The organism is uncultured Azonexus sp. (genome assembly GCF_937982035.1).
Taxonomy (GTDB): Bacteria; Pseudomonadota; Gammaproteobacteria; order Burkholderiales; family Rhodocyclaceae; genus Azonexus.
The window spans coordinates 1-56,831 of sequence record NZ_CALJNI010000023.1; the positions used below are offsets into that span (position 1 = coordinate 1).

At 61.8% G+C, this 56,831-nt stretch carries 53 protein-coding genes and 1 pseudogene (1 of these 54 running past the window's edge); 40 read left to right on the forward strand and 14 right to left on the reverse strand.

The window, feature by feature from the left end:
- Positions 1–89: 89 nt before the first annotated feature.
- The 14 genes and pseudogenes from Q0799_RS14815 (at position 90) to Q0799_RS14880 (ending at position 13,034) form a co-directional block, all read left to right on the forward strand.
- Positions 90–686, forward strand: a complete 597-nt coding sequence (locus tag Q0799_RS14815) for a hypothetical protein (protein WP_298399726.1) — start codon at positions 90–92, stop codon at positions 684–686.
- 21 nt (positions 687–707) lie between these two features.
- Positions 708–1,538: a glycosyltransferase gene (locus tag Q0799_RS14820; RefSeq protein ID WP_298399728.1), complete on the forward strand. Its 831-nt coding sequence runs from the start codon at positions 708–710 to the stop codon at positions 1,536–1,538.
- 55 nt (positions 1,539–1,593) lie between these two features.
- Positions 1,594–2,793: a hypothetical protein gene (locus Q0799_RS14825; protein ID WP_298399731.1), complete on the forward strand. Its 1,200-nt coding sequence runs from the start codon at positions 1,594–1,596 to the stop codon at positions 2,791–2,793.
- Positions 2,794–2,832: 39 nt separating this feature from the next.
- Positions 2,833–3,276, forward strand: a complete 444-nt coding sequence (locus Q0799_RS14830) for a hypothetical protein (protein ID WP_298399733.1) — start codon at positions 2,833–2,835, stop codon at positions 3,274–3,276.
- Complete coding sequence (locus tag Q0799_RS14835; RefSeq protein ID WP_298399735.1) at positions 3,273–3,752, forward strand: glycosyltransferase; 480 nt, start codon at positions 3,273–3,275, stop codon at positions 3,750–3,752. Before Q0799_RS14830 ends, Q0799_RS14835 begins: the two co-directional genes overlap by 4 nt.
- A 68-nt stretch (positions 3,753–3,820) precedes the next feature.
- A pseudogene (locus Q0799_RS14840) lies at positions 3,821–4,169 on the forward strand (cupin domain-containing protein); the annotation flags it as partial.
- A 127-nt stretch (positions 4,170–4,296) separates the two neighbouring features.
- Entirely contained in the window at positions 4,297–5,262 is a 966-nt protein-coding gene (locus Q0799_RS14845) for a VanZ family protein (protein WP_298399737.1), read from the forward strand.
- A 95-nt stretch (positions 5,263–5,357) separates the two neighbouring features.
- The gene (locus Q0799_RS14850; protein WP_298399739.1) at positions 5,358–6,773 is read left to right on the forward strand and encodes an undecaprenyl-phosphate glucose phosphotransferase; all 1,416 of its coding nucleotides are present in this window, start codon (positions 5,358–5,360) and stop codon (positions 6,771–6,773) included.
- Positions 6,774–6,839: 66 nt separating this feature from the next.
- Positions 6,840–7,931 carry an NDP-sugar synthase gene (locus tag Q0799_RS14855; RefSeq protein WP_298399741.1) on the forward strand — a complete coding sequence of 364 codons (1,092 nt, stop codon included), beginning with the start codon at positions 6,840–6,842 and terminating at the stop codon, positions 7,929–7,931.
- A 66-nt stretch (positions 7,932–7,997) separates the two neighbouring features.
- A complete protein-coding gene (locus Q0799_RS14860; protein ID WP_298399743.1) occupies positions 7,998–9,413 on the forward strand; it encodes an MBL fold metallo-hydrolase in 1,416 nt (471 codons plus the stop codon).
- Positions 9,414–9,434: 21 nt separating this feature from the next.
- Entirely contained in the window at positions 9,435–9,713 is a 279-nt protein-coding gene (locus Q0799_RS14865; protein ID WP_298399744.1) for a type II toxin-antitoxin system RelE/ParE family toxin, read from the forward strand.
- Between the two features lie 19 nt (positions 9,714–9,732).
- Complete coding sequence (locus Q0799_RS14870) at positions 9,733–10,008, forward strand: HigA family addiction module antitoxin (protein ID WP_281982505.1); 276 nt, start codon at positions 9,733–9,735, stop codon at positions 10,006–10,008.
- A gap of 61 nt (positions 10,009–10,069) precedes the next feature.
- Entirely contained in the window at positions 10,070–11,530 is a 1,461-nt protein-coding gene (locus Q0799_RS14875) for an O-antigen ligase family protein (protein WP_298399746.1), read from the forward strand.
- Between the two features lie 49 nt (positions 11,531–11,579).
- A complete protein-coding gene (locus tag Q0799_RS14880; protein WP_298399748.1) occupies positions 11,580–13,034 on the forward strand; it encodes an aminoacyl-histidine dipeptidase in 1,455 nt (484 codons plus the stop codon).
- Here the strand turns inward: Q0799_RS14880 and Q0799_RS14885 are convergent.
- Positions 13,021–13,830: a LuxR C-terminal-related transcriptional regulator gene (locus tag Q0799_RS14885; RefSeq protein WP_298399750.1), complete on the reverse strand. Its 810-nt coding sequence runs from the start codon at positions 13,828–13,830 to the stop codon at positions 13,021–13,023. The genes Q0799_RS14880 and Q0799_RS14885 overlap by 14 nt on opposite strands.
- 137 nt (positions 13,831–13,967) lie before the next feature.
- Here Q0799_RS14885 and Q0799_RS14890 point away from each other — a divergent pair, with 137 nt between their 5' ends.
- Positions 13,968–15,176 carry an HD domain-containing phosphohydrolase gene (locus Q0799_RS14890; RefSeq protein WP_298399752.1) on the forward strand — a complete coding sequence of 403 codons (1,209 nt, stop codon included), beginning with the start codon at positions 13,968–13,970 and terminating at the stop codon, positions 15,174–15,176.
- Positions 15,177–15,179: 3 nt separating this feature from the next.
- On the opposite strand, the gene Q0799_RS14895 is transcribed toward Q0799_RS14890, so the two are convergent.
- The 9 genes from Q0799_RS14895 to Q0799_RS14935 all read right to left on the reverse strand — a co-directional run bounded on the left by Q0799_RS14895 (position 15,180) and on the right by Q0799_RS14935 (position 22,646).
- Positions 15,180–16,052 carry a spermidine synthase-like protein gene (locus tag Q0799_RS14895; RefSeq protein ID WP_298399754.1) on the reverse strand — a complete coding sequence of 291 codons (873 nt, stop codon included), beginning with the start codon at positions 16,050–16,052 and terminating at the stop codon, positions 15,180–15,182.
- 3 nt (positions 16,053–16,055) lie between these two features.
- Positions 16,056–16,253 (reverse strand): hypothetical protein, encoded by a 198-nt coding sequence (locus Q0799_RS14900; protein ID WP_298399756.1) that lies wholly within the window; start codon positions 16,251–16,253, stop codon positions 16,056–16,058.
- Complete coding sequence (locus Q0799_RS14905) at positions 16,250–16,822, reverse strand: zeta toxin family protein (protein WP_298399758.1); 573 nt, start codon at positions 16,820–16,822, stop codon at positions 16,250–16,252. The genes Q0799_RS14900 and Q0799_RS14905 overlap by 4 nt, the downstream gene beginning before the upstream one ends.
- A 23-nt stretch (positions 16,823–16,845) precedes the next feature.
- The gene (gene prmB, locus Q0799_RS14910; protein ID WP_298399760.1) at positions 16,846–17,742 is read right to left on the reverse strand and encodes a 50S ribosomal protein L3 N(5)-glutamine methyltransferase; all 897 of its coding nucleotides are present in this window, start codon (positions 17,740–17,742) and stop codon (positions 16,846–16,848) included.
- Complete coding sequence (dapE, locus tag Q0799_RS14915) at positions 17,739–18,872, reverse strand: succinyl-diaminopimelate desuccinylase (RefSeq protein WP_298399762.1); 1,134 nt, start codon at positions 18,870–18,872, stop codon at positions 17,739–17,741. The genes prmB and dapE overlap by 4 nt, the downstream gene beginning before the upstream one ends.
- Positions 18,872–20,056 carry a PilT/PilU family type 4a pilus ATPase gene (locus Q0799_RS14920; protein ID WP_298399764.1) on the reverse strand — a complete coding sequence of 395 codons (1,185 nt, stop codon included), beginning with the start codon at positions 20,054–20,056 and terminating at the stop codon, positions 18,872–18,874. The genes dapE and Q0799_RS14920 overlap by 1 nt, the downstream gene beginning before the upstream one ends.
- A gap of 24 nt (positions 20,057–20,080) precedes the next feature.
- A complete protein-coding gene (gene dapD / locus Q0799_RS14925) occupies positions 20,081–20,896 on the reverse strand; it encodes a 2,3,4,5-tetrahydropyridine-2,6-dicarboxylate N-succinyltransferase (RefSeq protein ID WP_298399766.1) in 816 nt (271 codons plus the stop codon).
- A gap of 13 nt (positions 20,897–20,909) precedes the next feature.
- Positions 20,910–22,103, reverse strand: coding sequence for a succinyldiaminopimelate transaminase (gene dapC, locus Q0799_RS14930; protein ID WP_298399768.1), 1,194 nt, complete (start codon positions 22,101–22,103; stop codon positions 20,910–20,912).
- A gap of 69 nt (positions 22,104–22,172) precedes the next feature.
- Complete coding sequence (locus Q0799_RS14935) at positions 22,173–22,646, reverse strand: nucleoside deaminase (protein ID WP_298399770.1); 474 nt, start codon at positions 22,644–22,646, stop codon at positions 22,173–22,175.
- A 98-nt stretch (positions 22,647–22,744) separates the two neighbouring features.
- Here Q0799_RS14935 and Q0799_RS14940 point away from each other — a divergent pair, with 98 nt between their 5' ends.
- The 8 genes from Q0799_RS14940 to Q0799_RS14975 all read left to right on the forward strand — a co-directional run bounded on the left by Q0799_RS14940 (position 22,745) and on the right by Q0799_RS14975 (position 33,814).
- Positions 22,745–23,656: a hypothetical protein gene (locus tag Q0799_RS14940; protein WP_298399772.1), complete on the forward strand. Its 912-nt coding sequence runs from the start codon at positions 22,745–22,747 to the stop codon at positions 23,654–23,656.
- A gap of 94 nt (positions 23,657–23,750) precedes the next feature.
- Complete coding sequence (gene smc / locus Q0799_RS14945) at positions 23,751–27,245, forward strand: chromosome segregation protein SMC (RefSeq protein ID WP_298399774.1); 3,495 nt, start codon at positions 23,751–23,753, stop codon at positions 27,243–27,245.
- Positions 27,242–28,564, forward strand: a complete 1,323-nt coding sequence (locus Q0799_RS14950; RefSeq protein WP_298399776.1) for a cell division protein ZipA C-terminal FtsZ-binding domain-containing protein — start codon at positions 27,242–27,244, stop codon at positions 28,562–28,564. The genes smc and Q0799_RS14950 overlap by 4 nt, the downstream gene beginning before the upstream one ends.
- A complete protein-coding gene (gene ligA / locus Q0799_RS14955; protein ID WP_298399778.1) occupies positions 28,564–30,939 on the forward strand; it encodes an NAD-dependent DNA ligase LigA in 2,376 nt (791 codons plus the stop codon). The genes Q0799_RS14950 and ligA overlap by 1 nt, the downstream gene beginning before the upstream one ends.
- Complete coding sequence (gene galU / locus Q0799_RS14960; RefSeq protein ID WP_298399780.1) at positions 30,936–31,808, forward strand: UTP--glucose-1-phosphate uridylyltransferase GalU; 873 nt, start codon at positions 30,936–30,938, stop codon at positions 31,806–31,808. The genes ligA and galU overlap by 4 nt, the downstream gene beginning before the upstream one ends.
- Positions 31,808–32,356 (forward strand): hypoxanthine-guanine phosphoribosyltransferase, encoded by a 549-nt coding sequence (locus Q0799_RS14965; RefSeq protein ID WP_298399835.1) that lies wholly within the window; start codon positions 31,808–31,810, stop codon positions 32,354–32,356. Before galU ends, Q0799_RS14965 begins: the two co-directional genes overlap by 1 nt.
- On the forward strand, positions 32,353–33,042 hold the full coding sequence (locus Q0799_RS14970; protein WP_298399782.1) for a bifunctional 2-polyprenyl-6-hydroxyphenol methylase/3-demethylubiquinol 3-O-methyltransferase UbiG: 690 nt from the start codon (positions 32,353–32,355) through the stop codon (positions 33,040–33,042). The genes Q0799_RS14965 and Q0799_RS14970 overlap by 4 nt, the downstream gene beginning before the upstream one ends.
- A 1-nt stretch (position 33,043) precedes the next feature.
- Positions 33,044–33,814, forward strand: coding sequence for an S-methyl-5'-thioinosine phosphorylase (locus tag Q0799_RS14975; RefSeq protein ID WP_298399784.1), 771 nt, complete (start codon positions 33,044–33,046; stop codon positions 33,812–33,814).
- Positions 33,815–33,823: 9 nt separating this feature from the next.
- On the opposite strand, the gene Q0799_RS14980 is transcribed toward Q0799_RS14975, so the two are convergent.
- Together Q0799_RS14980 and map are read right to left on the reverse strand one after the other, a co-directional pair.
- On the reverse strand, positions 33,824–36,382 hold the full coding sequence (locus Q0799_RS14980) for a [protein-PII] uridylyltransferase (protein WP_298399786.1): 2,559 nt from the start codon (positions 36,380–36,382) through the stop codon (positions 33,824–33,826).
- Entirely contained in the window at positions 36,382–37,182 is an 801-nt protein-coding gene (gene map, locus Q0799_RS14985) for a type I methionyl aminopeptidase (RefSeq protein ID WP_298399788.1), read from the reverse strand. Before map ends, Q0799_RS14980 begins: the two co-directional genes overlap by 1 nt.
- Before the next feature lie 111 nt (positions 37,183–37,293).
- On the opposite strand from map, the gene rfbD reads away from it, so the two are divergent.
- The 17 genes from rfbD (at position 37,294) to Q0799_RS15070 (ending at position 53,117) form a co-directional block, all read left to right on the forward strand.
- A complete protein-coding gene (gene rfbD / locus Q0799_RS14990) occupies positions 37,294–38,199 on the forward strand; it encodes a dTDP-4-dehydrorhamnose reductase (RefSeq protein WP_298399790.1) in 906 nt (301 codons plus the stop codon).
- A gap of 208 nt (positions 38,200–38,407) precedes the next feature.
- Entirely contained in the window at positions 38,408–39,151 is a 744-nt protein-coding gene (gene rpsB / locus Q0799_RS14995) for a 30S ribosomal protein S2 (RefSeq protein WP_298399792.1), read from the forward strand.
- 61 nt (positions 39,152–39,212) lie between these two features.
- Entirely contained in the window at positions 39,213–40,112 is a 900-nt protein-coding gene (gene tsf / locus Q0799_RS15000; protein ID WP_298399794.1) for a translation elongation factor Ts, read from the forward strand.
- 21 nt (positions 40,113–40,133) lie between these two features.
- Positions 40,134–40,850 carry a UMP kinase gene (gene pyrH, locus Q0799_RS15005; RefSeq protein WP_298399796.1) on the forward strand — a complete coding sequence of 239 codons (717 nt, stop codon included), beginning with the start codon at positions 40,134–40,136 and terminating at the stop codon, positions 40,848–40,850.
- A gap of 11 nt (positions 40,851–40,861) precedes the next feature.
- Complete coding sequence (frr, locus tag Q0799_RS15010; RefSeq protein ID WP_028995461.1) at positions 40,862–41,419, forward strand: ribosome recycling factor; 558 nt, start codon at positions 40,862–40,864, stop codon at positions 41,417–41,419.
- A 12-nt stretch (positions 41,420–41,431) separates the two neighbouring features.
- Complete coding sequence (uppS, locus tag Q0799_RS15015) at positions 41,432–42,193, forward strand: polyprenyl diphosphate synthase (RefSeq protein WP_298399798.1); 762 nt, start codon at positions 41,432–41,434, stop codon at positions 42,191–42,193.
- Positions 42,186–43,013 carry a phosphatidate cytidylyltransferase gene (locus Q0799_RS15020; protein ID WP_298399801.1) on the forward strand — a complete coding sequence of 276 codons (828 nt, stop codon included), beginning with the start codon at positions 42,186–42,188 and terminating at the stop codon, positions 43,011–43,013. The genes uppS and Q0799_RS15020 overlap by 8 nt, the downstream gene beginning before the upstream one ends.
- On the forward strand, positions 43,010–44,200 hold the full coding sequence (ispC, locus tag Q0799_RS15025; protein ID WP_298399803.1) for a 1-deoxy-D-xylulose-5-phosphate reductoisomerase: 1,191 nt from the start codon (positions 43,010–43,012) through the stop codon (positions 44,198–44,200). Before Q0799_RS15020 ends, ispC begins: the two co-directional genes overlap by 4 nt.
- Positions 44,197–45,564 carry an RIP metalloprotease RseP gene (gene rseP / locus Q0799_RS15030; RefSeq protein ID WP_298399805.1) on the forward strand — a complete coding sequence of 456 codons (1,368 nt, stop codon included), beginning with the start codon at positions 44,197–44,199 and terminating at the stop codon, positions 45,562–45,564. Before ispC ends, rseP begins: the two co-directional genes overlap by 4 nt.
- Positions 45,565–45,566: 2 nt before the next feature.
- The gene (bamA, locus tag Q0799_RS15035) at positions 45,567–47,843 is read left to right on the forward strand and encodes an outer membrane protein assembly factor BamA (RefSeq protein ID WP_298399807.1); all 2,277 of its coding nucleotides are present in this window, start codon (positions 45,567–45,569) and stop codon (positions 47,841–47,843) included.
- A gap of 48 nt (positions 47,844–47,891) precedes the next feature.
- A complete protein-coding gene (locus tag Q0799_RS15040; protein ID WP_298399809.1) occupies positions 47,892–48,362 on the forward strand; it encodes an OmpH family outer membrane protein in 471 nt (156 codons plus the stop codon).
- The gene (gene lpxD, locus Q0799_RS15045; protein WP_298399811.1) at positions 48,362–49,411 is read left to right on the forward strand and encodes a UDP-3-O-(3-hydroxymyristoyl)glucosamine N-acyltransferase; all 1,050 of its coding nucleotides are present in this window, start codon (positions 48,362–48,364) and stop codon (positions 49,409–49,411) included. Before Q0799_RS15040 ends, lpxD begins: the two co-directional genes overlap by 1 nt.
- 4 nt (positions 49,412–49,415) lie before the next feature.
- Entirely contained in the window at positions 49,416–49,850 is a 435-nt protein-coding gene (gene fabZ / locus Q0799_RS15050) for a 3-hydroxyacyl-ACP dehydratase FabZ (RefSeq protein ID WP_298399813.1), read from the forward strand.
- A 1-nt stretch (position 49,851) separates the two neighbouring features.
- A complete protein-coding gene (gene lpxA / locus Q0799_RS15055) occupies positions 49,852–50,622 on the forward strand; it encodes an acyl-ACP--UDP-N-acetylglucosamine O-acyltransferase (protein WP_298399815.1) in 771 nt (256 codons plus the stop codon).
- Position 50,623: 1 nt separating this feature from the next.
- Positions 50,624–51,772 (forward strand): lipid-A-disaccharide synthase, encoded by a 1,149-nt coding sequence (gene lpxB, locus Q0799_RS15060; protein ID WP_298399817.1) that lies wholly within the window; start codon positions 50,624–50,626, stop codon positions 51,770–51,772.
- Complete coding sequence (gene rnhB / locus Q0799_RS15065; protein WP_298399819.1) at positions 51,760–52,350, forward strand: ribonuclease HII; 591 nt, start codon at positions 51,760–51,762, stop codon at positions 52,348–52,350. Before lpxB ends, rnhB begins: the two co-directional genes overlap by 13 nt.
- A complete protein-coding gene (locus tag Q0799_RS15070; RefSeq protein WP_298399822.1) occupies positions 52,347–53,117 on the forward strand; it encodes an RNA methyltransferase in 771 nt (256 codons plus the stop codon). The genes rnhB and Q0799_RS15070 overlap by 4 nt, the downstream gene beginning before the upstream one ends.
- Positions 53,118–53,239: 122 nt before the next feature.
- On the opposite strand, the gene Q0799_RS15075 is transcribed toward Q0799_RS15070, so the two are convergent.
- Positions 53,240–54,895 carry a ShlB/FhaC/HecB family hemolysin secretion/activation protein gene (locus Q0799_RS15075; RefSeq protein ID WP_298399824.1) on the reverse strand — a complete coding sequence of 552 codons (1,656 nt, stop codon included), beginning with the start codon at positions 54,893–54,895 and terminating at the stop codon, positions 53,240–53,242.
- Positions 54,895–56,831: the final stretch of a YDG domain-containing protein gene (locus Q0799_RS15080; protein WP_298399826.1), read on the reverse strand. 8,344 nt of this gene lie beyond the right edge of the window; only the last 1,937 of its 10,281 coding nucleotides appear in the window; its start codon lies off the right edge, out of view — the gene reads right to left on this strand; it ends in the stop codon at positions 54,895–54,897. The genes Q0799_RS15075 and Q0799_RS15080 overlap by 1 nt, the downstream gene beginning before the upstream one ends.

Sequence of the window (56,831 nt, forward strand, 5' to 3'; positions counted from 1 at the left end):
AGCGGCTGGAGCAGCTCAATCTGTATTGAGGCATAGCCGCCTGTGGCGGCACAAGAATTGGGGCCGCGTCAGCGACCCCGCTAGCCGCTTTGAGCGGCTCACATAATGAAGGCCCCCGGCTTTGCCGGGGGATTGTTACTGTCAGTTTCACAACGCACTATGCGGGTTTTTATTTGCCGGTGCAGTATCTGGCAAAGGACCAGAGCATAAACGAGAATGCTCCGCTGCCTGAGTGGCTGAAAATTGAAAGGGTACAGGGGAAAATGCTTTCGGAGTTCCGAGAGTATGAGAACTCCAGGCCAGACGACGTAAAAAACAGCCCGGGTAACGTGACTTCGGCTTTTTATCATCTTGATCTCAGCAGCGGAAATCGTTTTGGTTCGTATCGCCCGTTTCCAGTGTACCTGAAAGATTTTTATGTCGAACCTTTTCCGGGACGAGCATTGCTGGATCATGTGCGTCCGCTGAATGGCAAGCCGATTTATCAGTACGTCAGCAATGATCGCGAGACATTGCATGATGTCGACGGTGTTGCTGATGCCTATGGCAATGTCAGTTTCCCGGAGATTACACAAATTCGAGGCAGAATTTCTGCTGGTTCCCCAAAGAGGGATTTTTCTTCAACGTCCCGGGAATATGGCCCAGGACCCTGGTACTGGCCAAGGTTCGAGGGGATGATTTATTAGTTGTTGTCGGTCTGGATATACATGAAAACCAAACATTTGATCATTACGCGTTTCAATGTGGCATCGCCAGGTCGCGAGGCTACGATACGCCTGAAGCGCGGATGGCTGGATGAGCGCTTCAAGTTGTTTGAGGATATCTGTTTGCCCAGTGTGGCGGCACAGTCCGAAAAAGATTTTGAGTGGGTGGTGTTTTTTGATGTCGAGACGCCTGCTGATTACAAGGAAAAAATCAACAGCTTGGTGGCTCTTTTTCCTTTTCGCCCTGTTTATACCGATAGCTTCGACATGCGCAAGCTTGGTCCTGATATCGTCCAGCATTATGCTCAGGCAGATTACCTGCTGACCTCTCGATTGGACAGCGACGATATTCTTGCGGTGGACTACGTTGAAAAATTGCAAAAAATAGCAGCAGGGCTGGACGGGCGGTTCGTCATAAATTTTGATAGCGGTGCTATTTTGCAATTGAACAATGGGCGACCAGCGCTTTATGAATATCGTGATGACAGCAATCCATTTGCCTCCCTGATCGAAAAATTCGGTCCGGATTCAAAAACGATCTGGGGTGTGCAACATACCGAGATTCATGAGTTGGGCGAGGTTGTCCATGTGGAGGGCAAGCCGATGTGGTTACAGGTGGTTCACGGCGGGAACGTTTCCAATCGTGTTCGGGGGCGGCGTGTTCCTGTCGGAAAATACAATGATGATTTCCCGTACATGACGAAAATATCCAGCAAGATTGATGAAAGTGCAGCGGAACTGTTTTTTGATGAATATGTGCGTGGAGTATTCAGAAGTATCAAGGAAGCGTTGCGTTCAGTTGCAAAGCGTATTTATAAATCGGTTTTCAAGTAAATTGGCTTAATAACATGACTCCCGATTGTTCCACGGTTTTTCTGAGCAGGTTTGCATGAGGCTGGTTTCGCTGCTCGATCAGATTGTTTTTTCTGCTGCCAATTTCTTGATTGGGGTGGTATTGATCAGGGTTTACACGCCGGTTGAGTATGCCGGTTATGCGAACGGATTGATTTTTGCGTTGGCAATCGCAGGTTCGTACCGGATGAGTTTTTCGGTACCTGTTTCCTTGCTCGATGATCGTCGTTTCAGATTGAGAATGCAGGCAATCCCGGCGCAGCATGCAATGGTTCTGTTTCCATTGCTGATGGTGGCTCTGCTTTTTGGTTTGTTCGAGTTTTTCTTTGGAACCCGCGGCCTGGTTTATACGACAGCATTCGGTATCGTTGGTTGCCTTGCACTTTTTTTGTCCATCGATATTGATCGTGTTGTTTCATATCGATTTTTTCACGGGCATGTTCGTCTGATATTTTCACTGGCATTTTCCATCGCCGTCATGTTGTGCGCTGCCGCTGTGTATTTCTTCAGACCACGCTTTGAGCTTGCCATGTTTTGTCTGATGGCATTGGCGCTATTCAAAACACTGATGGTCGGCTTGAGGGTTGGTGGATTTCGCTGGCGTTATGCCCGTCTTGTATGGCTGCGGCTGATCAGAACGACTGTTGGCTGGAATACTTTCGGGACCGTTTCGGCAATTGGTTACGCTTCGGCGCCTCAGTGGCTGCTTGGCTTTTTCAGCGGAGCTCATGCGGTAGCCGGTTTTGCTGCAGTGCGGTTGCCGCTACAGCCGCTGATGGTTGTCATCAGGAGCCTAGATGTTGTCGACAAAATCCTGTTCGCACGAACCGCTTCTGCGTCTGCTGCCTCCGGGCGTCTGAAACTTATCAGAACGTATTTTACCTACCTCGGGTTCAGTGTGTTTTTTGGTTTTTGCATATTCAATTGGTCCGCCGAGATAATACGATTTGTTGTTGGTGAGAGGTATGTTGAATTCGCACCGGTTTTTAAGCTTACCATCGTCGCTTATATCTTGATTTCTACCATGGCGCCATTAGAAACCGTAGTCTACAAGCTGGAAAGATTTAGGTCGTATGCTTATTCACAGCTGATTGGTGGAGTTGTCGGCTTGGTGGCCTGCGTGCCGTTGATTTTGTACAAGTCGGCGGAGGGTGCTGTTATTGGCAGTATTGTTGGCTATTTGGTTCCATATGTTTATTTGCTGGCTTTGTTCTACCGAGAAGTCATGCGCAAGTAAATCGTTCGATCGACTATTCTTGGATTGTTTGGGGGTTATTTGAAACGCATTCTTGCAGTGGCATCCAGCGGTGGGCATTGGATTCAGCTTTGCCGTCTTCACCCCGTGTTCAACGGGTATCAGGTCAGCTATCTTTCGACAAATATCGAGCATGCCAAAGAGGTCGATGGAAAGTTGTATACGGTGATTGATGCGAATCAATGGAGCAAGTTTCGCATGGCTCTCATGTTTCTGCAGGTGGCATGGGTCCTGATCAAGTCACGGCCGGATGTGATTATTTCGACAGGGGCTGCTGTCGGCCTGGCAGCGATCCTGTGGGGGAAAGTGATCGGTGCAAAGACGATATGGGTTGATAGCATCGCCAATGCCGAGGAACTGTCAGGTTCCGGTGCCAAAGTTGGCCGCTTTGCCGATGTCTGGCTGACGCAATGGGAGCATCTGGCTCGGCCGGGTGGGCCGCAATACTGGGGAAGTGTTTTATGATTTTCATCACGGTTGGTACGCAACTACCGTTCGACAGGCTGATAAAAGTTCTGGACGTCTGGGCTGGAGAAAATGCAAGCACCGGGGTTTTTGGCCAGATCGGTCCTTCGAAACTCATCCCCAAAAATTTTGAGAGTGCAGCTTTTCTTTCCCCGTCAGAGATTGCTGAGAAATTTTCAAATGCTGATTTGATTATTGCTCACGCTGGGATGGGTACTGTACTTAGCGCGATGAAGTTGAGAAAGCCGATTCTGATTTTTCCCCGACGAGCGGATCTGGGGGAACACCGAAACGATCACCAGATGGCCACTGCTCGCTGGCTTGAGTCTCGCTTGGGGCTGACGGTTGCTTTTGATGAGGAAGCGCTTTTGGACAGATTGCAGTCTTGGAAATCAATCGGACCTGGGCCGGTTATTCCAGATTATGCTTCCGCCGATTTTGTGGATCGACTTAGAGGGGCTATCGCTTCGTTTTAAGTATATTGTGCTGCATTCTCTCTTTAGCAGCGGTTTTCTGGTAGCGGATTGCAGGTAAATTCACGAAGGTGAAGGATATAGTTGGCCAATTGAAGGCGACGGGACGTTCCGATACTTATGCCCACCGCAAGGTACGTCGGCCCCCGGGGCTGGTACGAAAGCATTTATTTCGGCTCGCGTTTCCAAGTCAAGCGCAGTGTGGTCAAGCCGGGCGGCGTGTTCTCGCCGCAGATGCACCTCCACCGCGCTGAACACTGGATCGTGGTTTCCGGCATAGCACGGGTGACCAAGGGCGAAGAGACTTTCCTGGTGTCGGAGAACCAATCGACCTATATCCCATTGGGCACCACGTACCGCTTGGAAAACCCCGGCAAGCTGCCGCTGGAGATGATCGAGGTGCAGAGCGGGGCCTACTAGGGCAAGGATGACAACATGTGTCATGTGGTTTGAAGATCGCTACGGGCGGTAAGTCGATGATCAGTGTGGGCAAGATTGGCGGGTTTGAGTGAGGGATTTTTTTTCCTGGGTTTTACTGGCGGCGGCAATGGCCGCGACCTTGCTGCTGAATTTGCCCGAGGTGCGTTATTCCTCCCTGGCATCGGTGACGCCGACGCTGGCGGATGAGGGTTTGCGCCGGCTCGGTGAGCCGGTGTTGACGCCTTTGCCCGTTGGCTTTGTGCTGTCGGCGGCGGATTCCGAGAAAACGCGCGGTCTGGCCTGGGCGTTGCCGCTGGCGGATGGGGCGCAGGCAGTGCGGGTCGAGGCTTCAGTGGCGCTGGATGCCGTGAGTGAGGGCGAGAAACCCTGGCATCGGGCGATGTTGTCGGTGCGCATGGTCGATGCGCAGGGCAAGGCGCGTGAGCGGGCGGCGTTCATCGGTGCCGGGACGCAGGCCGGGGCGGTGGATTCGGTGATTCTGCTGGTGCCGGAAACCACCGAGCTGCAGTTGATGGCGCGCTTGCTCCGGGTGCCCGGAACGTTTTCCGTGAGCGAGTTGCGGCTGTCCTGGGTGGTGGAGCGTGCCTGGGTGTCGCCGGCTTTGCTGGCCTTGTGGGTGCTGTGGCTGGTGGCCTTCGGTGCCTTGCTGGCGCACTGGCTGCATGCGGCGCGTTACCGGGCCGGGTTGGTGCTGGCGTTTGCCTTGGTGCTGGCGGCGGTGGTGATGCCGGGCGAGTGGCGCGATGTGTTGCAGCAGCAGGTTACGGCGTTTGTGCACCAATGGCTGGCGGACTGGCTGGGCTGGTCGATGCCGGTTTCGGAAGGGCGCGGGCTTTCGGATTATGTGCATTTCCTGATGTTTGCGCTGCTGGGCGCTGCCTTGGCGGTGGCGCGACGCGATCTGGCGGCGTGGCGCTTGATCGGTGGCCTGATTTTGCTTGGGGCGGCAACTGAAATTGTGCAGTTTCTGGTACCGGGCCGCGAGGGCGGCTGGCTCGATGTCGGCCTGGATGCGGGTGGGGCGATGCTGGGTGTGTTGATGGTTCGCCTGAGGTTTATGCGTATGGCTTGATTGACTATGATCAATGTCATATATGCCTATTTTTGTCATCATGGCATCATCCTAACGTGATCACATTGTCACTGTCGCGTTGATTGGTTTCCATCATGACTGAGATGTCCGGCGGGTTGGTTCGGCCCCATAGTTCCAAGATCGGTTTTTTTCATCGGGTGCTTGATGCCCTGGTGATCCTGTTCTCTTTGACGGTGGCACTTCAGGCGACGCATGGCCTGGAATTTTCCGGGCAGTACGCGCAGGCCGGCGTGTGGGGCGTGATGCTGTTCCTGATGATCGGCGGGGCGCGGCACCTGTATTCTTCCTGGCGCCTGGTGCCGGTGCATGAGGCGGTGGCGGCAACCCTGGTGACCTGGTTCTGGACGGCGGTTGCGCTGGTTTTCCTGGCTTTCCTGAGCAAGACTTCGTCGGATTACTCGCGGATGGCGATGCTGACCTGGTTCGTCCTGGCGCCGGTGTTGCTGGCGGTGATCCGGGTGGTTCTGCGTATGGTGCTGAATGCTTTGCGCACCAACGGGCGCAATACCCGGACGCTGGCGATTGCCGGCAAGACCAAGCTGGGCAAGCAGGTGGTGGACAAGGTGCAGCAGACGCCCTGGCTGGGGATGCGCTTCATCGGTTATTACGACGACCGTCTGGCCAAGCGCGATTGCAAACACGCTGCCGAGGATACGGAAGGCGTGGGCCGTTTCGAGGAGCTGGTGGCGCTGGCGCGCGAGGGCAAGGTGGATTACATCTACATCACCCTGCCGATGAAGGCGGAAAACCGCATTGTCGAGCTGGTCAATGCGCTGAGCGATACGACGGCGTCCGTATATCTGGTGCCCAATTTCTTCGTCTTCGACCTGCTGCACGGCAAGATGAGCAGCCTGGACGGCATTCCGGTGCTGAGCCTGCATGAAAGCCCGTTCTACGGGGTCGATGGCTGGTTGAAGCGGCTGGAGGATATCGTGGTGGCGAGCTTGATCCTGATGATCATCGCGCTGCCGATGGCGGTGATTGCGGCGGGTGTGAAGCTGACTTCGCCGGGGCCGGTGTTGTTCAAGCAGCGTCGCTACGGTTTGAACGGCGCCGTGGTCGAGGTGTGGAAGTTCCGCAGCATGACGGTGTGCGAGGATGGCGACAAGGTGGTCCAGGCGCAGAAGGGCGACATGCGGATCACGCCGTTCGGGGCTTTCCTGCGGCGGACCTCGCTCGACGAGTTGCCGCAGTTCATCAACGTGTTGCAGGGGCAGATGTCGGTGGTCGGGCCGCGACCGCATGCGGTGGCGCACAACGAGCAGTACCGCCGGCTGATCCGGGGTTACATGCTGCGCCACAAGGTCAAGCCGGGGATCACGGGCTGGGCGCAGATCAGCGGCTGGCGCGGCGAGACCGAGACGCTGGACAAGATGGAAATGCGCGTGAAGTACGACCTTGATTACGTGCAGAACTGGTCCTTGTGGCTGGATATCAAGATCATCTTCCTGACGGTTTTCAAGGGTTTCATCAACAAGAACGCATACTGACGGTTGCCGCCGGGGCCGTCCGGCAGGCGATCCTTATCTCCAAGGGGAATTTCGATGGCTAAGGGAATGATTCTGGCTGCAGGCCAGGGCACGCGCGTGCGTCCGTTGACCAAGTTCGTGCCGAAGCCGATGGTGCCCATTCTGGGCAAACCGGTCATGGAGTACCTGATCGAGCACATGGCACGTTATGGGGTGCGCGACATCATGGTCAATGTGGCCTTCAACCATTACAAGATCGAAAACTACTTTGGCGACGGCCGGCGCTGGGATGTGAATCTCGGTTATTCCTTCGAGGGCGCGCGTGAGCATGGCGAGATCGTGCCCAAGGCCATGGGGTCGGCGGGTGGCATGCGCAAGATTCAGGATTTCGGCGGTTTCTTCGATGAGACGACGGTGGTGGTCTGCGGCGATGCGATTGTCGACCTTGATATCGGCGCGGCGCTGCATGAGCACAAGACCAAGGGCGCACTGGTCAGCGTGGTGACGCTGGAGGTGCCGCTCGATCAGGTGCAGAACTACGGCGTGGTGGTGACCGACGACAACGGCAAGATTCTCTCTTTTCAGGAGAAGCCGAAGCCGGAAGAAGCGAAGTCGCGGCTGGCGAGTACCGGCATCTATATTTTCGAGCCGGAAGTGCTGGACCTGATTCCGCAGGGCGTGCCGTTCGACATCGGCAGCGAGCTGTTCCCGATGCTGGTGGAGAAGGGCTTGCCGTTCTATGCGCAGAAGCGTTTCTTCAACTGGATCGACATCGGCCGCCTGAACGATTACTGGGAAGTCTCGCAGCGCGTGTTGCGCGGCGAGGTGGCGCAGATGGAGATGCCGGGCAAGGAAGTGCAGCCGGGCGTCTGGGTCGGCCTGAATACCTCGGTGGCCTGGGAGAGCTCGAAGCTGGTCGGGCCGATCTACATCGGTTCCAACGTGCGCATCGATCCCGGTGTGTCGATCATCGGCCCGGCCTGGATCGGCCACGGCAGCCACATCCGCTCGGGCACGCGCATCGAGCGCTGCATCGTGTTCGAATACACGCGCATCGGCGACGCCCAGACGATGAAGGAAATGATCGTCTCCCCCCAATACTGCGTCGGCCGCGACGGCGTTGCCCACTACCTGGGCGAAGACGCCAGCCCGTACCGCTGGGGTGATGCGCGCGGGTGAGCTTGGTGGGCTTGATCCCCGTTTAATGCATTTGTCAATTATGTCGTGTGCGTATAGCATTGCTGCGTGCGCGACTTTTCCATCCTTCATCACGGTGCCGCCGATGGTGTGACCGGCTCCTGCCACGAACTTCGGCTGGCGGACGGGCGTGCCTTGCTGGTCGATTGCGGTTTGTTCCAGGGCGCGGAGTTGTCTGCCGACGGGGCGTCGGCGCGTTCGCCGGAAATCGATTTTCCGGTGGGCGGGGTGATGGCGCTGGTAGTCACCCATGTGCATATCGATCATGTGGGGCGCATTCCCTATTTGCTGGCGGCCGGGTTTCGCGGGCCCATCCTGTGCAGCGAGGCGTCGGCGATGCTGTTGCCGCTGATGCTGGAGGACGCGCTGGCCGTTGGCGCGACCAGTGATCGCCAGTTGATCGCCCGGGTGCTGGGGCAGATCGAGCGGCAGATGGTGGTTCTGCCGTACAAGACCTGGCATGCGCTGGCGCCGGGGTGGCGGGTCAAGTTGCAGCCGGCCGGGCATATCCTGGGTTCGGCGTATGTCGAGGTGCAGTTGCGCGACGGCCTGGCGCCGTCTTCGCCGGATGGCGAGTGGCGGGTGGTGTTTTCCGGGGATCTGGGCGCGCCCCATACGGCCTTGCTGCCGGCGCCGCGGGCGCCGTGGCGGGCCGATGTGGTGGTGCTGGAGAGTACCTACGGCGACCGTCTGCATGCCGGGCGCGCGGATCGGCGCCGGCAGTTGCGTGTGCTGGTCGAGCGGGCCTTGCGCAATCGGGGCACGGTGCTGGTGCCGGCGTTCAGCATCGGCCGGACGCAGGAGCTGCTGTACGACCTGGAGGCGATCATTGCCGCACGCGATAGTGCAGGTGGCTTTGATTGGTCGTCGCTGGAGGTGATCGTCGATTCGCCCCTGGCGGCGCGTTTGACAGAGTCGTATCGCAAGCTGCGCCACCTGTGGGACGCCGAGGCGCGCCGGCGCGTGGCGCATGGCCGGCATCCGCTGGCGTTCGAGCAGTTGTATACGGTCGACACGCATGCCGAGCACCTGGCCACGGTCGATTACCTGACGCGCACGGCCCGGCCGGCGCTGGTGATTGCCGCCGGCGGCATGTGCACCGGCGGCCGGGTGGTGAATTACCTCAAGGCCATGCTCGGCGACGCACGCCACGATGTGGTGTTCGTCGGTTACCAGGCGGCAGGCACGCCGGGCGCCGCCATCCAGAAATACGGCCCGCGTGGCGGCTATGTGGAGCTCGACGGCAAGCGCTACGACATCCGCGCCGCCGTGCACACGCTGGGCGGCTATTCGGCGCACGCCGACCAGGGCGACCTGGTCCGCTTCCTCAAACGCATGCGCCACCATCCCGCCGAAGTCCGCCTGGTGCACGGCGACGCCCCGGCGAGAACCGCGCTGGCAGCGGCGATCAAGGCGGATCTGCCGGGTGTGCGGGTGATGGATGGAATCGTTGATAAGCGTTAATTAACACTTTACAATCAACCTATGATCAAGTCGTTTCTGCATAAGGGGCTTGAGGCCTTTTTTCATACGGGTAGTAAAGCCGGTATTCAACCGCACCACGCCGCCAGACTGCGCGTTCAATTGACTATGCTGGACAAGGCTGGCGGGCCAGACGACATGAATGCACCCGGTTGGCGGTTGCATGCTTTGGCTGGTGAGTTGCACGGGCATTTCTCGATAGCTGTAAACGGGAACTGGCGGCTAACTTTCCGTTTCGAATCGGGTGATGCGGTATTGGTGAATTATCAGGATTACCACTAGGAGAAGAATCGTGAGCAGGATGCATGACCCGGCACATCCGGGTGAGGTGCTAAAAGAATGGATACCTGAAAGCATGACGGTGACGACTGCTGCCGAGCAGCTTGGCGTTTCTCGAGTGACTTTGTCGAAGATTTTGAATGGTAAGGCCGGTATTTCTGCCGAGATGGCCTTGCGGTTGTCTGCCTGGTTGGGCACAACGCCTGAAGTCTGGCTGGAAATGCAGTTGGCAAGAGACTTGTGGGAAGCGGAACAGAAACCGTTGCCAACGGTAATCCCATTGAAGATGGCTGCTTGAGTACTTGTCTGTATTCCATCGGCTTACTACACTAGCTGCCTTTCCCATTGCACTGTCGCCGATGCCAGAATCTCCTGTCGCGTCTTACCGTTCTTCCGATTCCGTTCGCGATCAATGGGTTTTTTACGGGCTGCTTGGCCTGTTGTGCTGGATTCCCTTGCCGCTGGGCAGCAACCGGACGTTTGCTGCCGGCATCGTGATTGTCTGGGCGGTGTTGTTGCTGGGCGGTGCGCTGTTTGCCTGGCGCAATCATGCGGCGGCGATGGCCGAGCGTTTGCGACCCTTGCGCTGGCCGATCGTGCTGCTGGGCCTGTTCGTGCTGATTCCGTGGATACAGATTTTTCCGTGGCCGGCCGGGGTGATCGGTGCGTTGTCGCCGGAGGCGCTGGCGGTCTGGGATGGCGTCGGTACGCCGCGGTTCACGCTGGATCCGTACCAGACGGAGTTCTTCGCGGCGCTGTCCTTTGCCTACTGGGCGGTTTTCGTGGTGGCGCTACTGACGGTACGCAGCCATCGTCGGCTCGACCTGCTGGCGCTGGTGCTGGTCGGCAGCGGGGTGTTCCAGGCGATCATCGGCGCACTGTTGTTCTCGTTCGGCGCCAATTACACGCTGTTCTTCTCCGAGGTGATTCACGACCGCGTCCGGGGAAGTTTTGTTTATCACAACCACATGGCGGGTTACATGGAGCTGTGCCTGTCGATGGGCATTGGTCTGATGCTGGCCCGCCTGGGCAACGACGGCGGCGGCAGTCGGCACTGGCGCAGCCGTATGCGCGGGGCCATCGATTTCATGCTCAGCCCGAAGATGCTGCTGCGCCTGATGCTGGTGATCATGGTCATTGCCCTGGTGCTGACGCGCTCGCGGATGGGTAACGGCGGTTTCTTTGCCGCGCTGATCGTGGTCGGTCTCGTGTATATCCTGTTGTCGCGCAAGACAGCGCCGAAGGCGGTGGCGCTGATTGCCAGCCTGATCATCATCGACGTGGTGGTGATCGGCACCTGGGTCGGCCTGGAGAAGGTGGTCAGCCGGGTCCAGGAAACCTCGATGACCATTGAGGGCGAGGGGCGCGAGGAGTCTGTCGAACTGCGCTTGAGCGCGGCCCGGCATGCGATGGACATGGTGCAGGATTTCCCGGTGCTGGGCACGGGGGCGGGGAGTTTCTACGGGACTTACCTGCGCTACCGGACGCCGCGCGAGGGGTATTTCGACCATGCGCACAACGATTACGTCGAGATTGCCGCCGATTTCGGTCTGCCGGGGCTGGGCCTGCTCGGGGCTTTCGTGGCGCTGACGCTGGCCGCCGGGGTGCGGGTGCTGGTCAGGCGCCGATCCAGTCTGCCGCGCGGCATCGCCTTCGGTTCCCTGATGGCGATGGTGGCACTGATCATTCATAGCTGGGTCGATTTCAACCTGCAGATTCCGGCGAATGCGCTGACCCTGGTGGTGATCATGGCCATGGCTTGGTGCGCTGGTGCGCTGCCGTCCGGCGGCGGGCAAGGGCGGCGACGCCCGAGCGAATGACGTCGGCGCAGGCTTTCGGTAAGCTGCCGCCTTTTCTGCCGGATAGACCATGACTGCCGATTTGATTGCCGGACTCGATCCCGCTGCCGTGTGGCGCCATTTCGCCTTGCTCTGCGCGACACCGCGCGCCTCGAAGCAGGAGGCGGCACTGCGCGACAAATTGCTGGCCTGGGCGCGGGCAAGGTCGCTGACTGCGCGGGTCGATGGTGCCGGCAACCTGATCCTGAAAAAGCCGGCGACGCCCGGTTGCGAAAATGCCCCGACCGTGGTCCTGCAGGCGCACCTGGACATGGTCTGCCAGAAGAATGCCGACAGCGATCACGATTTCTCCCGCGATGCGATCCAGCCGGTGCTGCGCGATGGCTGGCTGCTTGCGGAGAAGACGACACTGGGCGCCGACAACGGCATCGGCGTGGCGCTGATCCTGGCAGCGCTGGAAGACGAAACGCTGCGCCACGGGCCGCTGGAAGCCCTGCTGACCATCGACGAGGAAGCCGGCATGGGCGGCGCCCGCGGCCTCGAACCGGGCTTGCTCGATGCCTCGCTGATGCTCAACCTGGATACCGAGGCCTGGGGCGAGTTCTATCTTGGCTGTGCCGGCGGGCTCGATGTTGATGTGCGCCGCGACGGCGAGCCCGAACCGCTGCCGGCCGGCTGGACGGTCCGCCGGATCGCGCTGAATGGGCTGCGCGGCGGGCATTCCGGCGTCGATATCCACGAGGAACGCGGCAACGCGATCAAGCTGCTGGTCGGCGTGCTGCACGACCTGGCCGGCGTCATGCCTTACCGGTTGGTGTCGCTGCATGGTGGCTCGGCGCGCAACGCCCTGCCGCGCGAGGCCTTCGCCGTGCTGGCGCTGCCCGAAGCCGATGGGCTGGATGCCTGGCTGGCGCAGCAGCAGGCGGCGTTGCGCGAACTGCTGCGCGGTGTGGACGACGGCATTGCCCTGAGCGCGCAAGCGGCGACGGCGGATGCGGTCATGGCCGGCGCCGAGCAATTCACCTGGCTGGCGTCGCTGCATGCCGCGCCGCATGGCGTGAAGCGTTTCAGCCGGCAGGTGGCTGGCGTGGTCGAAACCTCGAACAACCTCGGTATCGTCGAACTGACACCGGACGCCGGCTACGCCAATTTCATGGTCCGCTCGCTGGTCGACCGCGCGGCCGACGCGCTGGCCGACGAGATTGTCAGCCTGTTTGCGCTGTCCGGCACCGCTGCCGAAAAATCCGGCCAGTATCCGGGCTGGCAGCCGAACCCGGATTCGGCCCTGCTGCAAACCTGCCAGGCGGTGTTCAAGCGCGATTTCGGTGGTGATTCGACAGTCCAGGTGATCCACGCCGGCCTCGAATGCGGGCTGATCGGCGCCCAATACCCGGGCCTCGACATCGTCTCCTTCGGCCCGACCATCCACGGTGCGCACGCCCCCGGCGAGCGGGTCGAGGTGGCGTCAGTGGAATGTTGCTGGCGCCTGCTGCGGGCGATCCTCGGCGAGATCAGCGGCGGCTGAGCGGCGCTTTCCGCTGCTTGTCGTTGGCCTGACGCAGGATGTCGGTCTTCTGCAGCAATTCCACGACCGAGCTGACTTCGAATTTCTGGAAGATCACGCTGCGGTGGGTTTTGACGGTGTTGACGGAAATGCCCAGTTCTTCGGCGATCTCGGCATTCTTCCGGCCGCTGACGACCAGCCAGAACACCTTGCGTTGGGAGGCGGTCAGCGATTCGAAGCGGCCGACGATTTCGACGCGCTGACGTTGCGTCGCGGCAGCTTCGCCGTGCGATCCGGTGGTTGGGCGATTGGGAAAGACGTGCTGATCGAGCATGACCACCAGTTCGGCGTCGAAATCGATTTCCGGTGCTTCGGCCTTGCCCAGCCGAACGAGACGATTATCGAACAACGATGAGTGATTGCCCAACCACTCACCGGTAAGTTTTTGCAGGAACAGGCTGGCTTCGTAAGGCGGCTCGCTTTGCACCTGCAGGGCCAGCCGCTTCAGTTGCCGGGCAATGCCTTCATGGGCCGCCTTGTGCGCCTTGATGTGGGCCTGGCACACCGGGGTGTCGGGCAGCAGTTCCATCATCTTTTCTTCGTAGGTCGCGTGGCCGATCAGGAAGGCGGCGAGTTCTCCGGTCAGGCTGGCCAGGCTGTTGCCGCATTCGGTTTGGCGGCCCGGTGGGCAATGGGCGCAAACCGGCTGGGACAGCGGCGTGCTTTCACTGCAGAAACTGGCGAGCTGCTCGACCATGTTCTCGAGGATGCTGTGTTGCTGATCGATTTCTGCATTGCCCGTATGGTGGATGCCCATGGTGTTTTTCTTTTTCTCGGTCCTGGTTGTGTAAGCGATTGAATTATATATTTTTGCTGCTTGGTGAATATCACCCCGCCGGGTGATGACGAGGATATGCAGGCCAATTACAGTGCAGGCATCTAGCGGAGGTGCCCATGAAGAAGAATTCGGTGTGCGAACATCAGGATCTGTTGAACCGGCTGAACGAAAAGCTGACGATGTCGGAGAAGATCGGTTTCCTGCATCGCGTGTTGCGGCAGCGTTGCGAATTCGTTCACCGCATCGGGATCGCGGTCTACGACCCTCAGGACGACATGTTGCAGACCTTCGCCCACAGTACGAACGGCGAGAATCCGCTGGGCAATTACCAGTGCCGTTTGCGGGATGCGAAATCCCTGTACCGTATTTCGCTCGATGGCAAACCCCGGGTCATCAACGACATGTCCGTGTTTGCGCGAAGCCGGAAAACCCATGCGCGCAAACTGAATACCCACGGCTACCAGGCAAGCTATACGGTGCCGATTTATCAGAACGGCCAGTTGGGCGGCTTCGTCTTCTTCAACTCTCGCCAAGCCGGGGTGTTTGACGAGTCGTCGTTGCCGTATCTGGACATGATTGCCCGCCTGGTTTCCCTGCTGGTCAACATGGAATTGAAGCAGGTGCAGGTGCTGCTGGGGGCTTTGCGGACGGCAACCTGTTTTTCCGGGCACAAGGACCCGGAGACCGGGGCGCATCTGGCGCGTATGGCGAGATTCTCCCGATTGATCGCCAATGCGGTGGCCCGGGATTATCGCCTGGAGGATGAGTTCGTCGAGGCGGTGTTCTGGTTTGCGCCGATGCACGACATCGGCAAGATCGCCATTCCCGATGAAATCCTGCGCAAGCCCGGCAAACTGACCGAGGGCGAGATGGCAGTGATGAAGACGCATACGACCAAGGGGCGGGAGATGATCGAATCCATGCTCGGCAACTTCGGCCTTGAGGAATTCGGCTATACCGACCTCGTCTGCCATATCGCCGAGTGTCACCACGAGAACTATGACGGTAGCGGCTATCCCTACGGCCTGATCGGCGAGGACATTCCGATCGAAGCGCGCATCGTGGCCGTGGCGGACGTGTTCGACGCATTGACCTCCAAGCGCTCGTACAAGGAAGCCTGGTCGAACGAGGAGGCATTCGACGCACTGCGCAAGATGGCGACCTGGAAGCTCGATCCGCGCTGCGTCGAAGCCCTGATCGCTTGTCGCGAGGAAATCGTCGAAATCCAGGCGGCTTTCCGCGATGAGCACGAGCAGGCGGTGAAGTATGTCGATTCGCCGGTGTTTTCGGCGTTCCGGTTTTCCTGCAATCTGCAGCCGGCGTAAGCTTCAGCGCCCGCGAATCGCCTCGCGCCGGGCGAAGCCGAGCTTGGCCGAGCGTTCCATCTTCTGCGCGAAGGCCGGGAAGTCGAGGCCGAGGCGGGCGCGCAGTTCCTTGGCGTGGTTGTGCAGCCAGCGCCAGCGCGGTTCGAAGTACTTTTCCTTGAACGCGTAGAGGATGTGGTTGCCGTCGTCGGGCACCGAAATGACGATCACCTGGTCGTCGAAGACGTGCATCGCCTCGCCGATCAGCCCGGCGTAACTTTCCTTGTCGCCGGCCAGATTGACCACCAGCACGCCGTTGCCCGAGAGCTTGGTGTAAGCGTTCTCAAAGAACTCGCGGTTGGCCAGCGCCGGGGCGAAGCCGGTGCGGTCGAAGGCATCGACCAGCAGGGCGTCGATACCTTTTTCGGTGTGCTCGATGAAGGCGGCACCGTCGCCTTCGATGATCTGCAGGCGTTCGTCGTCGGCAGGAACAAAGAAGGCGTCGCGCAGGGCGATCACGTCGGGGTCGAGTTCGACGGCAGTGATGTGCACGCCGGGCAGGCGGCGGTGGCAGAACTTGACGATCGAGCCGCCGCCCAGGCCGATCAGCGCGATGCGTTTGGGACGCGGATGGAAGAGCAGGAAGCCCATCATCTTCTGCGTGTAGCGCAGCGCCAGATCGTGCGGCGCCTTGAGCGCCATCTCGCTCTGCATCAGGCGGACGTTGAAGTAGAGGTAGCGCGACTTGCCGTCGTCGATGACGAAGGGCTTGGGATAGCTTTCGTCGAGCAGTTGGGCGCGCAATTCGCCGGCCCGCGCCCAGGCCGGTTCAAGCATCAGGACCGTGCCGGTCTCGATCTCGAACGGGCTGGGGAGTTCGTAGAGTTTTTCTGGCAAGGGTCAGCGATTACTGTGGGCGATAGCCTTGGGGGCGGCGTGATCGGACTCTGCGCCGATGAGGCGTAATTCGCCATCTTCCCAGATGACTGCGTACTGACCGAGACGTTGCTTGCGTTCAAGCGTTTCGTGAACCGCCTGGCGAAGCGATTCCAGTATTGCCTTGGCTTGATCGGAAGGCTGTGATGGAACGATGGTCATCGCTTGGTCTCTTGGAGTAGGTGTTGGTAAAGCACTTGGTTAACGATATAGCGGAAATCGCCGCGTTGTTCAAAAACGAGTTGCGGACTGGGTCCATCGTTCAGAAAGCAGCGGCAGTTATCCACGGCAGCAGAAAACTCGTTGAAGAGGTTGCTCAAGCTACGCGAAAAACGGCGCTCAATTGCTTTGCTAGGAATGCTATGCCCACCGTGAGCGACTCGTTCTGCGACACGCTGGCGTGATACTTCCAGATTGGGTAAGGCGAGATAGATCAGTTCCACCTGCCATCCGGTTGCTCGCAGGCGTTGAATCAGCCTCAGATAGCTACGTCCGGAAAGCGTGGTTTCAAAGGCAAAGTCTGAGCCAGCGCTAATGTTCTGTTCAATCTCGCTGAGGAAAATTCGACTGGCACTGACCAATTCCTGCTCAGGTGCCAGTGGTGACAAGCCTGCTGCGATCAGATCGGCATTAACAAATCGCGAGCACTTTGCGACCAAGGGGAGATACTTCAAGGCAAAGGTAGTCTTGCCGGCGCCATTGGGACCGGCAATGATCCAGCAAGTTGGCATCAGCAGACTCCTTTCATCTCCGCTTAGTCCGGCAGATCGGCCGCGTTGAGCATGAACACGTATTCGTCGCCGGCGGCCGTGTCGAGCCAGGTGAAGGGCAGGTCGGGGTAGGCGGCTTCCAGGGCGTCGCGGTTGTGGCCGATCTCGACGACGAGGATGCCGTCTTCGCTCAGGTGCTTCTTTGCTTCGGCGAGGATGATGCGCGTGAAGTCGAGGCCGTCGTCACCCGAGCCGAGCGCCATTTCCGGTTCGTGCAGGTATTCCGGCGGCAGCGCATCGACGGATTCGGCATCGACGTAGGGCGGGTTGGAGATGATCAGGTCGTAACGGCGGCCGGTCAGCGCCGTGAAGGCGTCGGAATGGACCGGATGCACGCGCTCGCCCAGGTGGTAGTCGGCGATGTTGCGTTCGGCGACGGCCAGCGCGTCTTTCGACAGGTCGACGGCATCGACCTGGGCGTTGGGGAAGTTGAGCGCCAGCTTGATCGCCAGGCAGCCGGAGCCGGTGCACAGGTCGAGCGCGTTTTCGACCGCCCACGGGTCGGCGACCCAGGGCGTCAGCTGTTCGTCGAGCAGTTCGGCGATGAAGGAGCGCGGCACGATGACGCGCTCATCGACGTAGAAACGGTCTTCGCCGAGCCAAGCTTCGTGGGTCAGGTAGGCGGCCGGCAGGCGGTCCTGGCAGCGGCGGCTGTAGAGGTCGAGCAGGCGGGTGCGTTCTTCGGGTAGCAGGCGGGCGTCGAGGAAGGGTTCGAGGCGGTCGAGCGGCAGGTGTAAAGCGTGCAGCGTGAGATATACCGCTTCGTCCCAGGCGTTGTCGCTGCCGTGGCCGAAGAACAGCTGGGCGGCGTTGAAGCGGCTGACCGCGTAGCGGATGAAGTCGCGGACGGTGATCAGTTCGGTTTTTGCGGCGGCGGTCATGCGAGCAGGATCTTTTCCAGGATGCGGCGGTAGATCGCCGAGAGTTGCGCGGGGGCGTCGACGGCGATGCATTCGTCGATCTTGTGGCTGGTCGCGTTGGACGGGCCGATTTCCAGCAACTGGCCGCAGATCGGCGCGATGAAGCGGCCGTCGGAGGTGCCGCCGGTGGTCGATAGTTCGGTTTCGATGCCGCAAACGCTGCGGATCGCCTCGACCGCCGCGTCAGCCAGCGGGCCGCGACCGGTCAGGAAGGGGCGGGCGCCGAGCGTCCATTTGATCTCGTATTCCAGCCCGTGCCGGTCGAGGATGGCGCACAGGCGCTGCTGCAGGCCTTCCGGGGTGCTGGCGGTGGAGAAACGGAAATTGAACTTGATTTCCAGCTGCCCGGGAACGACGTTGGTCGCACCGGTGCCGCCGTGGATGTTGGAAATCTGCCAGGTGGTCGGCGGGAAGTATTCGTTGCCCTGATCCCACTCGGTCGCCGCCAGTTCGGCGATGGCCGGCGCGGCCTGGTGGATCGGGTTGCGGCCTTTTTCCGGGTAGGCGATGTGGCACTGGATGCCCTTGACGTTGAGTACGCCGGAGAGCGAGCCGCGACGACCGTTCTTGATCATGTCGCCGAGCGTGTTGACCGAGGTCGGTTCGCCGATGATGCAGTAGTCGAGATGTTCGCCACGCGCCTGCAGGACTTCGGTGACGGCCACGGTGCCGTCGTTGGCGTCGCCTTCCTCGTCGGAGGTGAGCAGGAAGGCGAGCGAGCCGGGGTGGTCCGGATGCGCGGCGACAAAGGCTTCAACCGCCGTGACCGAGGCAGCGACGCCGGTCTTCATGTCGGCGGCGCCACGGCCGTAGAGCTTGCCGTCACGGATTTCCGGGGCGAACGGCGGGCTGGTCCATCTTTCCAGCGGGCCGGTCGGGACGACGTCGGTGTGGCCGGCGAAGACGAACAGCGGCGCGGCAGTGCCGCGGCGTGCCCAGAGGTTGCGGGTGCCGTTGCGGTCCAGCCATTCGAGCGAAAAGCCGATGGCGGCCAGACGGGCGCCAAGGATGTCCATGCAGCCCGCGTCGTCGGGCGTGACGGACGGGCAGGCCATGATCTGGCGTGCCAGGTCGAGCGTGGTATCAGTCATCAGGGATTGTCTTCGTCGTCGGCGAGGCTGAGCTGGAATTCCTTGAACGAGGCGCCGCCTTCGTTGGTGCTGTCGAATTCCAGGCTGATGTCGGGCTTCTTCTCTTCCTTGCCGTTGCCGGAATTGAATTCGGAGTTGTTGATCAGCCACGACAGATTGGTCGGCGAGTCGGCGTTGGCCAGGGCTTCGTCGAGGGTGATCGTGCCTTCGTGGTAGAGCTTGAACAGGTCCTGCTCGAAGGTCTGCGATCCCGGGGCCAGCGTCTGCTCCATCGCGTCCTTGATGCCCTGGACTTCGCCGCGCTCGATCAGTTCGCTGATGTGGCGCGTGTTGAGCATGATTTCGCAGGTCGGCAGGCGCTTGCCGTCGGGCTTCTTGACCAGGCGCTGGGAAACGATGGCGCGCAGCGCCACCGACAGGTCGAGGAAGAGCGCCGGCCGGTTCTCCAGCGGGAAGAAGCTGATGATCCGGTTGAGCGCGTGGTAGGAGTTGTTGGCGTGCAGCGTGGCCAGGCACAGGTGGCCGGTCTGGGCGTAGGAAATGGCCGCCTGCATGGTGTCGCGGTCGCGGATTTCGCCGATCAGGATGCAGTCGGGCGCCTGGCGCATCGCGTTCTTCAACGCGGTGCCCCAGTCGTGCGTGTCCATGCCGATTTCGCGCTGGTTGACGATGGATTTCTTGTGCTTGAACAGGAATTCGATCGGGTCTTCGACGGTCAGGATGTGACCGGTGCGCGTGGCATTGCGGTAATCGAGCATCGAGGCGATGGTCGTCGATTTGCCCGAGCCGGTGGCGCCGACGATCAGGATCAAACCCCGTTTTTCCATGATCAGCTCGCCGAGCAGCGACGGCAGGCCGAGCGTGTCGAGCGGCGGGATGTTGCCGAGGATGAAGCGGACGACGATGCCGATCGAACCGCGCTGGCGGAAGATGTTGATCCGGAAGTTGCCGACTTGCGGCACGCCGAACGAGAGGTTCATCTCGTTGTTGGCTTCGAAGGTCTTGGCCTGATCCGGCGACATCAGTTCGTAGGCGATCTTCTCGATCATGTCGGGCAGCATGATCTGCTGATTCACCGGCATGGTGGTGCCCTGGATCTTGATGTGGATCGGCGTGCCGGCGGAAATGAAGATGTCCGACGCCTGCTTTTCCGACATCAACTGGAACAGTTTGTCGAGGATCATGGCAAGACCTTCGCGGAGAGGGGGTTAGGCGCGCAGCAGTTCGTTGATGCTGGTCTTCGAGCGGGTTTGCGCGTCGACCTTCTTGACGATGATGGCGGCGTAGAGGCTGTACTTGCCACCGTCCTTGGGCAGCGAGCCGGAGATCACGACCGAGCCCGGGGGGATCTTGCCGTAAGTGATCTCGCCGGTTTCGCGATCGTAGATCGGGGTGCTCTGGCCGATGTACACGCCCATCGAGATCACCGAGTTCTCGCCGACGATGACGCCTTCGACGACTTCCGAACGGGCGCCGATGAAGCAGTTGTCTTCGATGATCACCGGGCCGGCCTGGATCGGTTCGAGCACGCCGCCGATGCCGACGCCGCCGGAGAGGTGCACGTTCTTGCCGATCTGCGCGCAGGAACCGACGGTAGCCCAGGTGTCGACCATGGTGCCTTCATCGACGTAGGCGCCGATGTTCACGTAGGACGGCATGAGCACGGCGTTCTTGGCGATGAAGGCGCCCTTGCGCGCGAAGGCGCCCGGCACGACGCGGAAGCCGCCGGCCTTGAACTGTTCTTCGGTCCAGCCCTGGAACTTGGTGTCGACCTTGTCGTAGAAGTTGATGTCGCCGGCCTTCTGGACGCGGTTGTCGCGGGTGCGGAAGGACAGCAGCACGGCCTTCTTGGCCCACTGGTTGACGATCCATTCGCCATTGACCTTCTCGGCGATGCGCAGCTTGCCGGCGTCGAGGTCGGCGATCACCGATTCGATGATCTTGATCGCGTCGGCGGATTGGGTCGTCAGTTCGGTGCGCTTTTCCCAGAGTTCGTCGATGGTGGCTTGCAGCGGATGGCTCATGTGTTTTTCTCTCTCAAAGTTGTTGGGTGAATTCACGGATGCGGCGGCTGGCTTCCAGGCATTCGTCGAGCCCGGCGACCAGTGCGATGCGGATGAAATTGGCGCCCGGATTGACGCCCTGCGATTCGCGGGCAAGGAAGCTGCCGGGCAAGGCCACGACATTATAGTGTTCGAGCAGCCCACGGGCGAACTCGGTATCGGCGACCGGAGTCTTCGCCCACAGGTAGAAGCTGGCGTCGGGCATGCCGGTGCCGAGTACTTCGCCGATCAGCGGCGTGCAGGCGGCAAATTTTTCGCGGTACTGGTCGCGGTTATCGAGCACGTGCGCCTCGTCGTTCCAGGCAACGACCGAGGCTGCCTGGATCGGGGGCGCCATGGCGCAGCCGTGGTAGGTGCGGTAGAGCAGGAATTTCTTCAGGATCTTCGCGTCGCCGGCAACGAAACCGGAACGCATGCCCGGCACGTTGGAGCGCTTTGACAGGCTGGAGAACATCACCAGGCGGTCAAAGCTGCGGCCGAGCAAGTGTGCAGCCTGGAGGCCGCCGATCGGCGGGTTGGCTTCGTCGAAGTAGATTTCCGAGTAACACTCGTCGGAGGCGATGATGAAGCCGTACTTGTCGGACAGTTCGAACAGCGTCTTCCAGTCGGCCAGCGACAGCACCTTGCCGGTCGGGTTGCCCGGCGAGCAGACGTAGAACAGTTGCACGCGCGCCCATTCGGCGTCGGAGAGCTGGCCGTAGTCGAAGGCGAAGCCGTTGTCCGGCAGGTTGTTCAGGAAGCGCGGCTCGGCGCCGGCCAGGTAGGCCGCGCCTTCGTAGATCTGGTAGAACGGGTTGGGGCTGACGACGATGGGCGTGCCGCCGGCGCGGGTCGGATCGATGACCGTCTGGGCGAAGGAGAACAGTGCTTCGCGCGAACCGTTGACCGGCAGGATTTCGGTTTCCGGATCAACGGCGATGCCGTAACGACGGTTGCACCAGTCGTGGATTGCGTGCCGTAGCGCCGGAATGCCCTGGGTCGTCGGATAGTTGGCCAGGCCGAGCAGGTTGGCGTGCAGCGCGTCCATGATGAACTGCGGCGTCGCATGTTGCGGCTCGCCGATGGACAGCTTGATTTCCTTGTGTTGCGGGTTGGGAGTGACGCCGGCGAACAGCGCGCGCAGCTTTTCGAAGGGGTAGGGCTGGAGTTGGGCGAGATGGGGATTCACGTTGCAGCAATCAGGCATCGGGTAAAACCGGATTATCGCCGAAAAAGGCGCGGGCTTTGCGTCCGGTTCTCAATAAGGAACACGTTGCGGGCAACAAGCCCAGGTCTGCATGGTCTCGATCGCCCCCGGCAGCGGGCGGTGTTCCATGGGAATGCGGCGTGCGCTGACCGGCAGTTGCAGTTCGTCGTAGAGCCAGTCGTCGCAAAAGCCGATGGCGGCAGCTTCGGCACGGCTGTTGGCGAAGACGATGCGCTCGATGCGCGCCCAGTAGGCAGCGGCCAGACACATCGGGCAGGGTTCGCTGGAGGCGTAGAGGGTACAGCCGGTGAGATGGAAGCGGTCAAGCGCGGCGCTGGCACTGCGGATCGCGGCGACTTCGGCGTGGGCGGTCGGGTCTTTGCAGGCAACGACCCGGTTCCAGGCTTCGGCCACGATCCTGCCGTCGTGCACGATGACCGCGCCAAACGGACCGCCGTCGCCCCGTTCGCTGCCTTGACGGGCAAGTTCGACGGCGCGGGCCAGGAAAATGTCGTCCGGATTCATGGGCAGGCTCCGGTAAGGGCTGTGATGTCGGGGATGCTATCACAAGCCCGGATAGCGAGGCGCACCTAGCCTTTCCGGTATTTGTTTTTGCGTATGGCATGTCACTTGCTCAGTGCAAACATCACCATTGCATGTTGCGGAGTTGGTCCATGTTTTCGATCTCACGTGTTCAGGGAAGTGCCGAGTTTTTTCGCAGCCAGACAGCGCAGCGTATAGCGACGGCCGGGCCGGCGTCGGTGTCGCCAACGAACGCTGCCGACAGCGTAAGCATCTCGTCGGCAGCCCGCGATGCATTGAAAAGCGAGGCAGCGGCAAAAACGACCGGCATACCGTTGCCGCAGGCGGTCACCAAGTGGTTCACCAAGGATTTCCCCGCGGATGTGATCGATGAGGCCATGAGTCGCCTGGCGGCCAACAAGGCCCAGGGCGCTCTGGGCGGAGAAGGACCCCTGGGATTGCCGCTGTTGCCAGAGAACCAGGCCTTGCTGGACGGCTTTCGCGAGGAAATGCGCAGCTTGTCCGCCGATGGGTATGCCAACATGAACACCGAACAGTCAGCCCGTTTCAATCTACTGATGAATCTGAGCATGCGGGTGCAGATCTTGGGCTGGAAATCGCCGATGAACGAAGCCGATGTGCAGCGGGAGTTCGATATCAGTAACGCGATGGGCCGCCTTGGCCGTGAAAATCCCGATTTGCTGCCGGTGACCGAGCCCGTGGCAGCGGACGAGACCAAGGCCATCGACCTCAATGCGCAATCGGTATCGCCTGTCTGGCGGGAACGCTGGGCAGCATCCGGTCTGGAAATGCCGGAAGTCATCGTCTCCCCGCAGCGTTCCTGGTGGCTGACGATGGCCACGGCAGCGGGGTTCGACGAAAGCGAATTCATGACGGCGGTGCGCGGTCTCGGTCAGCGTCTGGCCGGGCATGAACTGACCCGGGGCGTCGAAAATCTCATTTCCGAACGTTACGGAGAGAAGTTGGCAGCAGAAGAAGCGGCCGGTTCCTGAAAACGGGGTGGGCGGCAGGCAAGGGCCAGCGCGGCGACGATGCTATCATACGGCCCCCAATGTGGCGGGCATGTCGTCCCGCCTATGACCGCGCATGCGCCTGACCAAACTCAAACTCGCCGGCTTCAAGTCCTTCGTCGATCCGACCACGGTGTCCCTGCCCGGGCAACTGGTCGGTGTCGTCGGGCCGAACGGCTGCGGCAAGTCGAACATCATGGACGCCGTGCGCTGGGTGCTGGGTGAGTCGAAAGCCTCGGAATTGCGTGGCGAGTCGATGATGGACGTGATCTTCAACGGCTCGACCAACAGGAAGCCGGTGTCGCGCGCCTCCGTCGAACTGATTTTCGACAACTCGCTCGGTCGGGCCATGGGCCAGTGGTCGCAGTACGCCGAACTGTCGGTCAAGCGCGTGCTGACCCGGCAGGGGCAGTCGGATTACTTCATCAACAACCTGAAGGTCCGGCGCAAGGACATCACCGATCTCTTCCTGGGAACCGGGCTGGGGCCGCGTGCCTACGCGATCATCGGCCAGGGCATGATCTCGCGCATCATCGAGGCGCGCCCCGACGACCTGCGCGTCTTCCTCGAAGAAGCGGCCGGCGTCACCCGCTACAAGGAGCGGCGCAAGGAAACCCAGGGGCGTCTTGAAGACACCCGCGAGAACCTGCTGCGCGTCGAGGACATTCGCGAGGAACTCGGCCACCAGATCGAACGCCTGGCGTCGCAGGCCGAGGTTGCCCGCCGCTATCACGCGCTCAACGAGCAACTGGTCCAGAAACAGCAACTTTTGTGGCTGTTGAAAAAGCGCGAAGCCGAGGCCGAGCGCCAGCGCCTGGCGCTCGATGTCGAGCGGACGACGACCGAACTCGAAGCGCAGAGCGCCGCGCTGCGCGAAACCGAGGCGCGTGCCGAGGAAACCCGCGAAGCCCATTTCGCTGCCGGTGACGCCCTGCACAACGCGCAGAGCGAGATGTACGCGGCCAATGCCGAAGTCGCGCGGCTGGAAGCGGAAATCCGCCATCGTCGCGAATCGCGCAGCCAGCTTGAAGCCCGGCTGGTGCAACTGGAAGACGAACTGGCGCACTGGACGCAGACGGCCGAGAAGCTCGCCGTCGATCGGGAAAGCTGGGAAGAAACGCAGGAAATTACCCGCTTGCGTGTCGAGGAAGCCGAGGAACGCCTGCATGCGCAGATGAACCTGGCGCCGCAGGTCGAGGAAGATCATGCGCAGGCGCTGGAAGAACTGCAGCGGCTGAAGACACGCACGACCAACGGCGAGCAGAAGCTGGAAGTCGAGCAGACCCACAAGGCGCATGCCCAGCGTTCGCTGCAGGCCATTATCCAGCGCCGCGAACGCCTGCGCGACGAGACCTTCGGCGAGGCGCCCGACGAACTGGCGCTGGCCGAGAAGGAAGAAGAACTGGAATTGCTGCGCGAGGAACTCGCCGGCGACCAGGAGCACCTGCAGCAGTTGCAGGAGGAAATGCCGCAACTCGAAGCCAGGCGCAAGGCCGTGCAGGGCGAACTGCAGCGGCTGGAGCGCGAGCTGGCGGCCGGTCAGGCACGCCGGGCGGCGCTCGAACAGATGCAGGCGAAGACGGCGGGTAGCGGCAAGTTGCCCGAATGGCTGCAGCGCCACGGCCTGGCCGAGGCACCGGCATTGTGGCAGCAGATCCATGTCGAGGCCGGCTGGGAAGAGGCGGTCGAAGCGGTGTTGCGCGAGCGCCTGTCGGCGATTGCCTGCGACGATCCGGCGCGTATTGCCGAGTGGCAGCATGACCGGCCGGACGGTCGCCTGGCGGTCATGCTGGGCGGTGCAGGAACTGATGCCGTCGCACCGGACAGCCTGCTCGCCCGCGTGCGCTGCGACGATGCACGGGTGCGCAGCGCACTGGCCGACTGGCTGGGCGGGGTGCTCGCCGCAGAAACCCTGGCCGAGGCACTGGCCTTGCGCGAATCGCTGGCGCCGGCCGGTGCCGTCGTCACCCGGGGCGGCGATCTGCTGACCCGCAGCAGCCTGACCTTCTTCGCGCCGGATCAGGGCGAGCACGGCCTGCTCGAACGCCAGCGCGAGATCGAGGCGCTGGCCGAGGGCATCGCGCTGGCCGAGGAAAAAAGCGAAAGCCTGCGCGAACAGTCGGAAATGTTCGACGAGCAGTACGCCGACAAGCAGGAAGAAATCGACGAGACGCGCCAGTACGTCACCGACCGCCAGCAGCGCGTGCATCACGTGCAACTGGAAGTGCTCAAGCTGAGCCAGGCGCTGGCCCGTTACAACGAGCAGAAGGAACGCATCGCCGAACAGCTCGCCGAACTGGCCGAGGAAGAAGAGGGCGAGCGCGAGCGCGAAATGGCTGCCGACGAACGGATCGAGGAAATCCGCGAAGGTTTGAGCCGCATCCGCGTGCTGGTTGCCGGTGCGCAGTCGCGTCTGGATGAATGCGAACGTGCCGTGCGCGCCGAACGCGAGCGCAATGCCGACCTTGACCGGGCACTGCGCGAGGCTCAGTTCTCGGCGCGCGAGGCCGACGGCAAGCTGCAGGACATCTTTGCCCAGCAGGCGCTGGCGCAGCGCGAACTGACGCGCATCGAACGCGACCGTGCCGCCTGTGCCGACCAGGTCGAGGCGGCGCCGGCCGATGTCATGGAAGAACAGTTGCAGCAGGCGCTGGCCGCCCGCGTTGCCGCCGAGCAGGCGCTGGCTGGCAAGCGCGATGCGCTGGAAGCGGCGACCAACGCCCTGCGCGCGCTCGAAGAGCAGCGCATGAAGATCGAGCAGGGGCTGGAGCCGCTGCGTACCCGGATCGGCGATCTCAAGTTGAAGGAGCAGGCGGCGGCGCTCAACGCCGAGCAGTTTGCCATGCAGTTGCTCGAAGCCGGTGCCGACGAGGCGGCCTTGTTGCCTTTGTTGGGCGAGGCGCGGCCGTCATCGCTGCAGGGCGAAATCACCCGCCTGGGTAACGCCATCGCCGAACTGGGCGCAGTCAACCTGGCGGCGCTGCAGGAACTGGAAACGGCAACCGAGCGCAAGGGTTACCTCGACATGCAGGCGGCCGACCTCAACGAGGCGATGGAAACCCTGGAAAACGCCATCCGCCGCATCGACCGCGAAACGCGCGACCTGCTGAAGAACACTTTCGATACGGTCAACAGCCATTTCGGCAAGCTGTTCCCGGAGCTGTTCGGCGGTGGTCGCGCCGAACTGGTGATGACCGGCGAGGAAATCCTCGACGCCGGCGTGCAGGTCATCGCCCAGCCGCCGGGCAAGAAGAACTCGACCATTCACCTGCTTTCCGGCGGCGAAAAGGCGCTGACGGCGATTGCGCTGGTGTTCTCTATGTTCCAGTTGAACCCGGCGCCGTTCTGCCTGCTCGACGAGGTCGATGCGCCGCTGGACGACACGAATACCGAGCGTTTCTGCGGTATGGTCAAGAAAATGTCGGGGGCAACACAATTCCTGTTCATTTCCCATAATAAAATCGCGATGGAAATGGCCGAACAACTGGTCGGCGTCACCATGCAGGAAAGCGGCGTCTCGCGCGTGGTGGAAGTGGATATCGAAGAAGCCTTGAAGATGAGGGATGCGTGACTGAACTTCAATACGGACTGATCGGGCTGGGCGGACTCGCCGTTGCGGGCGTCGTGGCGTACAACAAATGGCAGGAATACAGGCATCGCAAGGTGGCCGAATCGGTCCTTCGCCCCGAGCACGACGATGTCCTGCTCAAACCTGCGGCCAGGCCGGCCGCGGCGGTGACGGAGAGTGAACGGGTCGAGCCGGTTTTTGCGCCGCCGGTCGACGAAGACGAATCCCGGTACGCGACGAACGCGGCCCCTGTTCCGGCCGAACCCGAAGACATCCCGCCCTGGGATCTGCCGCCGACGGTTGAGACGTCGGTGCCGGAAGTGCCCGAGGTGTCGATGCCCGAGCCCGTCGTCGAGCCGGTTCCCGAACCGGTCGCCGAGCCGGTGATCGAAGTGCCAGTCGTCGAAGCACCGGTCGTGCCGCCACCGCTGCGCGAACCGGTCGTTGCACCGCCGGTTTTTGCTGCGTTCGAAGAAGCCCCGGCACCCGAGCCAGTACCCGCCGAATTGCTCGATCCGCGCCTCGAATTCATCGTCTCGATGGAACTGGTCGAGCCGGTTTCGTCGCGCCAGATACTGCAATCGCAGCGCGACGTGCTGCAGCGGGTGTCCCGGCCGGTGCATTTCGTCGCCTACAACGAACGCGCCCGCGAGTGGATACGTTTGCGTTCCGATAACGAAATTCCGGTGCGTCGCCTGCGCGTCGGCCTGCAACTGGTTAACCGCCTGGGGCCTGTGTCCGACGGCGACCTGGCGGTATTCACCGGTGCCATGCAGGCGCTGGCCGACGAACTGATGGCGGTGGCCGACATGCCGACGAGCCGGGTGCTCGACCAGGCGGCGGAAATCGACCGCTTCTGCGCCGCCGTCGATCTGGAAATCGGCCTCAACCTGGTCAGCCGCGGCCAGCCTTTCCCGGGGACCAAGATTCGCGCCCTGGCGGAAGCTGCCGGCATGGTGCTCGGCCTCGACGGCATGTTCACCCGTCACGATGACGACGGACGTGCCCAGTTCAGCCTGCAGAATTACGAAAGCGCCGGTTTCGCCGCCGATACCCTGCGCACCATGACCACGCACGGCCTGACTTTCCTGCTCGACGTGCCGCGCGTCGATCACGGCGAGCGGGTGTTCCAGCAGATGGTCGAACAGGCCCGCCGCTTTGCCGAGACGCTGCAGGGCACGCTGGTCGATGACAACCGCCAGCCTTTGGGCGACGCCCAGCTCGAGCACATCCGCCGCGAGTTCATTGGCAAGCCGCAGGCCACCATGCAGTCCTTTGGCCTGCCGGCCGGTTCGCCACAAGCCCTGCGCCTGTTCTCGTGATGCCGGCACCGGAAGTCGTCGCGCGCGCAGCCTGGCTGCGCGCCGAACTGGAACGTCACAACCACGCGTATTACGTCCTCGACGCACCGACCATTCCGGATGCCGATTACGACGCGCTGTTCCGCGAATTGCAGGCACTGGAAACCGAGCATCCGACGCTGGCGACGGCCGATTCGCCGACCCTGCGCGTCGGCGGCAAGCCGCTGGCGCAGTTCGCGCCGGTGGTGCACGACGTGGCCATGCTGTCGATCCAGACCGAGACCGATACCGAATCCAGCGGCGCGCTCAATTTCGATGCCCGCATCCGGCGTGAGCTGGAACTGGGCGAGGGCGCGCCGGCCGTCGATTACGCGGCCGAACTGAAATTCGACGGCCTGGCCGTCAGCCTGCGTTACGAAAACGGCGTGCTGGTGCGCGGTGCAACGCGCGGCGACGGCACGACCGGCGAGGACGTGACCCAGAACTTGCGCACCATCGGTCAGATTCCGCTGCGCTTGCGCGGCGAAGCGCCACCATTGCTGGAGGTTCGCGGCGAGGTGTACATGTGCCGCGGCGATCTGGACGCCTATAACGCCGCCGCTGCGGCGCGTGGCGAAAAGACCCTGGTCAATCCGCGCAACGCCGCTGCGGGCAGCGTTCGCCAGCTCGATCCGGCGATCGCCGCGAGCCGGCCGCTGAAGTTCTTCGCCTACGGCATCGGTGCGGTAGACGGCTGGCAGCCGCCGCCAACGCATGGCGGTCTGCTCGATGCGCTGGCTGCCTTCGGTCTGCCGGTGTGCGAACATCGTGCGGTGTTGGCGGGCGGCGAGGCGCTGGCCGGTTTTCACCGGCGCATCGCCGAATTGCGCGACAGCCTGCCGTTCGACATCGACGGCGTGGTGTACAAGGTCAATGACCTGGAACTGCAGCGCCGCCTCGGTTTCCGCTCGCGCGAGCCGCGCTGGGCGGTGGCGCACAAGTATCCGCCGCAGGAAGCATCGACCGTGGTCGAGGCCATCGACATCCAGGTCGGCCGCACCGGCGCGCTGACGCCGGTGGCACGCCTGAAGCCGGTGTTTGTCGGCGGGGTGACGGTGACCAATGCAACCTTGCACAACGCCGACGAGGTCGAGCGCAAGGGCGGCATCTGCGTTGGCGACACGGTGATCGTGCGCCGCGCCGGCGATGTCATCCCGGAAGTCGTCGGTGTCATCGCCGAGCGCCGGCCGGTCGCTGCCCGGCCGTTCGTGATGCCCGCTGCCTGCCCGGTGTGCGGGGCGCACACGGTCCGCGAGCCGGGCGAGGCGGTGACCCGCTGTTCCGGTGGTTTCTCGTGCAGCGCCCAGCGCATCCAGGCGATCCTGCATTTCGCCGGTCGCCGGATGATGGATATCGAAGGCCTGGGCGACCGCTACGTCGAGCGCCTGGTCGAATTCGACTACATTCACGGTGTTGCCGACCTGTACAAGCTGACGCTGGCCGACCTGCTGGAAATGAAGCGGCGCGCCGACGAAAAGGACGGTACGGTGCCGGAAACGGTCAAGGCCGGCCAGACGCCGACGCGCTGGGCCGAGAACCTGCTTGCGGGTATCGAAGCCAGCAAGACGCCGAAACTCGCCCGACTGCTGTTCGCGCTAGGCATTCGTCACGTCGGCGAGACCACTGCCAAGACGCTGGCCGACTGGCTGGGCAGCCTGGACCGGGTGCGCCGCGCGCCGGCGCCGCTGCTTGCCGTGCTGCCCGACATTGGCGCGACGGTGGCGGCAGCCATCGCCGATTTCTTTGCCGAGCAACGCAACCTCGACGCAGTCGATGCCTTGCTCGCTGCCGGCGTCGCGCCCAGTGATGAACATCCGCCACATCCCGGCCTGGCCGAACGTCTGGCCTGGGCCGAGATCTACGCGGTGCTGGCCGTGCCGAAACTGACCGCCAAGCGCGCTGCCCAACTGGCGGCTGTGGCCGACGGCGGCGCGCTCGCCGATGGCAGCATCGATGCGGCGGCGTTATCGGTGGCCGGTTTGCCCGGTGACGTGATCAGCGCCTTGTTTGAGTGGCTGAACCAGTCGGGCCGACGCGGTCTGCTGGCCGGTGTGGCCCGCCGTCGCGAAGAACTGCTGGCCGCCATGCCGCAAGGCGCAGTGCTTGCCGGACCGGCACCGCTGGCCGGCAAAACCTTGGTGCTGACCGGTACGCTGCCGACCCTGAAACGCGACGACGCCAAGGCGATGATCGAAGCGGCCGGCGGCAAGGTGGCCGGCTCGGTATCGAAGAAGACCGACTACGTGGTCGCCGGCGAGGAAGCCGGCAGCAAGCTCGACAAGGCGCGCGAACTGGGCGTTGCCGTGCTTGACGAGGCAGGCTTGCTGGAATTGTTGAATCAGGGAGAAACAGGATGAAGAAAGTCAGAAAGGCGGTATTCCCCGTCGCCGGCATGGGGACGCGTTTCCTGCCGGCGACCAAGGCCAGCCCCAAGGAAATGCTGCCCATCGTGGACAAGCCACTGATCCAGTACGCGGTCGAGGAGGCCGTGGCGGCCGGCATTACCGACATGATCTTCGTCACCGGCCGCTCCAAGCGGGCGATCGAGGATCATTTCGACAAGGCCTACGAACTGGAATCGGAACTGGAGTCGCGCGGCAAGACGGAAATGCTCGAATTCGTCCGCAACATGATTCCGCGCGACATCAACTGCATCTACATCCGCCAGCAGGAGGCGCTCGGCCTCGGTCACGCCGTGCTGTGCGCCAAGCCGGTGATCGGCGACGAACCGTTTGCGGTTCTTCTGGCCGACGATCTGCTCGACGGCGATACGCCGGTGATGAAGCAGATGTCGGATGTCTATGACTACTACCGCTGCTCGGTGCTGGGTGTTCAGGATGTGCCGCGCGCCGACACGCGCAGTTACGGTATCGTCGATGCGCGCAAGGTGGCCGATCGTCTGGAACAGGTCAACGCCATCGTCGAGAAACCCAAGCCGGAGGAGGCGCCGTCAACGCTGGCGGTGGTCGGCCGTTACATCCTGACGCCGCGCATTTTCGAGCACCTGGAAAAGATCAAGCCGGGTGCTGGCGGCGAGATTCAACTGACCGACGGCATCGCCTCGCTGCTTTCGGAAGAACAGGTATTGGCCCACCGCTATGACGGCGTGCGCTACGATTGCGGTTCGAAACTCGGTTACCTGCAGGCGACCGTGGTGTTCGGCCAGCGCCACCCGGAAGTCGGGGGCGATTTCACGGCTTATCTGAACAAGAACAGGGAGGCATGATGGATATCCAGAAAGCGCAAGCCATGCTGGCCGATGCGGAGATCATTCACGATGCGCAGACCGTCCAGGCGGCGGTCGATCGGGTCGCCGCGGACATCCGCGCCCGGCTGGCCGACAAGTATCCACTGGTGCTGTGCGTGATGACGGGTGGCGTGGTGTTTTGCGGCCAGCTGCTGACCCGTCTGGATTTTCCGCTCGACTTCGATTACCTGCACGCCACCCGCTACGGGCCGGAAACCCAGGGTGGCAAGATTTCCTGGCGCAGTGCGCCGTGGGCGCCGGTCAAGGGGCGCAGCGTGCTGGTCGTCGACGACATCCTCGACGAAGGCGTGACTCTGGCCGCGGTCAAGGAAAGCCTGCTGCGCCTCGGCGCGGCCGAAGTGCTGACGGCGGTCTTCGCCAACAAGGAAAACGGCAAGCAGAAGCCGCTGGCGGCCGATTTCGTCGGCCTGACCGTGCCTGATCGCTTCGTCTTCGGTTTCGGCATGGATGCGGGCGGCGCCTGGCGCAACCTGCCGGCGATCCATGCCAAGAAGGAAGGGGCATGAGCGGGCGTACCGTCGCCGAATTCATCGCTTACTGGGAAGACGAGGGGCTGACTTACGCCCGTCAAGGGGATTACGACTGGATGGCCGGGCTGGTGCCCGGTTCTCGCGTGCTCGAAATCGGCTGCGGCGTGGGGTTTGCCACGCAGGCACTGGTTGCGCGCGGACTGGCGGTGCTGGCCATCGATACCTTGCCGGAATGCCTGGCACTGACCCGGCAACGGGTGGGCGATGCGGCCACGCTGTTGCAGGCGGATGTCGAGGCGCTCGACGCCGCGCAGCGTGCCGCCATCGAGGCCTTTGCGCCGGATTGCGTGGTCTGCTGGCTGATGGGCGCGCCCGCCGAAATCACCGGTGCCAGCGCCAGCGATGGCGGACAGGCCGTTGCCGCCTATCGCGAACGCCTGCATCGCGCGGTTGCCGAACTGGCGGCCGGTCTGCCTGCTGTGCGTGCCCTGCACATCGTCGATCGTACGGCGATCCCCTGGCAGGCCAAGGACATCGGTCGCGATACGCTGGTCCGCTATCATCTCGAACGCACGTTCAGCGGTCTGCCGTTTTCGGCCAACCGCAACAACGCCATTTATCGCAAGCTGGGCGGCAATGTCGCCCAGCTTGCCAAACCGCACCCTGCACTCAAGCACGTGGTGCCTACGCTGGCTTCCCTGCTGGCGATCCGGAGTACATGACATGCTGGCTATCATCGGCGGCAGCGGTCTGACGACCCTGTCCAATCTCGACGTTTCCCATCGCGAAGTGGTGCGCACGCCCTTTGGCGAACCTTCCGGCGCCCTGGTCTTCGGCCAGATCTGCGGCCGCCCGGCAGTCTTCCTGCCGCGGCACGGCTACGGCCACAGCATTCCGCCGCATATGGTCAATTACCGCGCCAACCTGTGGGCCCTGCATCACCATCAGGTGAGCGGCATCATCTCGGTGGCCTCGGTCGGCAGCATCCGCGCCGACCTGCACCCGGGCGATATCGTTGTCCCCGACCAGATCATCGATTACACCTGGGGCCGCAAGTCGACTTTCTTCGACGGCGTCGGTTCGCCGGTGACCCATGTCGATTTCACCGATCCCTACGATGCGCCGCTGTCGCAACGCATCGTCGAAGCTGCTGCGGCACTGGGTATCGAGATCAAGCAGGGCGCGGTGTACGCGGCAACCCAGGGGCCGCGCCTGGAAACGGCGGCGGAAATCAATCGCCTGGAGCGCGACGGGGCCGACATCGTCGGCATGACCGGCATGCCGGAGGCTGTGCTGGCGCGCGAGCTCGGCCTGCCGTATGCGGCCATCAGCGTGGTTGCCAATCATGGGGCCGGGCGCGGCAGCAGCAGCAACGGCATCCGTTTCGAAAGCCTGGAGCAGGTGCTGCAGGAGGCCATGGGCCGCGTGCGTAGCATCATCGAGCGCGTGGTCGGTTGCGAGGCGGCCTGTCCGCCGATGGGCATGTCGGTCTGAGGCGCGGCCTCAGACCTTCATCCGCTCGATCAGCTCGGTTTCCAGGCGGATGCGCTGGTTGGTGTCGCGCAGGTCGCCGCCGCTGATCAGGAAAACGTCTTCGGCGCGTTCGCCGAGGGTGGCGATCTTGGCGGTGTGCAGTTCGGCACCGTGTTCGGCCAGCGTCTTGGCGATGGTGTAGAGCAGGCCGGGACGGTCGGCGGCGGTCAGGTTGAGCACGAAGTGCGTCCCCTTTTCGTCGCCGCGGATGCTGACCTCGGGCTTGATCGGGAAGTGCTTGACCTGGCGCGACAGGCGACCGGCTGACGGGACTTCCGGCGGCAGCTGGCGGAGCAGGCGGTCTTCGAGCTCGTGCTCGATGTAGGCGAGCATTTCCCGGTTGTGGTCGCGCTTTTCCACGTCGAGCAGAATGAAGCTGTCCAGTGCGTAGCCGTGGGCGGTGGTGTGGATCTTGGCATCGACGATGCTGTAGCCGGCGCGGGCGAAGAAGCCGACCAGGCGGGCGAACAGGTCGGGCTGGTCCTGGGTGTACACCATCACCTGGAGGCCGACGCCTTCCTGCCACAGACGGGCGCGGACCACCGGCTGGTTGTTGTAGATGCGGTAGTGCAGCGAGCGCGTATGCCAGGCAATTTCCTCGGCCGAATGGCGCAGGAAATAGACGGTGTCGAGCTGCTTCCACAGGCGTTCGTGAACGGTGTCGGAGAGCGCGAAGAAGCGCAGCAGGCGCATCGCCTCGGCCTGGCGTTCGGCGATGATGCCGTGGGCGACCGGGGCTTCTTCCTGTGCCAGGAAGTGCAGCGTCTGTTGGTAAAGATCGGCGAGCAGCTTGCCTTTCCACTGGTTCCAGACCTTGGGGCTGGTGCCGCGGATGTCGGCGTGGGTGAGCAGGTAGAGTGCCTGAAGATGGCGGACGTCGCCGACCAGTCCGGCAAAGTTGCCGATCACCTCGGGGTCGCTGAGGTCTTCCTTCTGGGCGATCTGCGCCATGACCAGATGCTGGCGGACCAGCCAGACGACGAGTTCGGTATCGTCCTTCGACAGCCCGTGGTTCTCGCAGAATTCCCGGGCATCGACGGTGCCCTTGATCGAATGGTCGCCGCCACGGCCCTTGGCGATGTCGTGGAAGAGGGCGGCGATGTAGAGCAGCCAGGGGCGTTCGAATTCGTTGATGATGCGCGAGCACTGCGGGTACTCGTGGGCGAACTCGCTCATCGTGAACCGGCGCAGGTTGCGCAAAACCTGCAGGATGTGCTGATCGACGGTATAGACGTGGAACAGGTCGTGCTGCATCTGGCCGACGATGCGCCCGAAGTTCGGCAGGTAGGCGCCGAGGATGTCGAGCTGGTTCATGCGCCGGAATTCGTGGACCACGCCGCGTTCGCTCTGGATCAGCTTGAGGAACATGGCGCGGTTGGCCGGATCGGCGCGGAAGGCGTCGTCGATGCGGTCGCGGGCGACCCAGATGGCACGCAGGGTCGGTGCGGTCATGCCCTGCAGTTCCGGGTTTTCCTGCATGATCAGGAAGGCGTCGAAAATCAGCCCCGGCTGGCGTTCGAACAGGCGTTCGTCGCAGACGTCGAGCAGGTTGCCGACGATCTGGAAGTGCTCGTCGAAGGGCTGCGGACGTTGCAGGTTCTCGGGGGCCAGCGCGGCACCCATGTTCTGTAGGACGATGGTGTTGAGTAGCGTCAGACCCTTGGCATTCCGGTAATAGGACTGCATCAGCTGTTCGGAGGCGCGCTTGGTTTCGTTGTCGACGAAACCGTAGCGATTGGCCAGGCGTTCCTGATAGTCGAACAGCAGCCGATCCTCGCGCCGGCCGGCCAGGAAATGCAGGCGGATGCGCAGGTGGCGCAGGAAGTCCTCGAACTGCTTGCCGAAGGCAACGCCTTCCTGCGACATGATGCCGTCGGCACCGAGTTCATCCCAGGATGCACCGTAGCCAGCCGCCTTGGCGATCCAGAAGATCACCTGCAGATCGCGCAGGCCACCGGGCGATTCCTTGATGTTCGGTTCCAGGCTGTATGGCGTTTCATTGAAGCGCAGGTAGCGATCCTGTTGCTCGAGCCGCTTGGCTTCGAAAAAATGCAGCGGGTCGAGGTTGCCGAACAGGCGGCGGCGGAAAGTGGCGAACAGCTTTTCGCTACCGGTCAGCAGTCGCGCTTCGAGCAAGGCACTCTGGACGGTGATGTCGTTGGCGGCTTCGTTCAGGCATTCCGGGATGGTGCGCACGCTGTGGCCGATTTCCAGGCCGATGTCCCAGAAACAGCCGACCAGGCGCTCCAGTTTGGCTTCCGTGCTGGCACTGGCGGCTTGCGGCAGCAGGATCAGCAGATCGATGTCGGAGGCCGGATAGAGTTCGCCGCGGCCGTAACCGCCAACGGCAGCGAGAGCGATCGAGGCCGGGAAGGAAAAGCCGGCCCACAGCTGGCAGAGGATTTCATCGACGTCGGCGCAGCGCTGGCGGAGCAGGCCCTCGGCGTCGTTGTCTTGCTGGTAGCGCGCCAGCAGGGCAGCCTGGCGGGCCTTGAGTTCGTTGCGCAGGGCGGCGACGTCGATGTCCATCAGGCAATCCAGTCGGGTTTCGCGCGTGCGCCGGCGGAAAGCGTCAGGACTTCGTAGCCGGTGTCGGTGACCAGCAGGGTGTGCTCCCATTGCGCCGACAGGCTGCGATCCTTGGTGACGATGGTCCAGCCGTCCGGCATTTCGCGGATGGCGGCCTTGCCGGCATTGATCATCGGTTCGATGGTGAAGGTCATGCCCGGAACCAGTTCGACGCCGGTGCCGGCCTTGCCGTAATGGACGACCTGCGGATCTTCGTGGAACTTGGCGCCGATGCCGTGGCCGCAGAATTCGCGGACGACCGAGTAGCCGTTCTTTTCCGCATGCTTCTGGATGATGGCGCCGATGTCGCCGAGGCGGGCGCCCGGGCGCACCACCGAAATCCCCAGCCACAGGCACTCGAAGGTGATTTCGCACAGGCGTCTGGCCTGGATCGACCCTTCGCCGACGATGAACATGCGGCTGGTGTCGCCGTGATAGCCGTCCTTGATCGTGGTGATGTCGAGATTGACGATGTCGCCGTTCTTCAGCGCGCGGTCGCTGGGCACGCCGTGGCAGACCTGCTGGTTGATCGAGGTGCAGATCGACTTGGGGTAGGGGTCGTAGCCCGACGGGGCGTAGTTGAGCGGTGCCGGGATGCAGCCCTGGACGTTGACCATGTAGTCGTGACAGAGCTTGTCGAGTTCTTCGGTGGTGACACCGGGTTTGACGAAGGGTTCGATATAGTCGAGGACCTCGGCGGCGAGGCGGCCGGCGACGCGCATTTTTTCGATTTCTTCGGGCGTCTTGATGGTAATGCTCATGGCGGTTCTTGGTGCGTTGGGAGGAGGCAAGGATAAATGATGCCCCCCGTTTCGCAAAGCCGATGGCGCCGGAAATGGCATACTGCGCGGGGTTTTTGTATGGAGCAGGCGATGTCGATATTGTTGTTGGGCAAGGATGGTCAGGTGGGTTGGCAATTGCAGCGCGCTTTGGCGCCGCTGGGCGAGTTGGTGGCCTGTGGTCGCGGGCAATGCGAGATGACCGATGCGGACCGGATCCGTTCGCTGGTTGCCGAGGTGCAGCCGTCGGTGATCGTCAATGCGTCGGCCTATACCGCGGTGGATAAGGCGGAGTCGGACGCCGATACGGCGTATGCGGTCAATGCCCGGGCGCCGGGCGTTCTTGCCGAAGCGGCACTGAAGTGCGGTGCGCTGCTGGTGCATTACTCGACCGATTACGTGTTCGATGGCGGCAAGCAGGGGGCTTACGCCGAAAGCGACGCCACGGCGCCGCAAGGGGTTTATGGACAAAGCAAGCTGGCCGGCGAGGAAGCGATTGGCGCGCTTGCCGGCAAATCGCTGATTTTTCGTACCAGCTGGGTGTTCGGCGAGCATGGCGGGAATTTCGTGAAAACCATCTTGCGTCTGGCGCGCGAGCGCGATTCGCTGGGGGTGGTTGCCGATCAGGTTGGTTCGCCGACGCCCGCGGCGCTGATTGCCGACGTCACGGCGGCGGCGCTGATGCGTCTCGATTTCGGGCGCCAGATGGCGGCCGGGGAAAATCGCCTGTATCACCTGGCGGCGGCCAATCCCGTCAGCTGGCACGCCTTTGCCTGCCGGATCGTCGAGACGGCGCGGGCCATGGGCGAGGAATTGCGCGTCGATGCTGCGGCGATCCGCGCCATCGGCACTGTCGATTACCCGACCCCGGCCCGGCGTCCGGCCAATTCGCGGCTCGATTGTTCCTTGCTGGAAGCGGAACTCGGCCTGCACATGCCGGATTGGCAGCCGTATCTCGAGCGCATGCTGAGCTGCTGTCTGGCGCGATCTGCCCGGTGAAGCCGGTCTGGTGCGCCAGGCCTTCATGCGGGGCGAATTTGTTGCTATAATCGTCCAGTTTTTCCGGCCGAGTCTGGCCGAAAAAATGGCGGGGCGCACGGTGCGCGTCGTCTATCCCTCACATCCGCCGATTAAGGGTGTCCGTCAAAACCTAATAATGACGGGCGTTGCCGGCGGGTGGCGGTTCAACCCTTAAAGGAGTTTTGCAATGTCCGTAACCATGCGTGAAATGCTGGAAGCCGGTGTCCACTTCGGCCACCAGACCCGTTTCTGGTCCCCCAAGATGGCCCCGTACATTTTCGGTGCCCGCAACAAGATTCATATCGTCAACCTCGAAAAGACCCTGGCCAAGTACAACGAAGCCATGGCTTTCGTGAAGAAGCTGTCGGCCAACCGCGGCAACATCCTGTTCGTCGGCACCAAGCGCCAGGCTCGCGAAATCGTTGCCGAAGAAGCGGCGCGCGCCGGTGCCCCGTGTGTTGACCAGCGCTGGCTGGGCGGCATGCTGACCAACTTCAAGACGGTCAAGACCTCGATCAAGCGCCTCAAGGACATGGAACTGGCCGTTGAAGCCGGTGACCTGGAAAAGATGTCCAAGAAGGAAGCCCTGACCTTCCGTCGCGAACTCGAAAAGCTGCAGAAGTCCATCGGCGGCATCAAGGACATGGCCGGCCTGCCGGACGCCATCTTCGTCATCGACGTCGGTTACCACAAGATCGCCATCACCGAAGCCGAAAAGCTCGGCATCCCGGTCATCGGCGTGGTCGATACCAACCACTCGCCGGAAGGTGTGGATTACATCATCCCGGGTAACGACGATTCTTCCCGCGCCATCCAGCTGTACGCCCGCGGCGTCGCCGACGCCATCCTCGAAGGCCGCAGCATGGCTGTCCAGGAAATCGTTGCCGGCGGTGACGACGAGTTCGTCGAAGTCCAGGAAGCGGCTGAATAAATCAGGCTGTAACGGCGGGGCCTCAGGCTCCGCCTGTCTCATAAGCTCAGGAGAAACAAGTATGGCGGCAATTACCGCAGGTATGGTTGCAGAGCTGCGCGGCAAGACCGACGCACCGATGATGGAATGCAAGAAGGCGCTGACCGAAGCCGACGGCGACATGGCCAAGGCCGAGGAAATCCTCCGCGTCAAGCTGGGCAACAAGGCTTCCAAGGCCGCTGCCCGCATCGCAGCAGAGGGCATCGTGGCAGTCAGCATCTCCGCTGACGGCAAGACCGGTGCCATCATCGAAGTCAATTCGGAAACCGACTTCGTTGCCAAGAACGACGACTTCATCGCGCTGGCCAATGGCTGTGCCGCGCTGGTCACCGAAAAGAACCCGGCCGACGTGGCCGCCCTGTCGGCCCTGCCGATGGGCGAAGGCACCGTCGAATCGACCCGCACCGCGCTGGTCGGCAAGATCGGTGAAAACATGAGCATCCGCCGCTTCGTCCGTTGCGAAGCCAAGGGCAAGCTGGTTTCCTACATCCACGGTGGCGCCAAGGTTGGCGTGCTGGTTGATCTGGTCGGCGGCGACGAGCAACTGGGCAAGGATCTGGCCATGCACATCGCCGCTTCCAAGCCGAAGTCGCTGGATGCCTCCGGCGTTTCCGCCGAACTGCTCGACACCGAGCGTCGCGTTGCCATCGAAAAGGCCCGCGAAGCCGGCAAGCCGGAAGCGATGCTGGAAAAGATCGCCGAAGGTACCGTCCAGAAGTACCTGAAGGACGTGACCCTGCTCGGCCAGGTCTTCGTCAAGGCCGAAGACGGCAAGCAGACCATCGAACAACTGCTGAAGCAGAAGGGCGCTTCGGTGGCCAGCTTCACGCTGTTCATGGTCGGCGAAGGCATCGAGAAGAAGGTTGACGACTTCGCTGCCGAAGTTGCTGCCCAGGCTGCTGCCGCTGCTGCCAAGAAGTAATCTTCCGTAAAGGAATCGCCGATGACCACACCCAAGTACAAACGCATCCTGCTGAAACTCTCGGGCGAAGCCCTGATGGGCAATGACGCCTATGGCATCAATCCGCAGGTGATCGCGGAAGTCTGCGCCGAGATCAAGGCGGTTGCGGATCTTGGGGTGGAAATCGGCGTCGTGATCGGCGGTGGCAACATCTTCCGCGGAATGGCCGGCACGGCCACCGGGATGGATCGCGCCACCGCGGATTACATGGGCATGCTGGCCACGGTGATGAATGCCATGGCGCTGTCCGACGCAATGCGTCAAGCCGGCCTGAATGCCCGCGTGCAGTCGGCCCTGAATATCGAGCAGGTGGTCGAGCCCTATATCCGGGGCAAGGCCATCCGCTATCTCGAAGAAGGCAAGGTTGTGATTTTCGGTGCCGGTACCGGCAACCCCTTCTTCACGACCGATACCGCCGCAGCCTTGCGCGGGTCGGAAATCGGCGCGGAAATCGTGCTCAAGGCGACCAAGGTCGACGGCATCTATACTGCCGACCCGAAAAAGGACGCCTCGGCCACGCGCTACGACAAGATCAGCTTCAACGATGCGATCTCGCAAAACCTCGCGGTGATGGATGCGACCGCGTTCGCACTGTGCCGCGACCAGAAACTGCCGATCAACGTGTTCTCCATCTTCAAGGCCGGCGCGCTCAAGCGCGTGGTCTGCGGTGAGGGTGAGGGCACGCTGGTCTACTGCTGAGGGAGAGACAGATGATTGCCGAACTCAAGAAAACCGCCGAAGCGAAGATGCAGAAGTCGCTCGAGGCACTCAAGAACGACCTGCTGAAGATCCGTACCGGCCGTGCCCACACCGGCCTGCTTGACCATGTGATGGTCGATTACTACGGTTCGCCGGTGCCGGTGAACCAGGTTGCCAACATCACCCTGGTCGATGCCCGTACGCTGGGTGTCCAGCCGTGGGAAAAGAACATGGTGCAGAAGGTCGAGAAAGCGATCCGCGATTCCGACCTCGGCCTCAACCCGGCCTCGCAGGGTGACCTGATCCGCGTGCCGATGCCGGCGCTGACCGAAGAGCGGCGCAAGGAAATGATCAAGGTCGTCAAGAACGAAGGCGAGGGCGCCAAGGTCGCGATCCGCAACCTGCGTCGCGACGCCAACACCCACCTCAAGGATGCGCTGAAGAAGGGCGAAATTCCCGAGGACGACGAGCGTCGCGCCCAGGATGACGTTCAGAAGCTCACCGACAAATACATTGCCGAAGTCGACAAGATGCTCGCCGCCAAAGAGGCCGAGCTGATGCAGATCTGACGTAGCGGCTGCATGGCCCTGTTCTCCAGTTCGACGCGGGATCTTCCGCAGGTTGCTGCCGTTCCCGCGCACGTTGCCGTCATCATGGACGGTAACGGCCGCTGGGCGAAGAAACGTTTTCTGCCGCGCGTCGCCGGGCACGTCAAAGGTGTCGAACTGGTGCGGGAAATGGTTCGCGCCTGCCTTGAACGCGGTGTCCGCTACCTGACCCTGTTCGCTTTCTCGTCGGAGAACTGGCGGCGCCCGCAGGAAGAAGTCACGCTGCTGATGCAGCTTTTCGTCAAGGCGCTGGAGCAGGAAGTCGAAAAACTCCATCGCAATGGCGTACGGCTGCGCGTGATCGGCGACTTGTCACGTTTCGAGCCGCGCCTGCAGGCCCTGATCCGTCAGGCCGAGGAAACCACCGCCGGCAATACCAGCCTTGATCTGACCATCGCCGCCAACTACGGCGGGCGCTGGGACATCATGCAGGCGGTGAACCGGATGGCGCTGGCGCATCCGGACCAGGCCGGCCAATGGACCGAGGCGGATATCGAACCGTACCTGTCGATGCATTTCGCGCCGGAGCCCGATCTCTTCATCCGTACCGGCGGCGAGGAGCGGATCAGCAATTTCCTGCTCTGGCAACTGGCCTATACCGAGTTCTATTTCACGCCGACCTTGTGGCCGGATTTCGACGCGGCCGAATTCGGCAAGGCGATCACCTCCTACCAGCAGCGCGAACGGCGCTTTGGCCGGACCAGCGAGCAGCTGACGGGCGGCAGCGATGCTTAAAACCCGCGTCATCACGGCGCTGGCCCTGATGGCCGTCCTGCTGCCCAGCCTGTTCTGGTTGCCGCAAATGGCCTGGGCCTGGCTGATCGCCGCCTTCATCGGCGTCGGTGCCTGGGAGTGGGGCGCCTTGCTCGGCTGGAAACATCACCAGCGAGTCCTGCTTGGCGTCGTCACCGCCGCGCTTTGTGCCTTGCTTGCCTGGAGCGAACCGGCGGCTATAGGTGCCGACGGCTTTGCTCCGGCGCAGACCTGGGTGTTCCTGTTCTATGGTCTGTCGGCGCTCTTCTGGCTGCTGCTCATTCCCTTCTGGCTGCGCGGCAAATGGGCTCTGCATGGTGCTTCCGGTCTGCTGGTCGGGGCGGTCGTGCTGCTACCGACCTGGCTGGCCATGGTGCAGTTGCGTGCGGTCGGTCCCGCTGTCCTGCTGGCGGTCTTTGCCGTCGTCTGGATGGCCGACATCGCTGCCTATTTCGCCGGTCGCCGCTTCGGCAAGCGCAAGCTGGCGCCCGGCATCAGCCCGGGCAAGACCTGGGAGGGGGCCTACGGGGCGATCCTCGGCGTGCTCGTCTATGGGCTCGTCATCGGTCATTTCTTCATGGCCGGGGTTTCCCTGCCTCTGTGGGTTGCCGCCTTGCTGTTGGTGACTGCGGTCAGCATCATCGGCGACCTGTTCGAATCGATGCTCAAGCGCAAGGCCGGGATCAAGGACAGCAGCAATGTGCTCCCCGGTCACGGCGGCGTGCTCGACCGCATCGACAGCCTCACTTCCACCTTGCCGGTGGCGGCGCTGGCCTGGCTACTCTTCTTCTACCGCGGATGATGCAGCAGAACATTACCGTGCTCGGATCGACCGGCTCCATCGGCGTCAGCACGCTCGATGTCATCCGTCGTCATCCCGATCGTTACCGGGCCTTCGCGCTGTGCGCGCATACCCAGGTCGACAAGCTGTTCGAGCAATGTCTCGAGTTCCGTCCGGCGTTCGCCGTGCTGCGCGATGCCGCATTGGCCGACGAACTGGCCGGGCGTTGCCGGGCCGCCGGACTGCCGACCGAAGTCCGTCATGGTGTGGCGGCGCAGATCGAGCTCTCGTCGCTGCCCGAAGTCGATGCCGTGATGGCGGCTATCGTCGGCGCTGCCGGTCTGGCGCCGACGCTGGCCGCCGCGCAGGCCGGCAAGCGGGTGATGCTGGCGAACAAGGAAGTGCTGGTCATGGCCGGCGAACTGTTCATGCACGCGGTGCGCAGCCATGGCGCGACCCTGCTGCCGGTCGATAGCGAACACAACGCGATTTTCCAGGCCTTGCCCGGCGACTTCTCGCGCGGCCTGAATGCCTGCGGGGTCGAGAAAATCCTGCTGACCGCCTCCGGCGGTCCGTTCCGCAATACCCCCCTGTCCGAACTCGGGCAGGTGACGCCCGAACAGGCCTGCGCTCACCCGAGCTGGGTGATGGGGCGCAAAATTTCGGTCGATTCGGCGACCATGATGAACAAGGGCCTGGAGGTCATCGAAGCACGCTGGTTGTTCGACGCCGCGCCGGACATGATCCAGGTGGTCGTGCATCCGCAGAGCGTGATCCATTCGGCGGTCCAGTATGTCGATGGTTCGGTGCTCGCCCAGTTGGGCAAGCCGGACATGCGTACGCCGATCGCTTACGCCATGGCCTGGCCGGAGCGGATTGCTGCCGGGGTTGAGCCGCTCGACCTGTTCCGCATCGCCCGGCTGGATTTCTTTGCCCCCGACTTCGAGCGTTTCCGCTGTCTGCAGCTGGCCTACGATGTCCTGCGCGAAGGCGGTACGGCGCCGGCCATCCTCAATGCGGCCAACGAAGTCGCGGTGGCGGCTTTCCTCGACGGAAAATTGTCTTTCCTCGACATCGCCCGGCTCAACGAAGCCGTGCTGACGGCGCTACCGGCCGGACCGGAAGGCAGCCTGGACGACGTGCTCGGTGCCGACACCCAGGCACGCCGGATCGCCGCCACCATGATTGCCGAGGGGCGCCTGGGATGAGCGACCTGCCGTTCTATCTCGCGGCGTTCGCTTTGGTGCTCGGGGTTCTGATCGTCTTTCATGAACTTGGGCATTACCTCGCGGCACGCTGGTGTGGCGTCAAGGTCCTGCGTTTTTCCGTCGGTTTCGGCAAGGTCCTGTGGCAGCGTCGTTTCGGCCGCGATGGGACCGAGTGGGTGGTCAGTGCCTTCCCGCTGGGCGGTTATGTGCGCATGCTCGACGAGCGCGAGGAGGCGGTGGCGCCCGAGGAACAGCATCGTGCCTTCAACCGGCAGACCGTGGGCAAGCGCAGCTTCATCGTTGCCGCCGGCCCGCTGGCCAATTTCCTGCTCGCCATCCTGTTGTACTGGGGTATTTTCATGCACGGCAGTCAGGAATTGCTGCCCGTGCTCGGTCAGCCGCCTGCCGATACGCCTGCCGCCATGGCCCGGATCGAAAACGGCGAGGAAGTCCGGCGCATCGACGGTCAACCGGTGGCAACCTGGAACGACCTGCGCTGGCAGATCCTGCAGAAGGCCGCCGGCAGCGAGCGCGTCGAACTGGAAGTGATCAACGAGCGCGGCGAGATTGCCGTTCGCCATCTCTACCTAGCCGCGGTCGGTGAGGAGGGCTGGGAAGGCGATCCGCTGTCCCGTCTCGGCTTGCGCCTCTATCGCCCGGATATTCCGGCGGTCATCGGCTCGGTCAGCCGCGGCGGCGCGGCGGCGCAGGCTGGTTTGCTGGCCGGCGACCGGGTCTTGCAGATCAATGAGCAGCCCATCGGCAACTGGCACGAACTGGTGATGATCGTCCGCGAGGCGGCCGGGCAGCGACTGGTTCTGCAAGTCGAACGCCAGGGCAGGGTTTTTGCGCTTGAGGTAACTCCGGAAATGGTTGCCGATGGCGGGCAGCGCATCGGGCGCATCGGCATCGGTGTGGCCGAGTCGGCGGAAACCCGGCGCGAACTGCGTACCTTTGTCAGTTATGGCTTTGCCGAGGCGGCGCTCAAGGCCGTGGTCGAAACCGGCGAGCAGTCGCTGTTCAGCCTGCGCATGCTGGGCAAGATGCTGATCGGTGAGGTTTCCTGGAAAAATCTTTCGGGGCCGGTGACCATCGCTGATTACGCCGGGCAGTCGGCGAAGCTCGGTCTCGATTATTATGTCAAATTCATGGCCCTGGTCAGCATCAGCCTGGGGGTCCTGAACCTGCTTCCCATCCCGGTGCTGGACGGTGGGCATTTGATGTATCATATGATCGAAGTCGTCAGGCGGAAGCCCCTCTCCGAGCGGGCAATGGCCATTGGACAGCAGTTGGGTCTGGCCATTTTGTTCTCCTTGATGGCTTTCGCATTTTTTAATGACTTGACTCGCCTCTTTGGCGGCTAACGATGAAAAAAAACCTGTTGTCAGCCCTGATTGCCGGACTTTTTGCCTTGCCCGCCATGGCTTTCGAACCGTTCGTCGTCAAGGACATCCGGGTTGAGGGCATCCAGCGTACCGAGGCAGGTACCGTATTCAGCTATCTGCCGGTCAAGGTTGGCGATACTCTGAGCGACGACAAGGCTGCGCAGGCCATCAAGGCCCTTTTCGCCACCGGTTTCTTCCGCGATGTGCGCATCGAGGTCGAAAAGGATGTCATGGTGGTCGTGCTGCAGGAGCGCCCGGCCATTTCGTCGTTGAATTTCGTCGGCATGAAGGAATTCGAGAAGGACGCCATCGTCAAGGCGCTGCGCGAAGTGGGCATCGCCACCGGCCGCATCTTCGACCGCTCGCTGCTCGACAAGGCCGAGCAGGAACTCAAGCGTCAGTATCTTTCGCGTGGCAAGTATGCCGCGCAGATTACAACGACGGTAACGCCGCTTGAACGCAATCGTGTCGGCATCAACTTCAACATCGTCGAAGGCGATGCCGCCAAGATCCGCCAGATCAACATCGTCGGTGCCAAGGCGTTCAAGGAAAAGGATTTGCTCAGCCTGTTCGAGTTGACCACGCCGGGATGGCTGACCTGGTATTCGAAGAACGATCAGTATTCGCGACAAAAGCTTTCGGCTGATCTGGAAAAGCTGAAGTCTTTCTACCTGGATCGTGGCTATCTGGAGTTCAACGTCGATTCCACGCAGGTATCGATCTCGCCGGACAAGCAGGATGTGTTCATCACGCTGAACGTGACCGAGGGGGATCGCTATCGGGTCGCTTCCGTCAAGCTGGCCGGTGATCTCACGCTGCCGGAAGCGGAGTTCCGCAAACTGATTCAGGTGCGGGCCGGTGATGTGTTTTCGCGGGAAAAGCTGAACGAATCCACCAAGGCGATCAGCGACCGCCTGGGCACCGAAGGCTACGCCTTCGCCAATGTCAATGCGGCACCGGAAATCAACCGCGAAAAGCGTTTGGTCGATTTCACGATTTTTGTCGATCCGGGCAAGCGGGTCTATGTTCGTCGCGTCAATGTGTCGGGGAATACCAAGACCCGAGATGAAGTGGTGCGGCGCGAGATTCGCCAGATGGAAAGCGGCTGGTACGACGCTGCCAAGGTTCAGGCATCCAAGGAGCGTGTCGATCGGCTCGGCTTCTTCTCTGACGTGGCGGTCGAAACACCGCCTGTTCCGGGGACGTCCGACCAAGTGGATGTCAACGTGAATGTCACGGAAAAGGCAACCGGTAACCTGATGCTGGGTGTGGGTACGTCGAGTACCGACAAGATCATTCTGTCAGGCTCTATTGCTCAGAACAATTTTCTGGGTAGTGGCAACAATGTTGCGATACAGGTTAATTCCTCGAAATCAAACCGCACCTACGCATTCTCTTACACTAACCCCTATTTCACGCCCGATGGAGTTAGCCAGGGCTTCGATATCTATCATCGGACAACGGATACGAGTACTACCGATATTGCCTACTACAAATCCAAGTCAACTGGTGGCGGTGTTCGTTTCGGTTTTCCGATCAACGAATTTCAGTCCTTCTCCTTCGGAATCGCGGCGGACACAACAACAATCGACGTTTTTGACGATAGTCCGAACTATTACAAGCGCTACGTCAGGGAGTTCGGCAAGACCAATTTTTCTATTCCACTATCGTTGACCTGGGTCAGTGACAGTAAGAACAGTTTCTTCTTCCCAACGGCCGGGACGTACCAACGAGCCGGCATCGAGGTCGGTTTGCCCGGTGGAGACCTCACCTACTATCGCGCGCATTATCAGTTGCAGCACTATATTCCGCTCTCGCAACAAATAACGTTGATGCTCAACGGCGATGTCGGTGTGGCGAACGGTCTTGGTGGAAAAAAACTGCCGTTTTTCAAGAACTACTATGCTGGTGGGGTGAGTTCCGTGCGAGGGTATAAATCCAGTACGCTCGGTACGTCTGGAACGCTTGAGGGCGATGATCGCCTGGGTGGCAACAGGAAAATTGTCGGTAATGCCGAGCTCCTGTGGAGCCTGCCAGGATTTGAGAAGTCTGCACGTATCGGCCTGTTCTTCGATGCGGGACAGGTATACGCCTCCAGCGACAAGCTCGACCTTGGTGAATTGCGCTATTCTGCCGGCTTGACAGCCTCGTGGATTTCACCGGTCGGGCCGTTGAAGTTCAGCCTCGGTTCCCCCTTGAATAAGAAGAGCACCGATGAGTCCGAAACTTTCCAGTTCCAATTAGGTACTACTTTTTAATTCAGGAGTCTCATGTTGAAAGCAAAAACTCTCCTTCTCGCCTCCTTGATGTCCGCTATGAGTCTGACGGCGGTCAGCGCGGCCGAACTGAAGGTTGGTTATGTCGATACGCAGCGTATTTTCCGCGATGCACCGGCGGCACAGCGTGCCGCGAAAAAGCTGGAAACCGAGTTTTCCCGTCGCGATCAGGAGCTTCAGCGTATGGCCAAGCAATTGCAGGGCTTGCAGGAAGCGCTCGAGAAAAATGCTGTGACGATGGCCGAGTCGGAGCGTCGTGCCAAGGAAAAGGAATTTGGCGACCTGTCGCGTGAATTCCAGCGCCGTCAGCGTGAGTTCCGAGAAGACCTGAACCTGCGCCAGAACGAGGAAAATGCGGCGGTGATCGAGAAGGCCAACCGTGCCATCAAGCAGATCGCGGAATCGGACAAGTTCGACCTGATTCTGCAGGACGTGGTCTGGGTCAGTCCGCGCCTGGACATCACCGAGCGCGTCATCAAGGCGCTGTCCGACGGTAAGTGATGCAGCAATCCGCGAAGGTCATTTCCTTCACGCTTGCCGAGATCGCCGCCCAGCTGGGCGGCGATGTGCTTGGGGACGGCGATATTCGCATTTTCCAGGTATCGACGTTGGCAGCGGCGGGCGAGGGCGAGATCGCCTTTCTCGCCAATCGCAAGTACCGCGGCCAGTTGCAGACGACCCGGGCGGCTGCGGTGCTGCTGTCGCCAGCCGATGCGGCGGGATACGCCGGTGCGTGCATCGTTACCGCCAATCCTTATGCCTATTACGCACGGGTCGCCAGTCTGTTGAATCCGGCGCAGGCCGGGTTCTGCGGTGTCCATCCGAGCGCTGTTGTCGATTCCGTCGTGCCGGAGAGCGTTTCCATCGGTCCGCAGGTCTGCATTGGCCGCGACGTCGAGCTCGGCGACAATGTCGTCATCCATGCCGGTTGCGTGATCGGCGATGGCGTGCGCATCGGTGCCGGCAGCATGCTTTACCCGAACGTCACCGTCTATCATGGCTGCGAACTTGGCGAGCGCGTGATCGTTCATTCCGGTGCCGTGATCGGTGCCGATGGTTTCGGATTTGCCCCGGAGGGCAAATCCTGGGTCAAGATTCCCCAGATCGGTGTCGTGCGCATCGGTCACGACGTCGAAATCGGTGCCAACACCACCATCGACCGGGGGGCGCTGGAAGATACGCTGATCGGCGATGGCTGCAAGATCGATAATCTGGTTCAAATTGCCCACAATTGCCGGATCGGGCCGAACAGTGTGCTCGCCGGTTGTGTCGGTGTCGCCGGCAGTGTGACCATGGGCGAGCATTGCGTGGTTGGCGGGGCCGGCATGGTCACTGGACACCTTTCACTGGCCGAGGGAACGACCATTTCCGCCGGTTCGCTGGTGATGAAGAGCATCGCTGAACCGGGGCAGCGGTTTACCGGGGTCTTCCCGCTCGATAGCCATGACGACTGGGTGCACAATGCTGCGCATATCCGTCGCCTGGGGAAGTTGGCAGATCGTGTTTCAGAACTTGAGAAAAAACTTAAAGAAATTGAAATAAGGGACTGATTAAATGGATATTCATGAGATTCTTGAGCACCTGCCGCATCGCTACCCCTTTCTGCTGGTCGACCGTGTCGTCGAGGTGATTCCGGGTGAGCGCATTCACGCCTACAAGAACGTCACCATCAACGAACCCTTCTTCATCGGTCACTTTCCCCATCACCCGGTGATGCCCGGCGTGCTGATCATGGAAGCCCTGGCCCAGGCGGCCGGCATCCTGTCATTCAAGACCATGGAAGAAAAGCCGTCGCCGGACACCGTGTTCTATTTCGCCGGCATCGACGAAGCCCGCTTCAAGCGCCCGGTCATGCCGGGTGATCGTCTTGACCTGCACGTCACCATCGAGCGTCAGATGCGCGGCATCTGGAAGTACTCGGCCGAAGCCAAGGTCGATGGTCAGCTGGCCGCCTCGGCCAAGCTGATGTGCGCCAAGCGGGACCTGTAAGATGATTCATCCGACCGCCATCGTTGATCCCGGCGCCAAGCTGGGGACCAATGTCGAAATTGGTGCCTATTCGATCATCGGGCCAAATGTCGAGATCGGTGACAACACCGTCATCGGCCCGCACGTGGTGATTACCGGGCATACCCGGATCGGCCGCGACAACCGCATCTTCCAGTTCTGTTCGCTCGGTGAAGAGCCGCAGGACAAGAAATACGCCGGCGAGCCGACCCGACTGGAAATCGGTGACCGCAACACCATCCGCGAATTCTGTACCTTCAACCTCGGCACCGTCCAGGACGCCGGTGTGACCCGCATCGGCGACGACAACTGGATCATGGCCTATGTGCATATCGCCCATGACTGCCAGGTCGGCAACAAGTGCACTTTCGCCAACAATGCTTCGCTGGCCGGCCATGTGGTCGTTGACGACTGGGCCATCCTCGGTGGTTTCACCGGGGTTCATCAGTTCTGCCGGATTGGCGCTCATGTGATGACCGCGGTCAGCACCGTGATTCTGCAGGATGTACCGCCTTACCTGATGGCTGCCGGCAATACCGCCCAACCCTATGGCATCAATGTCGAGGGCCTGAAGCGGCGCGGGTTCACGCCGGATGGCATCACCGCGCTCAAGCGGGCTTACCGGACCATCTACAAGTCCGGTCTACTGCTTGAGGAAGCTCGTGCCAAGCTGACCGAAGAAGCCAAGACCCAGCCGGACATCCAGCGCTTCGTCGATTTCCTGGCGGTTTCCAAGCGGGGCATCATTCGCTGACATGACGGCTGCCGTTCGTATAGCCCTGGTGGCGGGCGAAGCCTCCGGCGACCTGCTGGGCGGTCATCTGATCGCCGCCCTGAAGCAGCAGCTTCCCGGTGCCGTTTTCTACGGCATCGGCGGGCCGCGCATGCAGGCGCAGGGCATGGATTGCTGGTGGCCGATGGGCAAACTGTCGGTCATGGGCTACTGGGATGCGCTCAAGCATTACCGGGAAATTTCCGGCATTCGTCGCCAGTTGAAGAAGCGCCTGCTTGACCTGCGCCCGGACATCTTCATCGGTATCGATGCCCCGGATTTCAACCTCGGCCTCGAGACCGCGCTGAAGCTGGCCGGCGTGCCGACCGTGCATTATGTCAGCCCGTCGATCTGGGCCTGGCGCGGCGGGCGGATCAAGAAGATCGGGCGGGCCGTCAAGCGCGTGCTGGCCCTGTTTCCGATGGAACCGCCGCTGTATCAGAAGGCCGGTATTCCGGTCAGCTATGTCGGACATCCGCTGGCTGACATCATCCCGCTCAAGACCAGCCGTCAGGAAGTGCGTGAAAAGCTGGCCTTGCCGCGCGATTATCCGACCTTCGCGCTGTTGCCGGGCAGTCGCCGCGGCGAACTTGAAACCATGGGCGATTTGTTCGTCCAGACCGCCAAGTTGATCCGCGAGCGTTACCAACCTGAGGCAGTGTTTGTCGTGCCCCTGGCCACGCGCGAGACGCGCCTGCAGTTCGAGGCCGCGATCTATCGGCAGCACGCGGCCGACATCCCGTTCCGACTGCTTTTCGGCCATGCCCAGGATGCCGTCGGGGCGGCCGACGTGGCGTTGATCGCCAGCGGTACGGCGACGCTGGAGGCCGCGTTGGTCAAGCGGCCGATGGTGATCACCTACAAAATCGCCAAATTCTCGTACTGGTTGATGAAGCGTATGGCCTACCTGCCTTACGTGGGCCTGCCCAACGTCCTCTGCGGCCGTTTCGTGGTGCCGGAAATCCTGCAGGACGAGGCGACGCCGGAGAATCTCGCCGAGGCGCTGGTCAAACTGTACGAGGACAAGGAAAACGCAGCGGCGATCGAAGCGGCGTTCACCGACCTGCATCTGCAGTTGCGCCAGAATACTGCCGAAAAGGCCGCCAGGGCGGTGATCGAATGCCTGCGCTGATCGTCCCCGAGGGCCTGGTCTGCGGCGTCGACGAGGCCGGGCGGGGGCCGCTGGCCGGCCCGGTCGTCGCAGCGGCAGTGATCCTTGACCCGAGTCGGCCGATCGACGGCCTCAACGACTCCAAGAAGCTCTCGGAAAAGAAGCGTGCTGCCCTGGCCGTCGACATCCGGGAAAAGGCGCTGGCCTGGTGTGTGGCTGAAGCCAGTGTCGAGGAAATCGATACGCTGAACATCCTGCACGCCACCATGCTCGCCATGACCCGCGCCGTCGCCGGCCTGCAGGTCAGCCCCGAGCGGGCAATGGTCGATGGCAACCGCTGTCCGAAACTGGCCATTCCGGCCGAAGCCGTGGTCAAGGGCGACGGCAAGATCGCCTCGATTGCTGCCGCTTCGATCCTGGCCAAGACCGTGCGTGACAGCGGCATGCTGGAATTGCACCGGACCTATCCGCAATACGGCTTCGACCGGCACATGGGCTACCCGACCGCCGCGCATTTTGCCGCACTCGAAACCCATGGCGCTTCGCCCGTGCATCGCAAGAGCTTCGGTCCGGTCGCCCGGCAATTGTCGCTGCTGTGAAACTGATCCAGTCCCGCGACAACGCCTTCTTCAAGCAATTGAAGCGCCTGGCCGAGTCCGGTCGCGAGCGGCGCAAGGCCGGGCAGACGCTGCTCGACGGCCTGCATCTGGTCGAAGCCTGGGAAACGCACCGGACGCCAGTCGGACAACTGGTGGTCGCCGAGTCGGCACTCGTCGGTGGCGAGATCGCAGCCTATGTCGGCGAGCGCGACTGTATCGTGCTGACCGATGGCCTGATGCGTGAACTGGGCATCGTCGATACGCCCAGCGGCCTGCTCGCCGTTGTCGATTTGCCCCGTGCGTCTGGCGCGGTCGATCTGGACGCGGATGCCGTCCTGCTCGACGGCGTTCAGGATCCGGGCAATCTCGGCAGCCTGTTGCGCACTGCCGCAGCTGCCGGCGTCCGGCAGGTGCTGCTGGCCCCAGGTTGTGCTTCGGCCTGGTCACCAAAGGTGCTGCGGGCCGGGCAGGGCGCGCATTTCATCCTCGACATTCACGAGGAAGCCGACCTGGCGGTGTTCATGGCCGCTTATCGCGGGACGACGGCAGTCACCTGCCTGGATGGCTCGACACCGCTGTTTTCCGCGCACTGGCAAGGACCGCTGGCCTGGGTCTTCGGTGCCGAAGGGCAGGGGGTCCGGCCGGAACTGATCGCCGCCGCCGGCTTGCGCGTGCGCATCCCGATGCCGGGTGCGGTCGAATCGCTCAATGTCGGTGCAGCGGCAGCCGTCTGCCTGTTCGAGACGGTCCGCCGCCGGCAGTCCTGAGGGAATCACTGGAATATTGTTTGTCCCTGGGCTGACGGGGGGCGGAAAAATTGTGGGTTTTGAGTCTGACGGCCTTCGGCCCACAATTTCACAAGTTAATCGGTTACCTGAAATACAGAACCTCAGAACCGGTATCCTGCCGTCACCCACAGGCGGGGATTGCGTTCTCTTCCGTCGGACAGGGCAGGGCCGCCATGGTTGCGCCAGCCGAGTGTTGCGTCCATGTTCCAGTTGCCGCGGTTATAACGCATGCCCACACCCTCGCCACTGATCGAGCGGTGATTCGGTTTGGCCGGAGTCGTCAGGCGGCTATTGTTTGCATTGAGTGCTACCCGGCCACTGTCGTGAAACAGGTAGAGGCTGTAAGGACCGACGGTGTAGCGTGCTTCCAGTTGAACGAGCCAACCTTCATCACCGTTGCCTTCACCACTCGGATAGGCACGCACCCCGTTGGCTCCGCCAAGACTGAAACCTTCGGAACTGTCGAGGTTCTTGCCGGCTGATTGCGCAGACAGGCGGCCGAATAACACCAGGTTGGTGACCGGTGTGGCTTGCACGCGAGCGATATCGAGGTTCCACTTGTCGAAGCTGCCCCGGGTGTTCTGACCGCTGGCACGGTCAGTGTTTTCCAGCACACTGCCGAGTTTGAGGCGACCGGTCGTGTAAGTCAGGCTGCCGTATGTGATGCCACCTCCCCAGATGCTATCGCGCCGATCGAAGTTGAGCGTGATGGGCATGCTGTCGCTGGATTTGTCGTCATTGGTGTTGGCCGATTCCTGCTTGTCGTTGAGCGCCTTTTTCTGCCAAGTGGCAGCGAGCGTGAGATTGGCCTTTTGCGAACGAATGAGTGGGTAGCTGAGCCCTAACGAAGTGACCTTAGCCGTACCTGTGGCGCCAAGATTGGCAAAATCCTTGGCGAGCTCGTAGTAGGTGTGCGAATAGCCGATGTTGCCCCTCAAACCACTGCTACCTAGTGGCAGACTGTAACTTAAGGCGCCAATCCACATGGCTTCGTTGGAATAGAGCAGGCGAAGGGCAACCTGGTCACCGAAGCTGAAGGGGCTATCCCACTGCAAGTTGGCGCGTGCGCGGTATTCGCCAGTAAAGCGGTTGCCGTGGTTGTCAAAGCCGACATCGCCGCTCAAGCCCGGGGTGCGCTCAACACGCACGTCGAGATCGCCGGTACCCAGTTGCTGGCCTGGGCGGATGATGGGGGCGACATGGATGCCTGGCTGGTCGTCGAGAACGAGCGTGGCGCGTTCGAGCGGGGCCGAGGCGATGAGGTCGCCGGTCTTGAGCGGGGACAGGAAACCGGTGGCAGCAGTCACCAGTGCCTGGTCGCCTAGCACCTGCACCTGGCCATAGCGACCCTCGACGACTTCGATGCGAAGCTTGCCCTCGTGCATGGTCTGCTGGGGGATGAAGGCTCGGGCGAAGGGGTAACCGTTTTCGCGATAGTGACGCGAAATGCGCTCGGCCAGAGCACGCAGGCCGGCGAGGTCATAGGACTTTCCAGCGATCTCCCCCAGCACGGCCACGAGTTCCGCTTCGCTGAAGACGGATGTACCGCTGATGGTCAGGCTGGCGAGTTTCACTTCTGTGCCGCCGGGCACGGTGGTAACCACAGCTGGGCTCTGGATGTCGATGGCGGGCCCGGTACGTGGCAGTTGGGGAGCCTGTTGCTGCTGTTGCAGGGTCTGACCCGCATCGGGTTGCTGTTGGGCAAGGGCCAATGAGACCGGAAGTGCTAGGAAAAACGGGATATAGGTCGATTTCATTATTGGTTGCTCACGTTCTCTGATTCAGCGTCATAGCGTACCCCACCGCGTACCACGAAGACGCGCATGAAACCCGACGGGGCGGACCCGCTGGCTTCTGAAGGCAAGCTGCCCGGATTGCTGCCACCCTCGGGTAGGTTAACAAATGCGATGCCGTTGGAGAGTTGCATTCCCGTTCCCTGGTCGGTAGGCGGCGTTGACGTAAAGAACGATGGAGCACTTCCCGTTATTGAGTTCGTCGTCTGAGCAGGCGGCAGACCTGAGCTTGCCGTTTGCGCGGTCAAAACAGCGGTATTCCGCATCTCGTTGCTTGAGGTGTTATTTGAGGGAACCGCGCTCAAATCATTCAGCGTGGTTACACCGCCAACTGTGCGCCCACTGCCCGTCTGGGTAATGCCCCGGCCGGTTACCGTGAGGTCATTGATGGCGGTAATGCTGCCGAGTGTGATCGCATTGGCGTCTCTCAACGTGATATTCCGCCCCGTGGCGGCCACAGTACCGCCGAAATCATTGTCCGGGTTATCCAGGAGGATGTCGCCGGCGCTGCTGGAAAGCGTTGTTACGCCCGTGACAGCAACGCGGCTGCCGCGGGCTTGGGCGATGTTACCCGCAGCGCTCACGCCTAGCGTACCGCCGACCAGAATGTCACCCAGTGTGGTGTTGCCGCTCGTCTGGTTGATGCCGGCGTTGCCCGTGATATCGAGTGTCCCGCCGCGCTGATCGAAGTGATCGCCAATGGTGAAGTTGCCGCCGATATTGACCGTGCCGTCGCTTTGCACATAGCGACCGAGCGACAGGTTATTGGCAACGTTTAGCGTTCCGGCGGAGATATTCAGACCGCCGGCGCTACCGATTGAATCCACATTCACGGTGCCGGACTGTGCGGGTGGGGTTGCGGTGTTATTGAAACTTATCACTACGTTGGCGGGGATCACCACATTGGCCACGTTGGCAAGATCCGGCACGGCACCGCCTGCCCAGTTGCCCGGATCGAACCAGTTACCCGTCGCGCCGCCAGTCCAGATCACGGAATTCAACCTTGAAATGTTGGCCGAAGTGTTTGCTGAGGTGTTGACCAGACTGTAATTGCCGCCCTGTGCGCCACCCAGGCTGATGCCGGCAATATTGATGGTCTTGCCCGTGCCGACGTTCTTGTCGATGAAGTGTGCGGTCTGGTTGAAACTTACCTCATCGCCAGCGATGATGTCGCTTGAGCTCCCAAGCACTGCGGCGCTGGTGCTGCCATCGTAGGTTTTGTCCACGCCGCTGAAATGGGCGGTAAGGGGTTTGGCGGTGATGCTGCCGGTGCCGCTGGCGCTTGTGCTGCCCAGATAATAGTTGGCGGCATCGGCACCCGACAGGCTCAGTCCAAAGAGGGCATAGGCGATGCCGTTGCCGACATCCTTGCTGGCGAAATTGCCGCCGGTATTGAGCACACTCAGAATGTCGCCAGTTTGCAGGTTGCTCAGGCTGGCATTGCCGTTGATCCGGGTGTTGCCATCGTAAACCTTGGTTACGCTGGCAGCGGAGAGGCTGGCCAGAAGCGGTGTCACCGCGAGGTTGCCGATGTAGGTGATGTTGCTAGCATCGAAGTTGCCGCCAGTTTTACTGAAGGCGCTGCCGGCGACCTGGTAGTTGCCCACTTTGAGTAGGCCAGCGGTGCTTAGATCGCTGACGCTAGTCGTTGCGCCAAGGGTGAAGGTGGCGGTGCCCCCGCGCAAGTCGTCGAACGTGAAAGTGCTGCCGGTATTGCCCGTTTGTGTCAGGGTATAAACCGTGCTGCCGCTCTTGTATTGCACGACGGGCGTGAAGCTTCCGCTGCTGCCGTAGGTGCTGCTGGCATTGCCGGCTCTGACCAGCAGTTGTTCCGCGGCCAGAATGGTGAAGTTGCCAGGCTGGTAGCTAAAGTCGTAATTGCCCGCAGCAAGGCCTGAGG

Bases quoted from the DNA above. Each gene is read 5' to 3' on its own strand.
- Q0799_RS14965 (WP_298399835.1), top strand. From the start codon at position 31,808: ATGGATATCCAGAAAGCGCAAGCCATGCTGGCCGATGCGGAGATCATT.
- Q0799_RS14885 (WP_298399750.1), bottom strand. From the start codon at position 13,830: ATGGGCATCCACCATACGGGCAATGCAGAAATCGATCAGCAACACAGC.
- Q0799_RS14870 (WP_281982505.1), top strand. From the start codon at position 9,733: ATGCATGACCCGGCACATCCGGGTGAGGTGCTAAAAGAATGGATACCT.
- bamA (WP_298399807.1), top strand. From the start codon at position 45,567: ATGAAAAAAAACCTGTTGTCAGCCCTGATTGCCGGACTTTTTGCCTTG.
- pyrH (WP_298399796.1), top strand. From the start codon at position 40,134: ATGACCACACCCAAGTACAAACGCATCCTGCTGAAACTCTCGGGCGAA.
- Q0799_RS14890 (WP_298399752.1), top strand. From the start codon at position 13,968: ATGAAGAAGAATTCGGTGTGCGAACATCAGGATCTGTTGAACCGGCTG.
- Q0799_RS14980 (WP_298399786.1), bottom strand. From the start codon at position 36,382: ATGGACATCGACGTCGCCGCCCTGCGCAACGAACTCAAGGCCCGCCAG.
- ispC (WP_298399803.1), top strand. From the start codon at position 43,010: ATGATGCAGCAGAACATTACCGTGCTCGGATCGACCGGCTCCATCGGC.
- prmB (WP_298399760.1), bottom strand. From the start codon at position 17,742: ATGACCGCCGCCGCAAAAACCGAACTGATCACCGTCCGCGACTTCATC.
- rnhB (WP_298399819.1), top strand. From the start codon at position 51,760: ATGCCTGCGCTGATCGTCCCCGAGGGCCTGGTCTGCGGCGTCGACGAG.
- Q0799_RS15020 (WP_298399801.1), top strand. From the start codon at position 42,186: ATGCTTAAAACCCGCGTCATCACGGCGCTGGCCCTGATGGCCGTCCTG.
- lpxD (WP_298399811.1), top strand. From the start codon at position 48,362: ATGCAGCAATCCGCGAAGGTCATTTCCTTCACGCTTGCCGAGATCGCC.
- ligA (WP_298399778.1), top strand. From the start codon at position 28,564: ATGCCGGCACCGGAAGTCGTCGCGCGCGCAGCCTGGCTGCGCGCCGAA.
- Q0799_RS14865 (WP_298399744.1), top strand. From the start codon at position 9,435: ATGATCAAGTCGTTTCTGCATAAGGGGCTTGAGGCCTTTTTTCATACG.
- map (WP_298399788.1), bottom strand. From the start codon at position 37,182: ATGAGCATTACCATCAAGACGCCCGAAGAAATCGAAAAAATGCGCGTC.
- fabZ (WP_298399813.1), top strand. From the start codon at position 49,416: ATGGATATTCATGAGATTCTTGAGCACCTGCCGCATCGCTACCCCTTT.
- Q0799_RS14875 (WP_298399746.1), top strand. From the start codon at position 10,070: ATGCCAGAATCTCCTGTCGCGTCTTACCGTTCTTCCGATTCCGTTCGC.
- lpxB (WP_298399817.1), top strand. From the start codon at position 50,624: ATGACGGCTGCCGTTCGTATAGCCCTGGTGGCGGGCGAAGCCTCCGGC.
- lpxA (WP_298399815.1), top strand. From the start codon at position 49,852: ATGATTCATCCGACCGCCATCGTTGATCCCGGCGCCAAGCTGGGGACC.
- dapE (WP_298399762.1), bottom strand. From the start codon at position 18,872: ATGACTGATACCACGCTCGACCTGGCACGCCAGATCATGGCCTGCCCG.
- galU (WP_298399780.1), top strand. From the start codon at position 30,936: ATGAAGAAAGTCAGAAAGGCGGTATTCCCCGTCGCCGGCATGGGGACG.
- uppS (WP_298399798.1), top strand. From the start codon at position 41,432: ATGGCCCTGTTCTCCAGTTCGACGCGGGATCTTCCGCAGGTTGCTGCC.
- Q0799_RS14920 (WP_298399764.1), bottom strand. From the start codon at position 20,056: ATGATCCTCGACAAACTGTTCCAGTTGATGTCGGAAAAGCAGGCGTCG.
- Q0799_RS14900 (WP_298399756.1), bottom strand. From the start codon at position 16,253: ATGACCATCGTTCCATCACAGCCTTCCGATCAAGCCAAGGCAATACTG.
- dapD (WP_298399766.1), bottom strand. From the start codon at position 20,896: ATGAGCCATCCGCTGCAAGCCACCATCGACGAACTCTGGGAAAAGCGC.
- Q0799_RS14835 (WP_298399735.1), top strand. From the start codon at position 3,273: ATGATTTTCATCACGGTTGGTACGCAACTACCGTTCGACAGGCTGATA.
- Q0799_RS14825 (WP_298399731.1), top strand. From the start codon at position 1,594: ATGAGGCTGGTTTCGCTGCTCGATCAGATTGTTTTTTCTGCTGCCAAT.
- Q0799_RS14850 (WP_298399739.1), top strand. From the start codon at position 5,358: ATGACTGAGATGTCCGGCGGGTTGGTTCGGCCCCATAGTTCCAAGATC.
- rseP (WP_298399805.1), top strand. From the start codon at position 44,197: ATGAGCGACCTGCCGTTCTATCTCGCGGCGTTCGCTTTGGTGCTCGGG.
- smc (WP_298399774.1), top strand. From the start codon at position 23,751: ATGCGCCTGACCAAACTCAAACTCGCCGGCTTCAAGTCCTTCGTCGAT.
- Q0799_RS15075 (WP_298399824.1), bottom strand. From the start codon at position 54,895: ATGAAATCGACCTATATCCCGTTTTTCCTAGCACTTCCGGTCTCATTG.
- Q0799_RS14940 (WP_298399772.1), top strand. From the start codon at position 22,745: ATGTCACTTGCTCAGTGCAAACATCACCATTGCATGTTGCGGAGTTGG.
- Q0799_RS14820 (WP_298399728.1), top strand. From the start codon at position 708: ATGAAAACCAAACATTTGATCATTACGCGTTTCAATGTGGCATCGCCA.
- Q0799_RS14975 (WP_298399784.1), top strand. From the start codon at position 33,044: ATGCTGGCTATCATCGGCGGCAGCGGTCTGACGACCCTGTCCAATCTC.
- Q0799_RS14970 (WP_298399782.1), top strand. From the start codon at position 32,353: ATGAGCGGGCGTACCGTCGCCGAATTCATCGCTTACTGGGAAGACGAG.
- Q0799_RS14855 (WP_298399741.1), top strand. From the start codon at position 6,840: ATGATTCTGGCTGCAGGCCAGGGCACGCGCGTGCGTCCGTTGACCAAG.
- rfbD (WP_298399790.1), top strand. From the start codon at position 37,294: ATGTCGATATTGTTGTTGGGCAAGGATGGTCAGGTGGGTTGGCAATTG.
- tsf (WP_298399794.1), top strand. From the start codon at position 39,213: ATGGCGGCAATTACCGCAGGTATGGTTGCAGAGCTGCGCGGCAAGACC.
- Q0799_RS14935 (WP_298399770.1), bottom strand. From the start codon at position 22,646: ATGAATCCGGACGACATTTTCCTGGCCCGCGCCGTCGAACTTGCCCGT.
- Q0799_RS14880 (WP_298399748.1), top strand. From the start codon at position 11,580: ATGACTGCCGATTTGATTGCCGGACTCGATCCCGCTGCCGTGTGGCGC.
- Q0799_RS14905 (WP_298399758.1), bottom strand. From the start codon at position 16,822: ATGCCAACTTGCTGGATCATTGCCGGTCCCAATGGCGCCGGCAAGACT.
- Q0799_RS15040 (WP_298399809.1), top strand. From the start codon at position 47,892: ATGTCCGCTATGAGTCTGACGGCGGTCAGCGCGGCCGAACTGAAGGTT.
- frr (WP_028995461.1), top strand. From the start codon at position 40,862: ATGATTGCCGAACTCAAGAAAACCGCCGAAGCGAAGATGCAGAAGTCG.
- Q0799_RS14845 (WP_298399737.1), top strand. From the start codon at position 4,297: ATGGCCGCGACCTTGCTGCTGAATTTGCCCGAGGTGCGTTATTCCTCC.
- rpsB (WP_298399792.1), top strand. From the start codon at position 38,408: ATGTCCGTAACCATGCGTGAAATGCTGGAAGCCGGTGTCCACTTCGGC.